The organism is Nostoc sp. NMS9 (genome assembly GCF_017114995.1).
GTDB lineage: Bacteria > Cyanobacteriota > Cyanobacteriia > Cyanobacteriales > Nostocaceae > Nostoc.
The window spans coordinates 115,343-173,013 of the sequence record NZ_JABXKL010000039.1 but is presented as its reverse complement, the minus strand read 5'-3'; the positions used below and the strand labels follow the sequence as shown (position 1 = coordinate 173,013).

General features: G+C 40.8%; 47 protein-coding genes and 1 pseudogene (2 of these 48 running past the window's edge). 17 read left to right on the top strand and 31 right to left on the bottom strand.

Annotation, left to right across the window (positions count from 1 at the left end):
* Both HWQ40_RS13450 and HWQ40_RS13445 read right to left on the bottom strand, forming a co-directional pair.
* Nucleotides 1-553, bottom strand: the 5' portion of a protein-coding gene (locus HWQ40_RS13450; RefSeq protein ID WP_292778471.1) for a microbial rhodopsin family protein. The gene continues 149 nt to the left of window position 1, outside the view; the window shows 553 of its 702 coding nt (coding positions 1-553); the start codon lies at nucleotides 551-553; the stop codon falls past the left edge of the window.
* A gap of 618 nt (nucleotides 554-1,171) precedes the next feature.
* Entirely contained in the window at nucleotides 1,172-1,354 is a 183-nt protein-coding gene (locus HWQ40_RS13445; RefSeq protein ID WP_292778470.1) for a hypothetical protein, read from the bottom strand.
* A 21-nt stretch (nucleotides 1,355-1,375) separates the two neighbouring features.
* Between HWQ40_RS13445 and HWQ40_RS13440 the strand changes: the two genes are divergently transcribed.
* The gene (locus HWQ40_RS13440; RefSeq protein WP_292778468.1) at nucleotides 1,376-2,017 is read left to right on the top strand and encodes a type I restriction endonuclease; all 642 of its coding nucleotides are present in this window, start codon (nucleotides 1,376-1,378) and stop codon (nucleotides 2,015-2,017) included.
* 161 nt (nucleotides 2,018-2,178) lie between these two features.
* On the opposite strand, the gene HWQ40_RS13435 is transcribed toward HWQ40_RS13440, so the two are convergent.
* The 3 genes from HWQ40_RS13435 to HWQ40_RS13425 form a co-directional block, all read right to left on the bottom strand.
* Nucleotides 2,179-2,286 (bottom strand): hypothetical protein, encoded by a 108-nt coding sequence (locus HWQ40_RS13435; RefSeq protein WP_292778656.1) that lies wholly within the window; start codon nucleotides 2,284-2,286, stop codon nucleotides 2,179-2,181.
* 179 nt (nucleotides 2,287-2,465) lie between these two features.
* Complete coding sequence (locus tag HWQ40_RS13430; protein ID WP_292778466.1) at nucleotides 2,466-3,041, bottom strand: hypothetical protein; 576 nt, start codon at nucleotides 3,039-3,041, stop codon at nucleotides 2,466-2,468.
* Between the two features lie 117 nt (nucleotides 3,042-3,158).
* A complete protein-coding gene (locus tag HWQ40_RS13425; protein ID WP_292778464.1) occupies nucleotides 3,159-7,913 on the bottom strand; it encodes an AAA-like domain-containing protein in 4,755 nt (1,584 codons plus the stop codon).
* A gap of 266 nt (nucleotides 7,914-8,179) precedes the next feature.
* Here HWQ40_RS13425 and HWQ40_RS13420 point away from each other — a divergent pair, with 266 nt between their 5' ends.
* Nucleotides 8,180-9,598: an AAA-like domain-containing protein gene (locus HWQ40_RS13420; protein WP_292778462.1), complete on the top strand. Its 1,419-nt coding sequence runs from the start codon at nucleotides 8,180-8,182 to the stop codon at nucleotides 9,596-9,598.
* A 283-nt stretch (nucleotides 9,599-9,881) separates the two neighbouring features.
* Here the strand turns inward: HWQ40_RS13420 and HWQ40_RS13415 are convergent, their stop codons facing one another.
* From HWQ40_RS13415 to HWQ40_RS13370, 10 genes and pseudogenes are all read right to left on the bottom strand, one after another.
* Nucleotides 9,882-10,037: a hypothetical protein gene (locus HWQ40_RS13415; protein ID WP_292778460.1), complete on the bottom strand. Its 156-nt coding sequence runs from the start codon at nucleotides 10,035-10,037 to the stop codon at nucleotides 9,882-9,884.
* A complete protein-coding gene (locus HWQ40_RS13410) occupies nucleotides 10,034-10,432 on the bottom strand; it encodes a hypothetical protein (RefSeq protein WP_292778458.1) in 399 nt (132 codons plus the stop codon). Before HWQ40_RS13410 ends, HWQ40_RS13415 begins: the two co-directional genes overlap by 4 nt.
* Nucleotides 10,433-10,520: 88 nt before the next feature.
* Nucleotides 10,521-12,050 carry a YifB family Mg chelatase-like AAA ATPase gene (locus HWQ40_RS13405; RefSeq protein ID WP_292778456.1) on the bottom strand — a complete coding sequence of 510 codons (1,530 nt, stop codon included), beginning with the start codon at nucleotides 12,048-12,050 and terminating at the stop codon, nucleotides 10,521-10,523.
* A gap of 152 nt (nucleotides 12,051-12,202) precedes the next feature.
* Nucleotides 12,203-12,895, bottom strand: a pseudogene (locus HWQ40_RS13400) (ABC transporter substrate-binding protein); the annotation flags it as partial.
* 165 nt (nucleotides 12,896-13,060) lie between these two features.
* Entirely contained in the window at nucleotides 13,061-14,287 is a 1,227-nt protein-coding gene (locus HWQ40_RS13395) for a pentapeptide repeat-containing protein (RefSeq protein WP_292778454.1), read from the bottom strand.
* A 264-nt stretch (nucleotides 14,288-14,551) separates the two neighbouring features.
* Nucleotides 14,552-14,692 carry a hypothetical protein gene (locus tag HWQ40_RS13390; RefSeq protein ID WP_292778452.1) on the bottom strand — a complete coding sequence of 47 codons (141 nt, stop codon included), beginning with the start codon at nucleotides 14,690-14,692 and terminating at the stop codon, nucleotides 14,552-14,554.
* Nucleotides 14,693-14,966: 274 nt separating this feature from the next.
* Nucleotides 14,967-16,934: a response regulator gene (locus HWQ40_RS13385; RefSeq protein ID WP_292778450.1), complete on the bottom strand. Its 1,968-nt coding sequence runs from the start codon at nucleotides 16,932-16,934 to the stop codon at nucleotides 14,967-14,969.
* Nucleotides 16,934-17,410, bottom strand: a complete 477-nt coding sequence (locus HWQ40_RS13380) for a response regulator (protein WP_292778449.1) — start codon at nucleotides 17,408-17,410, stop codon at nucleotides 16,934-16,936. Before HWQ40_RS13380 ends, HWQ40_RS13385 begins: the two co-directional genes overlap by 1 nt.
* A complete protein-coding gene (locus HWQ40_RS13375) occupies nucleotides 17,407-20,541 on the bottom strand; it encodes a PAS domain S-box protein (RefSeq protein WP_292778447.1) in 3,135 nt (1,044 codons plus the stop codon). Before HWQ40_RS13375 ends, HWQ40_RS13380 begins: the two co-directional genes overlap by 4 nt.
* A gap of 4 nt (nucleotides 20,542-20,545) precedes the next feature.
* Nucleotides 20,546-20,785 (bottom strand): helix-turn-helix transcriptional regulator, encoded by a 240-nt coding sequence (locus tag HWQ40_RS13370; RefSeq protein ID WP_292778445.1) that lies wholly within the window; start codon nucleotides 20,783-20,785, stop codon nucleotides 20,546-20,548.
* Nucleotides 20,786-21,279: 494 nt separating this feature from the next.
* On the opposite strand from HWQ40_RS13370, the gene HWQ40_RS13365 reads away from it, so the two are divergent.
* Nucleotides 21,280-21,894, top strand: coding sequence for a Uma2 family endonuclease (locus HWQ40_RS13365; RefSeq protein WP_292778443.1), 615 nt, complete (start codon nucleotides 21,280-21,282; stop codon nucleotides 21,892-21,894).
* A gap of 66 nt (nucleotides 21,895-21,960) precedes the next feature.
* On the top strand, nucleotides 21,961-22,563 hold the full coding sequence (locus HWQ40_RS13360) for a hypothetical protein (protein WP_292778441.1): 603 nt from the start codon (nucleotides 21,961-21,963) through the stop codon (nucleotides 22,561-22,563).
* A 133-nt stretch (nucleotides 22,564-22,696) separates the two neighbouring features.
* Here the strand turns inward: HWQ40_RS13360 and HWQ40_RS13355 are convergent, their stop codons facing one another.
* The 3 genes from HWQ40_RS13355 to HWQ40_RS13345 form a co-directional block, all read right to left on the bottom strand.
* Complete coding sequence (locus HWQ40_RS13355) at nucleotides 22,697-23,068, bottom strand: type II toxin-antitoxin system PemK/MazF family toxin (RefSeq protein ID WP_292778439.1); 372 nt, start codon at nucleotides 23,066-23,068, stop codon at nucleotides 22,697-22,699.
* Nucleotides 23,047-23,316, bottom strand: coding sequence for a hypothetical protein (locus HWQ40_RS13350; protein ID WP_292778437.1), 270 nt, complete (start codon nucleotides 23,314-23,316; stop codon nucleotides 23,047-23,049). Before HWQ40_RS13350 ends, HWQ40_RS13355 begins: the two co-directional genes overlap by 22 nt.
* A gap of 127 nt (nucleotides 23,317-23,443) precedes the next feature.
* The gene (locus HWQ40_RS13345) at nucleotides 23,444-28,123 is read right to left on the bottom strand and encodes a hypothetical protein (RefSeq protein ID WP_292778435.1); all 4,680 of its coding nucleotides are present in this window, start codon (nucleotides 28,121-28,123) and stop codon (nucleotides 23,444-23,446) included.
* A 23-nt stretch (nucleotides 28,124-28,146) separates the two neighbouring features.
* Between HWQ40_RS13345 and HWQ40_RS13340 the strand changes: the two genes are divergently transcribed.
* A complete protein-coding gene (locus HWQ40_RS13340; protein ID WP_292778433.1) occupies nucleotides 28,147-28,548 on the top strand; it encodes a hypothetical protein in 402 nt (133 codons plus the stop codon).
* Between the two features lie 31 nt (nucleotides 28,549-28,579).
* Here HWQ40_RS13340 and HWQ40_RS13335 read toward each other — a convergent pair whose 3' ends face one another.
* Nucleotides 28,580-29,884, bottom strand: coding sequence for a P-loop NTPase fold protein (locus HWQ40_RS13335; protein ID WP_292778431.1), 1,305 nt, complete (start codon nucleotides 29,882-29,884; stop codon nucleotides 28,580-28,582).
* A gap of 5 nt (nucleotides 29,885-29,889) precedes the next feature.
* On the opposite strand from HWQ40_RS13335, the gene HWQ40_RS13330 reads away from it, so the two are divergent.
* The 6 genes from HWQ40_RS13330 (at nucleotide 29,890) to HWQ40_RS13305 (ending at nucleotide 34,240) form a co-directional block, all read left to right on the top strand.
* Nucleotides 29,890-30,174, top strand: coding sequence for a BamA/TamA family outer membrane protein (locus HWQ40_RS13330; RefSeq protein WP_366933988.1), 285 nt, complete (start codon nucleotides 29,890-29,892; stop codon nucleotides 30,172-30,174).
* Between the two features lie 672 nt (nucleotides 30,175-30,846).
* Nucleotides 30,847-31,146 (top strand): hypothetical protein, encoded by a 300-nt coding sequence (locus HWQ40_RS13325; protein WP_292778429.1) that lies wholly within the window; start codon nucleotides 30,847-30,849, stop codon nucleotides 31,144-31,146.
* Nucleotides 31,147-31,564: 418 nt separating this feature from the next.
* Nucleotides 31,565-31,828, top strand: a complete 264-nt coding sequence (locus tag HWQ40_RS13320) for a hypothetical protein (protein WP_292778427.1) — start codon at nucleotides 31,565-31,567, stop codon at nucleotides 31,826-31,828.
* Nucleotides 31,829-31,868: 40 nt separating this feature from the next.
* On the top strand, nucleotides 31,869-32,240 hold the full coding sequence (locus HWQ40_RS13315; RefSeq protein WP_292778426.1) for a hypothetical protein: 372 nt from the start codon (nucleotides 31,869-31,871) through the stop codon (nucleotides 32,238-32,240).
* Nucleotides 32,241-32,285: 45 nt separating this feature from the next.
* Nucleotides 32,286-32,714, top strand: coding sequence for a hypothetical protein (locus tag HWQ40_RS13310; RefSeq protein WP_292778424.1), 429 nt, complete (start codon nucleotides 32,286-32,288; stop codon nucleotides 32,712-32,714).
* Between the two features lie 23 nt (nucleotides 32,715-32,737).
* Nucleotides 32,738-34,240, top strand: coding sequence for an ABC transporter ATP-binding protein/permease (locus tag HWQ40_RS13305; protein ID WP_292778422.1), 1,503 nt, complete (start codon nucleotides 32,738-32,740; stop codon nucleotides 34,238-34,240).
* 365 nt (nucleotides 34,241-34,605) lie between these two features.
* Here HWQ40_RS13305 and HWQ40_RS13300 read toward each other — a convergent pair whose 3' ends face one another.
* Complete coding sequence (locus HWQ40_RS13300) at nucleotides 34,606-35,259, bottom strand: Uma2 family endonuclease (protein ID WP_292778420.1); 654 nt, start codon at nucleotides 35,257-35,259, stop codon at nucleotides 34,606-34,608.
* Between the two features lie 110 nt (nucleotides 35,260-35,369).
* A complete protein-coding gene (locus HWQ40_RS13295; protein WP_292778418.1) occupies nucleotides 35,370-38,609 on the bottom strand; it encodes a filamentous hemagglutinin N-terminal domain-containing protein in 3,240 nt (1,079 codons plus the stop codon).
* Nucleotides 38,610-38,936: 327 nt separating this feature from the next.
* Between HWQ40_RS13295 and HWQ40_RS13290 the strand changes: the two genes are divergently transcribed.
* Both HWQ40_RS13290 and HWQ40_RS13285 read left to right on the top strand, forming a co-directional pair.
* On the top strand, nucleotides 38,937-39,311 hold the full coding sequence (locus tag HWQ40_RS13290; RefSeq protein ID WP_292778416.1) for a hypothetical protein: 375 nt from the start codon (nucleotides 38,937-38,939) through the stop codon (nucleotides 39,309-39,311).
* A 43-nt stretch (nucleotides 39,312-39,354) separates the two neighbouring features.
* Nucleotides 39,355-39,684, top strand: coding sequence for a hypothetical protein (locus HWQ40_RS13285; protein ID WP_292778414.1), 330 nt, complete (start codon nucleotides 39,355-39,357; stop codon nucleotides 39,682-39,684).
* A 105-nt stretch (nucleotides 39,685-39,789) separates the two neighbouring features.
* Here HWQ40_RS13285 and HWQ40_RS13280 read toward each other — a convergent pair whose 3' ends face one another.
* A complete protein-coding gene (locus HWQ40_RS13280) occupies nucleotides 39,790-41,265 on the bottom strand; it encodes a pentapeptide repeat-containing protein (protein WP_292778412.1) in 1,476 nt (491 codons plus the stop codon).
* Between the two features lie 325 nt (nucleotides 41,266-41,590).
* Nucleotides 41,591-42,301 (bottom strand): pentapeptide repeat-containing protein, encoded by a 711-nt coding sequence (locus HWQ40_RS13275; protein WP_292778410.1) that lies wholly within the window; start codon nucleotides 42,299-42,301, stop codon nucleotides 41,591-41,593.
* Between the two features lie 293 nt (nucleotides 42,302-42,594).
* On the opposite strand from HWQ40_RS13275, the gene HWQ40_RS13270 reads away from it, so the two are divergent.
* Together HWQ40_RS13270 and HWQ40_RS13265 are read left to right on the top strand one after the other, a co-directional pair.
* The gene (locus HWQ40_RS13270) at nucleotides 42,595-43,806 is read left to right on the top strand and encodes an FAD-dependent oxidoreductase (protein WP_292778408.1); all 1,212 of its coding nucleotides are present in this window, start codon (nucleotides 42,595-42,597) and stop codon (nucleotides 43,804-43,806) included.
* A gap of 426 nt (nucleotides 43,807-44,232) precedes the next feature.
* Complete coding sequence (locus HWQ40_RS13265; protein WP_292778406.1) at nucleotides 44,233-45,477, top strand: FAD-binding oxidoreductase; 1,245 nt, start codon at nucleotides 44,233-44,235, stop codon at nucleotides 45,475-45,477.
* A 104-nt stretch (nucleotides 45,478-45,581) separates the two neighbouring features.
* Here the strand turns inward: HWQ40_RS13265 and HWQ40_RS13260 are convergent, their stop codons facing one another.
* Nucleotides 45,582-47,402 carry a tetratricopeptide repeat protein gene (locus HWQ40_RS13260; protein WP_292778404.1) on the bottom strand — a complete coding sequence of 607 codons (1,821 nt, stop codon included), beginning with the start codon at nucleotides 47,400-47,402 and terminating at the stop codon, nucleotides 45,582-45,584.
* Nucleotides 47,403-47,769: 367 nt separating this feature from the next.
* On the opposite strand from HWQ40_RS13260, the gene HWQ40_RS13255 reads away from it, so the two are divergent.
* Nucleotides 47,770-49,380 carry an acyl--CoA ligase family protein gene (locus tag HWQ40_RS13255; protein ID WP_292778403.1) on the top strand — a complete coding sequence of 537 codons (1,611 nt, stop codon included), beginning with the start codon at nucleotides 47,770-47,772 and terminating at the stop codon, nucleotides 49,378-49,380.
* A 304-nt stretch (nucleotides 49,381-49,684) separates the two neighbouring features.
* Here HWQ40_RS13255 and HWQ40_RS13250 read toward each other — a convergent pair whose 3' ends face one another.
* A complete protein-coding gene (locus HWQ40_RS13250; protein WP_292778401.1) occupies nucleotides 49,685-52,852 on the bottom strand; it encodes a plasmid replication protein, CyRepA1 family in 3,168 nt (1,055 codons plus the stop codon).
* Between the two features lie 792 nt (nucleotides 52,853-53,644).
* Here HWQ40_RS13250 and HWQ40_RS13245 point away from each other — a divergent pair.
* Complete coding sequence (locus tag HWQ40_RS13245; protein WP_292778399.1) at nucleotides 53,645-54,460, top strand: hypothetical protein; 816 nt, start codon at nucleotides 53,645-53,647, stop codon at nucleotides 54,458-54,460.
* Between the two features lie 94 nt (nucleotides 54,461-54,554).
* Here the strand turns inward: HWQ40_RS13245 and HWQ40_RS13240 are convergent, their stop codons facing one another.
* The 6 genes from HWQ40_RS13240 to bchB form a co-directional block, all read right to left on the bottom strand.
* The gene (locus HWQ40_RS13240) at nucleotides 54,555-54,716 is read right to left on the bottom strand and encodes a hypothetical protein (protein ID WP_292778397.1); all 162 of its coding nucleotides are present in this window, start codon (nucleotides 54,714-54,716) and stop codon (nucleotides 54,555-54,557) included.
* A 19-nt stretch (nucleotides 54,717-54,735) separates the two neighbouring features.
* Nucleotides 54,736-55,038 carry a Txe/YoeB family addiction module toxin gene (locus HWQ40_RS13235; RefSeq protein WP_292778395.1) on the bottom strand — a complete coding sequence of 101 codons (303 nt, stop codon included), beginning with the start codon at nucleotides 55,036-55,038 and terminating at the stop codon, nucleotides 54,736-54,738.
* Nucleotides 55,016-55,309: a type II toxin-antitoxin system Phd/YefM family antitoxin gene (locus tag HWQ40_RS13230; protein WP_292778393.1), complete on the bottom strand. Its 294-nt coding sequence runs from the start codon at nucleotides 55,307-55,309 to the stop codon at nucleotides 55,016-55,018. The genes HWQ40_RS13235 and HWQ40_RS13230 overlap by 23 nt, the downstream gene beginning before the upstream one ends.
* 214 nt (nucleotides 55,310-55,523) lie before the next feature.
* A complete protein-coding gene (locus tag HWQ40_RS13225; RefSeq protein ID WP_292778391.1) occupies nucleotides 55,524-55,991 on the bottom strand; it encodes a hypothetical protein in 468 nt (155 codons plus the stop codon).
* Nucleotides 55,992-56,007: 16 nt separating this feature from the next.
* Nucleotides 56,008-56,394 carry a hypothetical protein gene (locus tag HWQ40_RS13220; RefSeq protein WP_292778389.1) on the bottom strand — a complete coding sequence of 129 codons (387 nt, stop codon included), beginning with the start codon at nucleotides 56,392-56,394 and terminating at the stop codon, nucleotides 56,008-56,010.
* 775 nt (nucleotides 56,395-57,169) lie between these two features.
* On the bottom strand, nucleotides 57,170-57,671 hold the final stretch of the coding sequence (gene bchB / locus HWQ40_RS13215) for a ferredoxin:protochlorophyllide reductase (ATP-dependent) subunit B (RefSeq protein ID WP_292778387.1). It continues 1,025 nt past the right edge of the window; the window shows 502 of its 1,527 coding nt (coding positions 1,026-1,527); its start codon lies off the right edge, out of view; its stop codon occupies nucleotides 57,170-57,172.

Genomic DNA, 57,671 nt, shown 5'->3' with positions numbered 1-57,671 from the left:
TAAACCATTCTGGACTAAGAATCCAGACAATTGGATAGAGTGTCCACAGCACCAGATGCACAGTTACCAGCTTGCGGAATGCTTGCTTGGATCTGGGATGTTTGCGTTCTGCCTCGATCCGGTAGGGCTTCACTAATAAGTAGAAAACCGCCAGGTAAGCACCACAACTTACAATATACCAGATGTAGCTGATCGGCTTAGGTGTAACTGTGGCTAGGAAGCCAGTGGCAAGCATATAGGCGTTTGCTCCTAACAAGCTACCTGTAATCAGTAAGCTCGTTCTTCCCAAGAAAGTCAGATCCAACAACAACAGCGGCGTTGAGCAAAACCAAGTAACAAATCGTACCCAGTAAGTTGGACGATCGTTGATGATGTTAACTCCTTGACCGAGTGCCATTGCTAAGTACAGCCCACTAGCAATCAAGCAGATGAAAAAATTAAGTGTATACAGTATTTTCCAACGTTCATTTTTACCATTGTGTGCGCCTACTCCGAAAAAAGCACAACCCACTGCCATACTGATGACACCAATCCACAGCCAAATTTGAACCATAAATATTTTCCAGCTTTTGGGTAACTATTAATTAAAAATGGCTAATTAGAACTTTCACTATTTCAAATTACTTATTTTTGCGCGCATAAAATATATTAGTAATTTTTATTATTATACTAATATAAATAATTAAAACAATATATCTTAATGGAGATTTTGGCTTAATCAAACATTTCCTAAAGTCTAATTTAAATCTAATTAAAAATTAGACTTTAGTAACTTGCATTTTAGTACAGCACAAGCAGTCTTCTCTAAACCCTTCTCTTTAGGATAAGAACTCATATAGAATATGAACTCAAAATTTGGCATTGCTGAATTTAGGTATGAAATTTAAAAATTCCACATTTTAAACTCTTATTCTCTATGCCTCTGTCTTGAAAAATTCGATTTCATATAAGGAAGCCTGAGAGCTAATTTGTAAACTCAAGTAAAGTACTTAATCAAGTAAGCGTTTCAGGAATTTCGGTCAAAAAAGCAGTTATTCGCTGAAACTCAGACCTAATAATGAGTTGAGTATCCTTAAGATTTTCTTTACGAATCAGCTCTGAGCTTTTGACTTTTCGCTGCGTCTGAAGCGTGAGGCTAGTTCATACTCTCATTCAGCAACGCCGAAAATTTTTACTGCATCCTATCTATCGTACGATACTGGATTGCTTCCGCTACATGATTGGTTTTTAGCTGATCTTCTGCTGCTAAATCTGCAATAGTCCGTGCTACTTTGAGAATGCGATGTCTTCGACGGGCTACGCCTACGCGCCAATTGGCGATAATAAAGATGCGCTGATGTTGATAATATAACAAAGCAACTGTTACCTAAAAGCAATGACACAGACGGCAGCAATTACAGAAGCAATTACCACTCTTCAGGATGCAGAAAATCGATTCGGTTTTGTCCGTGTTGAAAACGAGCAATTTTTCCAAGAGTGGTATGAGGGATTGTCTGATATTACAGAAGCGGAAAAAGCCTCTGTGGATGTCGTGCGGCGCAGGTATCTTTATCACCGTACCGGAGGTGATTTACTAGAAGGGACAGTCATATTGTTGTTGGTGTCACCAATACTTGCACTCTCTGGATTTTACGATCCTCCTTTCAGAATTAAGGCTGAATCATCCGTGGAACTCATACTGAATGATGGCGAGGAGATACTGCGCGGACGGATTGATGTTTTAGTGTTACAAGATCGGTTGTGGGTGATGGTGTTGGAGTCGAAAAAAACCACACTCTCAGTTTGGTCGGCTGTACCACAAGCTCTAGCTTATATGATGGCTAACCCCAATCCCAGTAAACCTGTGTTTGGAATGGTGACGAATGGAGACGATATTTTATTTGTCAAAGTGACGCAAACAAATACACCACAGTACGATTTGTCAAGAGTTTTTGCTCCGTTTGCATCCGCGAGAGAACTGTACGCAGTTTTGCAAATTCTCAAGCGTATTGGTCAGTTAATTTCTCCTGCATTTTAGAGATTGTTTGAAAAGCCCTGGCGACTAGAAGTCGCGGCTACACAAACGAAGTCCACCTCCGTGGACTAATAAAAATTAAGAGTTTTTAACCCACGTTCGCGTAGCGTTCCACAAGGAAAGGTGGGTTTTGTTTGTGTCGATGCAGTTTCATAATCGACCTTTCATTGCATTCTATCTATCGTGCGATATTGAATTGCTTCCGCTACATGATTGGTTTTTAGCTCATCTTCTCCTGCTAAATCTGCAATAGTCCGTGCTACTTTGAGAATGCGATCGCTCGCTCTTGCTGATAATCCTAATTTTTGGCATTGCTGAATTTGAGTATGAATGCTTCCAAACTCTTACAAAAAAGAATGAAAGCTCAGTCTTTATTTTTGTGTCTATGCACCGGTGCTTGAAATTTTCATACTATTAATCAGCAATGCCGCTTCATTTTATAAAAACAAAGCTAGTTGGAATTAAGCAAGAAGGAGTTGAAAAATTCTTGGCTCTCTAGTGTCAGTTGCTTTGGTGTTCTTGCTCCCAAGATAAAAATGCGATCGCCCACAAGCGTCATCCGATAGTTGCCTGTAGTGCCATCTTTATGTTCAACCATCACCTCAAGAGCATCGTAATTATCAAACTTAAGGGCTTTGCTTTGAGTAATTTTACCTTCTGCTTCACCCTCACTACTGAAAGCTGATTGAAAAACCGCCATCATGTTGTCCTGAAGTTCCTGCTCAGTCATAGGTTCAATTTCTGATGGTGCAGGTATTTCTAGAATTACGTAAGCAGTTTCTATTGTTTCATTGTAAGACACTAACATTTCAGGTCTATCTTCAACGATTTTACCCGGCATCTGAATTGAAAAATGCTCTCTGGTGTAAGCTTTATTTTCGATAACCTGAGTTATTAGTTGTTGCGATCGCATTGAATTATTGCTCAATCCAAATGCAAAACTCGGCAAGCTTGAGAGTAAAAGAGTTGATGCGACAACGGGAACCACGAGACTAAATGAAAAGGATCTGAAGGTTTTATTCAACATGGAAGTTTCTCCTGAATTGGATGCTCCCATCCTCTCGTGACATATTCGCTGTTAAACTCAAACTTCTTCGCGCAATGATTAATTTTTGATATGAGTTATTATTATTTAATGAGTTTTTTATTGCTGTTGTGATTGCTTTTTCCGTTGCAGGAGATCATCGCTTAATTTCTTCTGTAATATCCGCGTCCTTTCGTCATATGGGTTTAGTTGCATCGCGCGATCGTAGTTTAATAGAGCTTGATCATCGTCACCTTGATCTTCGTAGACTTCTCCAAGTCCAGAAAATGCCTCCCAATCGGCTGAATTTAGTTCAATCGCTCGATTTAAATCTTCCAGCGCTTTTTCATAAAGTTCCTTTTTACTAAATTCTCCTAATTTTTCATCATTTCTCGCTGCTAAGTAATAAAGATAACTTCGTGTGTAGATTGCTCCATCGTCATTACCAATATCTAGTTTTACGGCTTGATTTAGGACTGGCAGTGCATTTGTAAATTGATATTCCATTCCATAGTAGGAACCCAGTTTAACCCATGCTCGTGCTATCTTAGGATCTAGCTCAATTGCCTGCTTCAAATCTGCCAGAATTTCTCGTTTGTGGTTCTCACGATCTAAATTCCAAAAAGCAAATGCTCGTAAAGTGAGCGCTTCAGCATTATTGGGATTGAGTTTCAGTGAGCGATTGTATTTTGAGATAGCTTCTTTATACCGTTCATCAGAAGCCAGACGGTTACCCTCATTGCGTAAAAGTTTAGCCTTACCAGCCAGACGCTCACCTTCATTGTACAGATCCTCAGCCTCCCCAAGTGTGTTATATTTTTGCGCCTCAGATTCAGCATTTAGTAGTAATTGAGGATTGCCTTGTTGAGCAAGTTTAAAAAGTTTAATTGCGTTTTCAACGTCGCCTTTTTTCGCTTCAGCTTGACCTTTGACAACAAGGGCTGGTGCGGTCTGTTGAAGAATAAGATTCTTCTGGCAAACTCTCAGATATAATAATGCTTGAGGCTGTGCAATGAAGTAATTAGTAAGCGAAGCACAACCCTGATTGAGAAGCGTACTCAATTTTAGTTCTTGGGGTTTCCACAGTCGTACACTTCCATCACCTGCTCCCACAACAAGTTCTCCATCAGGAGCAAAACTTACGGTAAAGACATGGGTTTGCCCCATATACAATCGAGCAAACTGCTTTTGGGATCTCCAATCCCAAACTTGAGCAGTGCCGTCAAATCCTGCCGTTGCTATGTGTTTTCCATCTGGACTAAAGCTTAAGCGGAAGATAAGATCAGATTGAGGTTGCAATTCTGATAGTTTCTTTCCTGAACGATTCCACACTCTAACAGTTCCGTCGTATCCTGCGGTTGCAAACTGCTCATCTACAGGATTAAAACTGACGGTCATCAGAGGTTTCTTAGAAACTTCGATATCCCTTACTGGTAATTTGTTAACTGACACTTCTGGATCGAAATCCCAAAGTTTGACGTGACCATCTGTTCCGGCAGTTGCAAGGGTGCGTCCATCAGCACTAAAACTGATATCATTAACAATCGGGCCATGCTCAAATTTAGCAATCAAATTGGCAGAGAGATCCCAAAGTTGTACACTGTTATCCGCTCCACTTGTAGCAAAGTATCGCCCATTAGGAGTAAAAGCAACACCAAGGAGAGCAGCATTTGAGTGTCCTATCCATTCTTGAGGAGGCTTACGGGTGACAAGGTTATGAAGTTTAATTTTACCATCGCTACTGATTTGGACAATCCACTTGCCATCTGGGCTAAAGCTAGCATTGTTTACATCGCCACGATTGCCTAGATATTCATAGACGACTTTACCCGCTCGATCCTTAACAATCAAATTGCCTTCATTTCCGGCGGTGAGAATCAATTGACCATTAGGACTAAATTGAGCCGCAACTCCATCCTGATGTTTGGAGGAAGCGATCTCTAATTCTTTAGAGACATCCCAGAATTGGATAGTGTTAACACCGTCTGCCATCGCCAATCGCTTACCATCCGCATCAAATTTAACCTTGCTAACCTCACCTTGATGCCCTTTGAGTTCGAGTATTTGTTTGCCCTGTGAATCCCACACTTTTGCGACCGGATTTACATCACCAATTGTTGCAAATAATTTACCATTGGCACTAATTGTCAATTCATTAACCGATCCCTGAGCCGCTTTAAATTCATTCAAGAGTTGTCCAGAAAAGTCCCAGGATCGAACGTAACCTTTATCATCACCTGTCACAATTTTGTATTTTTCTTCATTAGAAATAAATGCAAATGCAAACGTATTAAATTCAAATTGATTCCTTTTATTTAATAGTCCAATTGCTTCTCCAGAAAGACTCCAAATTTTGATCGCGCTGTTTCTATTGTTGCCTCGATCAAACCCAAGCGTCACAAGCTGCGTACCATCTGGACTAAAACTTACAGTTGCAATTCGCCGATTTGGCTCAGCTGCAAATTCCTTTATAAGTTTACCTGATATAGAGTAGAGCCGGACAATACCTTCTTCTCCACCAGTAGCAATTGTTTGTCCATCAAGGCTGAAGCTGATATCACTAACATTTTTCTTATGTCCTTTAAGTTCAACGATTTTTCTCTTTCCGGTTTCATCTCGGAGCCAGACTGTTCCGTTCACAACCGTAGCAATATATCGCCCATCTGGACTAAGAATAGCTTTGTAAATAGTTGGAACATCAATTTCAGATAACTGACTTCCTTGGCTGTCCCAAATTTGAATTTTGTCGGAGTCACCAACGATGATGATTCGTTTAAAGTCAGGACTGAGGCTCCAACTTTTCATTAGACTTCCTTGAAAATTAAATTCATTTTGCTGTCGGATATTGTTGAGAATGTACTGTAGAATTTTGACTGGATTATTCACTGAATTATTGTCGATGGCTTTATCATTATGAACTTTAAAATGTAAGTCTTGATTGACTTCCATTGCGTCCAGCAAAGCCTGCACTTGTTGACCTTTATTAAAGGTATCTAAAGCTGTAATACTATTTATTTCTAGCTTTGCTTTTTTATTATTTTCTTTTTCTTTCTGGTTTGCCTTTATAACATTTGATTGTGCATTTATCAAACTAGCTTGTGTACTTTGTAATTGATTCTTCTGCTCTGTTAATTCCTTATTACCTCGCTTAACTTCCTGCTCTGCAAAGTTTTTTTGTGCCTGAAACTCTCGCATTTTTGCAAAGCTCGCTTGCTTGTCACCATTAGCTTTTTTTAGTTGGTCTTCTGCTCGACGAGCTTTTCGATCTAATTTTAGAATGTCTTCTGCCTTGCGTTGGGCTAGTTGTGTTTGAGTCTTAACTTCTTGCGTAGCGCTGTCTGCTCTTTTTTTTGCCTGTTTAGCTTCATCTGCTGCCTGCTGTTGTTCGCTTCTTGCATTCAACACAGCTAACGAAGAAACGCCAAATACCGCCATAGCGATCGCACCTGCTACAATCGCACCACGACGAATGACTCGATTGGTTTGTTGTTGAACCTGTTGCAAATTTTGGTTTGTCTCTTGCAACTTAAGCTCTGCCTGTCGGCCTGCTGCTGCCAGAATTTCATTTGCTTGTATCTGGGTTGCCAACTTCTGCTCAACTTCTCGACGTTGTAAATCTTCGCTTGCCCGGAGAAATTCATAATCTTGATCGCCTAATCGTTTTCCCACTGCCCAATTCTGAGCCTTTATCAGTGCCTCATCTCGCAATAACCAAGATTCATCGTTTCTACTTGACTCTAACCAGGCATTCATCTGTTCGACATAGGGACGGAGATTTGTGAGCGATTCATTTACCCAGTCTCGATCAAACACTATGGCATAGATGCGGTTGTAAACCTGCAACTGCCTATGCTGCTCGACAACAAGTCCCGTTAGACGTAGCGCCATTTGCTCGAAACTGTTATCTGCAACGATCGCACCTTGCTGCAAAATTTGTTGATAGAGTTCTAGTACTCGAATCACAGTTTGTTCCCGCAGCAAAATGCGATCGCGAATGTACTTCAAATGCACTGATAAATCTGATTCAGGATTAGTTAGAAAATGCGATCTAACAAAGTACTCAACCTGCTTCGCTTCATCTCCCAGTCGAATTTTTGATTCCGATTTTGCTAGTAAACTGCACAGCTTTTGAGTCAGAAACGGTTGTCCACCCGTCCAAGACAGTACTTCCCGCAACACGGTATGGGAATCATCGCCTTTGTCTTCTAATCCCTTTGCTAGAGGTGAAACTTTATCCAGTTCAAATCCCGTTAATTGAATGGCACGACCAATGTTGAAAGGTGTTCGATGTTTATCGGGTATCAGTTCATCAGGAGTAGCAACACCAATTAAAGCAAAGGTAAGGCGATTATAAACTGAATTAATTTTACGTTTTTCGTAGCAACTTCGGATGAAGGCAAAGAAATCACTGGTGAGTAAATTCAGGCTGAGAATCCTATCAATTTCGTCAATAAAAATCACAATCTTTTCAGGAACCGAGGGCAGCAAAACCGTCTCAATCATTTCTGCTAACCGCTGTGTAGGTGTGAGCATTTCTCGATCAGCCCACCAAGATTGTAGGAAAGTAAGGGGATCGCCAAGGCGAAAATCTTTGACCAAGGTGTAGGCAATCCCGTTGTACCACTGTTCCATCTGAAGTTGCGAACCCCCACGCCCCTGTAAGTCGATTGTAGTACAAGCAATTCCCTGTTCCTTAAGTCGTTCCATTGTACGAACAAGCAAACTGGTTTTACCCATTTGCCGCGAATTGAAGACGTAGCAAAATTCACCCACCTTCAATCCTTCGTAGAAATCTGTATCGGCTTGTCGCATCACATAGCTTGGTGCATCTACGGGGAGGCTGCCACCAACTTTATACTCATAGCGTTTGGTCATGGTTGTCTTGCCTTAATCAATAATCGATTGCGTTGTCAATGAAATTTTCTAACAGTTAGAAAGTCCCTAAACTCTATCAAACCTTCCCAATCCCTAAGTTCAGCCTCAAGAAATTTTTGTTTTCAATGACTTTTTATCGACTTGCTATCGACTTTTGATTAAGTAAGCACGCATGAATAAATATGTATTTTGTTCTAGGAGCTTCAGACATAGAAACCTTTGCAGTAAAGGCTTTCATAACTTACTACAAAACAAAATTGTATGTTATGTCTAATTTCACTCTCTTACTTAAGGCTTTGTTATATGCTCTTAATAAGATACCAGTATTTACCGAATTTATGCCGCGTTTTATCAGGTTACACCCAGATTGCGTTTCTAAGGTTCAAACTTTGTTATTGAGAAATGGCTTCTTTAGCCAAGCCGATTTTGCAGAGCATCTAGTGATGTCTCAATCGACCGTTTCTAAATTTCTCAATGGTCAAAAAACCCAGCGGGATTACTTTCAAAGGATGTGTGAGGGATTAGGAATAGATGATTGGCGATCGGTCGCAGACTTGCCTAACTTTACTCAACTAGAACCAGATACGCCGAAGGTGCTTTTAGAACCGGATATTGAGCGAAGAAATCCCTTCCCGATTGCGCCTCCTTCATCTAGCCCAGTTTTGGAAACACCGGAAGGTGAAGTTCCGCTTTCATCGCCATTTTATATTCCACGCCCGCCGCATGAGGAGCATTATTTTGCCGAAATCAGTAAGTCAACCGCCCTAATTCGCATCAAAGCGCCTCGACAAATGGGAAAGTCTTCGCTGGTGACACGAATTCTTGATCGTGCCAAGTACCAGGGCGATCAAATCGTTTATCTAAGTCTCCAGCAAGCTACTCAACAAGCGTTTACTGATTCCGATAGTTTTCTCCGATGGTTTTGTAACAGCGTAGCACTACGAGCAAAACACTCGATCAACGTAAGTGCATATCATAATTTAGTGGCGATGGTTGGTAGCAATCTTGGAACTCAAGAATATTTTGAAACCCACTTATTACCAGATTTGCGTCAACCGCTGACACTTGGCTTAGATGAAATCGATATTGTATTTAAGTACGCTCATATTTATGGCGATTTTTTGGGATTCTTACGATCAATTCACGAAGCTGGAAAGCGTAGTCATATACTGCAAAATCTTCGATTAGTTATTGCTCACTCAACGGAAGTATATGTTGTTCCAATCGATCTCAATCAATCGCCTTTTAATGTAGGTATCACAATCGAACTGCCTGAATTTACGCATGAACAGGTTCAAACATTAGCCGATCGCCATTATTTGTCTTGGACATCTGTAGAAGTTGATCGATTAATGGCGATCGTTGGCGGTCATCCGTTTTTGTTACGTTTAGCTATGTATCGGATTGCTAATCGCGACATTACATTCGATGAACTCACACAAACTGCCTTCACGGCTAAGAGTATTTACACAAATTATCTCCGCCGTCTAGGACAAATTTTAACGGAACAACCAGAACTTGCCGATGCGATGAAAGAAGTTGTTACTGTAGATGAACCAGTGTCTTTAAAGTCAGAAATCCAATATAAACTAGAAGCGATCGGTCTAGTCAAAATTACCAGTGAGGGCGTGATTTGTAGCTGTGAACTTTACCGACAATACTTCCGAAACTTTTGGGGAGTATAACTGAATCACTGTAGCGATCAAATTATAAAGTCCAATTGTCCAAAACTAAATTGGGTACTTGACAAAAGTCCTGATTGTTCCGTGTGACCAGAATTCCATTGACAGAAAGAGCGATTGCAGCAATCCGTAAATCCTGCCTACCAACTTTAATATTTTGATTGATTAGATTCGTATATAATGCTTGTGCTTCTGGAGTGAATCTTAAAACATTGAAGCTTTTCAAACTATCAAACGTTACCTGTAGTTTCTCATAAGCCGAAACCAAATCATTAGCAGCCGCTCGTCAAATGACTTGAAATCGTCCACGAAGTTGTTCCTCAACAGTAACAATTGTAATCGCTAATTCGCCAGCGTCAATCATGTTTAGGCGACGAGCAATTTCTAAATTTCCTCTCTGGAAAAGAGAAACGCTATCAGTATCGAGAATCCAAAGACTCAACTTGCTTCCCTCTGCGTACTAGAATCTATTGCATTCTCAGTAGTATCCAATTCTTGGCGATACTCTTGAATATACTGCTGAACTACGTCAAAGTCTGGATCATCTTTAAATACTCCTGCAAATTTCATCCAAGGTTTTTGAGATTGCTCAGTTTGAGGCAATTTGATTTCCATTGGAATGACTTCAACTTTGTCTAGATGTTGAACCAAAAGCTGGTTGAGTATCAAGAGTGCCTGTTCACGAGTTGCAGCTTCGACACGATACTGTGGAAGTTCCAAAACAGATGCGATCACGCGACCATCTTCTCTAGTTTTCACCAAAATATTGACTTTTAAATTTGCGGTCTGTGATTCTGTTAAAGTATTGATTTCCATAAAGTTTGGACTCTCACTCATTTATTAAAATCATAGCTTTAGCCTTGCTATTCTAGCTGCTGGTAACACAAAGTATCTGTATCAATCCTTAAGCATCATAACAAGATTTCTACTGCATTCTATCAATTGTGCGATACTGAATCGCCTCCGCTACATGATTGGTTTTTAGCTCATCTTCTCCTGCTAAATCTGCAATAGTCCGTGCTACTTTGAGAATGCGATCGCTTGCTCTTGCCGATAAGCCTAATTTTCTAATTGCTGCTTCTAATAAATTGCGGCTAGCATCATCTAATTTGCACCATTTCTGGAGATGACTACTTTGCAAATGGGCATTGCAACGCAGATTTGCTTCTCCTTGGAAACGGGTAATGGCGCGATCGCTTGCTTGTTGGACTCGTTCGCGTACTGATATTGATGTTTCTCCCGTCGGTTGTTGGGTAATTTCTTCTGGTTTCAAGCGATTCACTGCAACTTGTAAATCAATTCGATCCATCAACGGCCCAGAAAGTTTTGCCCAATATTGCTCGCGTTGACGGGGAGAACAAGTACATTGTTGGATGGTATCGCCATAGTAACCGCAAGGACAGGGATTAGTACTCGCCACCAAAGTAAACTGTGCGGGAAACATTACCGATAATTTGGTGCGGGAAATTGTGACGTAGCCATCTTCTAAAGGTTGGCGCAGAAATTCCAACACATCTCGTTTAAATTCCGTGAGTTCATCAAGGAACAGCACACCTCTGTGAGATAATGAGATTTCTCCAGGACGAGGGAAGCTACCACCACCCACCAGAGAAGGCCCGGATGCTGAATGGTGGGGACTGCGAAAAGGGCGATCGCGTACCAATGTACCACGATTTTTCAATAAACCAGCTACCGAATGAATGCGAGTCACTTCTAAAGATTCGGCAAAGCTCAACGGCGGTAAAATTCCCGGTAAGCGCCTTGCTAGCATCGTCTTCCCACTACCAGGCGGTCCGACAAAAATGAGATTATGCCCACCAGCCGCAGCAATTTCTAAAGCACGACGCGCATGAGCTTGTCCTTTGACATCATGCAAATCTCCGCCAGGATAGGATACTGTTGTTGTCTGTGTTGTACTATCTACCTGCACAGGTTTGTAACGCCCCGGATTATTTAAAAAATCTACCACCTCAGACAGATGTTTGCAGCCGTAAACAGCCAAATCTTCGACTACTGCCGCTTCTTGGGCATTATCAGCAGGGAGAACTAAACCTGCAATTCCCATCTTTTTAGCTGCTGCTGCGATCGGTAATACACCAGCCACAGGACGCAAACTGCCATCCAAAGATACTTCGCCCAAAAATAGATAATCCCCCAACAAATCACCGCTAACTTGCTCAGAAGCCGCCAAAATTCCCACACTAATAGGCAAATCGAAACAGGGGCCTTCTTTGCGTAAATCTGCCGGAGTTAAATTAATTACTATCTTTCGCATCGGAAAGGCAAAGCCAGTATTTTTCAAAGTTGCTTTGACTCTTTCTCTTGACTCTTGAATCGCTGAATCTGGAAGTCCCAAGACAACAATTCCCGGTAATCCCCCTGACACATCGACTTCCACGCCTACTTTGACGGCATCGATGCCCACAATTGATGCACTCCAGACTCTAGCAAGCATTGCTTATATAACAGTAAACCTTTAGAATCTCTAGCAGATGAGTTGGTAAATTGGCATTAGTGAAACCACATAGACGATTTTTCTGAATTACAGCAGCTTTCATCCACATCTGTCGTAAGGTAGCATAACTCCATACTACATCTGTGAAGTGTACCGAGTTTTTCGTCATCGTAAGGGCCTACCCACTCAGCAGCATCAATGGCTCCCCTATCCAATGCTAAATAAACTTCGCCTCCAGGTAATACTTGCACGTTCACCCCTAAACGCGACATGACTTCGCCACCTAATCCGGGAATTCGCATTTTCAAACCTTTAAGGTCAGAAATAGACTTGATTTCTTTTTTAAACCATCCCCCCATCTGTGCCCCAGTACTACCAGCGGGAAAACTAATCACGTTAAAGTTGGTATAAACTTTGTGTATGGCTTCTAATCCACCACCGTTATAAAGCCAAGCATTCTGCTGTTGGGTATTTAAACCGAAAGGTACGGAGGTGGCGAAGGCTAATGCTGAACTTTTGCCGATGTAATAGTAGCTGGATGTGTGACCGCATTCAACAGTCCCGGCTTGCACAGCATCGAGTACTTGCAATCCTGGTACTAATTCTCCAGCCGCAAAGGGTGTAATTTGGAAACGCCCATTCGTCATTTCTTCAACTCGCCGGGAAACTGTTTGGGCACCGATAAAAGTACCCAAAGATTTAGGCCAGCTAGTTGCCATCCGCCAACGGATATTCGGCAGTCCTGCTTGTACACTAGGGGATTTACCAGCTGGGCTACAGGAAACTAGACTAGCAGCAGTTGCAGTGGCGATCGCATCTGTGTTAAAAACCTCTCGGCGTTTGATAATTGTTAGTGATTTAAATTGCGGAAAATTTAGGCTGATAGAGAATATTTATCAGGTTTTTGGCAATTTTTTAGTTTTGGGTACTAAATTAAACACGATCGGAACGCATTACCTATGCGTCCCTATCGTGTAATCAAGTTTTAGATGCTGAAATTTTAGTTTTTATTACCGCCAATGTTGGGGTATTTTCAGATTTTCCGGTAGGATGGTTGTGCGATCGCCAATTGCTTGTTCAATCTGCTGTGATTCTACATTTTCCGAGCCGCTCAAGTTTGCTCCACAGAGGTTAGCTTCTTGGAGATTAGCTTCTTGGAGGTTAGCTGTACTCAGTAATGCGCTTTCTAGGTTAGCTCCAGCCAGTTTTGCCCTTTGCAAGTTACTGCCAATCAGGTTTGTATTTTGGAGATTGCTACCCTCAAAGTTAACTTCTTCTAAGTTGGCATCACAAAGGATTGCTCCTTCCAAGTTGGCATCACAAAGAACTGCTGCTGTTAAGTTGGCATCACAAAGAACTGTCCCTTCCAAGTTGGCATCATAAAGGATTGCTTGGGAAAGGTTTGCTTTTCTAAGAACTGCGCCTTGGAGATTGGCTTCTGGGAGGATTGCTTTTTGTAGGTTGGCTTCATAGAGGATTGAGCCACAAAGACAGGTCACTGATAAGTCTGCTTCAGAAAGGTTTACTCTGGTAAAATTGACCCATTGCAAGTTAGCCCCGACAAAAATTGCTCTAGAGAGGTTAGCTTCCGTTAAGTCTGCATTGCAGAGGTCTGTATTGCGCAAATCGAGTTTTTGATTGACTGGATCTTTATATGAATCCCGTCTTCCAATGACAGTTAAGGCTGTTTGAATATCTGTAGGAAGTTTTGATGATTGCAGTGACTCATCCTCATATTCCCTATTCACTGGGGCATTCTCGCGGATAAAAGCAGCGAGGATTTCCATGATTGTCCAATGATCTTTCGGGGAATCTTTGGCAATTCGCTCCAAAGCATAAATTGCAGCAAATCGCGTTTCAATCTTTTCATTTCCTAGTTGTTCAATCGCTTTAGAAAAGCGTTCGGAAACAATTTCTTGTGGAGTTAATTGTGTCTGATTGATGCAATTTACGATATTGTTATCCCAAGCTAGTGTTCCGGCTAGGAGTTGCGTTAACAAGCTGTGATTCTCATCTAGAGAGAGTCTGGATGTATAGTAAGCATTAAGAATTAATGCTAATCCCCCAATAATTATGGCAATCGTTGTTAATGCTTGAGTGATATATTCAATTTTTTCTTGATTTGAAAATCCTTGAATATTTTCAAAAAATAATATAATTAGAGTGAATGATAAAATAAATATAACTGAGACAAATACCAACAAAGTCGTGAGTCCATTGGTCTTTATGAAAGACATGTCATAAGTCTTCATATCCGACTCCTTACGGAAATAAATTTAGGTTGATTCTAAGAGTATCCGTAAAGTTATGATAGAGTACAAACACGGATAAAATTGGCGAAAGATTAAATCTACTATATAAAAATTATCTATATAACAATCCTGAATCATTCGTGAGAAACAATACCCTTGACTTTCTAGAGAAGTCAGGGATCTGATTATTCACGAATGATTAGACATCTGGTGCAGTTAAATATGCGTTAAGGACTTGCAAAAAATAAATTATCCCAAATTATTTGGAGATTTGTAGGGGCGCAATACTGTTCGGTTAAGGCAAGAGACGCGATGAATCGCCGTCTCTACAATAATCAGTCTTTCGTCTTGACGGTGATAAATCGCGTCTTTGCGATCTAGAATTTTCATCAAAAAACCTTAACCGAACCTTATTGATACAACATTTTCTGTATCACCTGGAGTATTCTAGGCAATTAAAAAGACCATATTGTATCATGTCCGGTTAAAGACTTATCATTAAGACCGCAGGGGGGCAGAGGTGCAGAGGGGAGGGGTTTTTGGGCTTTCTGCATAGATTTGGAAATTATAACTAATTAGCCGGACATGATATTACTTGTGAAGAATAGTTTAAAATCTGTAACATTAAGCCAGTTCATCTAATTACTCAGGTTGATAATAAACCCTAAGTAGATTGGACTAAGTTAGAAATCGCCATGAGCAATTCCTCGGGTGCTACAGGTTTAACGATGTGCTGTTGAAACCCTGCTCTTAGTGCGTACTGCTGATTGATTTCGCCTGCATAAGCAGTCAGAGCGATCGCAGGCATCTTTTTTCCTCCGAGTTTTGCTTCCAAAGTCCGCACCTGTTGCATCAGCATATAGCCGTTCATTTCTGGCATTCCAATATCGCTGAGTAAGATATCTGGCTTTGACTGGGTTAGCGCTTGTAATGCTTCATATCCTGATGCTACTGCCGTGACGATCGCGCCAAACTGTTCCAGTACAAAGCTGAAAAAGTCGCGGGTATCATCATTGTCATCCACAACCAGCACTTGTAAACCCATGAGGGGAGAGGAGGGAAAAGCGGCAGTTGAGGAATCAGTATTTGTGTCATCCTCGATCGTTGCACTGTCTTTGATTAGCGGCAATCTAACTGTGAAGATCGCTCCCTGCTCCTCGCCAGGACTTTCCGCCCAAACCTTTCCCCCGTGCATTTCAATCAAGTGACGAGCGATCGCTAAACCTAACCCTAATCCACCAAATCTTCTAGTTGTTGTACTATCACCCTGACGGAAATAGTCAAATACATGAGGTAAAAAGTCAGGGTTAATGCCTTTACCTGTATCGCTGACAGTAATCTGCGCCTCAGCCTCAATGCGCTCCAATCGCACATTTACTTTTCCCTCAGTCTCAGTAAACTTGACGGCATTCGATAGAAGATTCCAGAAAACTTGCTGTAAGCGGGCTGAATCACCCAAAACTTTCCCCACAGTTGGATCGAGCATCGTCTCAATCTCAATGGTTTTAGCCTCTGCTGCCAAATGCACTGTTTCCATTGCGGCTTCAAGGGTAGATACTAGATCGACTGGGATCATGTTCAGGCTGAGTTTGCCTTGGAGGATGCGAGAAACATCTAATAAGTCTTCAATTAGTTGAGCTTGTAATTTCGCATTGCGCTCAATAGTTTTCAGGGCTTTGTTGAGCGCTGCCTCATCAAATTTCCGGCTCTGCAACAGTTTTGCCCAACCGAGAATCGGATTCAAGGGCGATCGCAATTCATGAGAAAGTACCGCCAAAAACTCATCTTTGATTCGGTTAGCAGCCTCAGCTTCCGCCCTGGCTGTTTGCTCTAGTTGCAAAAGGCGATCGCGTTCTGATTCGGTGCGTTTGCGATCAGTGATGTCAGTTAGCATGGCGATCGCACCTAAACACTCATCTTGTTCATTCAAAATCGCTCTCGCAGAAATCAGTGTCCAGATGTACGAACCATCTTGGCAGCGCAATCGCCCTTCTTTAAGATCGCTCTCTTCTCCTTTGAACCACTCCAGTTTTGCTTCATCTGCGATATCATCAGCCCAATCCATAAAATCAAATATAGAACGACCCAGTATTTCTTCTGCTGGATAACCCAACATCTGAGATATCCGCTGATTCACAAACTCTGTTCGAGCTTCTTTGTCAATCATCCAGATTCCCTCATAAGAGGTATCAACAATTCGGCGATACTTGGCTTCACTCTTCTGTAAAGACTCCTCTGCTTGCTTGCGCTTACGCCGCTCCTTAGCTTCCCGCAATGCGCGTTGCACTGAGGGAACTAACCGCCCTAGTCGTTGCTTCAACACATAATCGGTTGCACCGTTCTTCAAAGCTTCGATCGCTAATTCTTCACCCAGTACAGCAGAGACAAAGATAAAAGGAACCTCTGGACAACGATTTCGGGCAATTTCCAAGGCAGAAATTCCATCAAAAGAGGGCAAGGCATAATCGGCAAGAATTAAATCGAAAACTTCTGTTTCTAAAGCAGCTAGGAAATCAGCACCTGTTTCGACTCGGAGCAGTTCGCAATTAATTCCCGCTTCGGTTAATATCACTTGGGCAAGCTCTGCATCTAACCAGCTGTCTTCCAAAAGGAGGAAACGGAGGACATTCATCAGTTGCTCTCCTGTTGACGATGAGGTGCTGGAGGTAGAGCACCAATGGGAGGCTGATTGATCACTGCCCAAAATAATCCAACACCTTTAATAGAATCGACAAACTCATGGTAATCTACTGGCTTGACAACATAGGCATTGACCCCTAACTCGTAGCATCGAACTAAATCTGGCTCCTCGCGGGAAGAAGTAAGTACCACCACTGGAATCACTCGCATTACTGGGTCAGATTTGAGTTGTACCAATACTTCTAACCCATCGACTTTAGGCAGTTTCAAATCGAGCAGCACTACAACAGGATACCCTTCCATTCGCAACCGAAACAACCCCCGGCGATAAAGATAATCTAGTGCTTCTTCGCCATCACGTACCACCACTACTTCATTGGCGAGATGGTTTTCCGACAAGGCGGCTAGGATTAACTCTGCATCGTTGGCACTGTCTTCAATTAGCAGAATCCGCTTAAGTTCTTTCATTCACTCTCCTTCTTTGACAATTTAGGCAGCGAGAAATAAAAGGTGGCGCCACTGTCAACTAGAGCCTCTGCCCAAACTCGACCATTATGCCGATGAATAATGCGTTGCACGTTTGCCAATCCAACACCAGTGCCTTCAAATTTTGGGTCGCTATGTAGACGTTGAAATACTCCGAATAGCTTGTGTACATATTGCATATTAAAGCCTACGCCGTTATCTTGTACAAAAAAGACAACTTCGTTTTCATTGTCAATACTTCCAACAGTAATTTCTGCTGGGTTTTGAGTCTGGGTATATTTTACGGCATTGCCTATCAGGTTGCGAAGCACCAGCCGCAGCATGGAGGGATCGCCCTGCGCTTCTGGCAGTAATTCGATGTGCCAATGGATTATCCGTCCTGGGGTTTCTGTAATTAAATCGCGTTTTATTTCTTGTACCAATTCCTCCATATTCAGGTTGATATAGCGCATTTCCGTGCGCCCCATGCGAGAAAATGTCAGCAACTCATCGATCAGTATTCCTGCCTGTTTGGCAGTTTCGGCAATTATTTTCAAATAGCGCTGACTTGTTTGATCTAAGCTTGTTGAGCTATGGCGTTTCTGAAGCAATTCGATAAATCCGGCGATGTGGCGCAGTGGTGCCCGCAAGTCGTGAGAGACTGAGTAGGAGAAGGATTCGAGTTCTTTATTGGCGGCTTCGAGTTGAGCAGTGCGTTCTTGAATTCGTTGCTCTAGCATTTCATTAAGTTGTTGCAGGGAGGCTTCGGCAACTTTGCGAGCGTGAATGTCGCTGGCGATGCCCACCCACTTGATAATCTGTCCACTTTGATCTCGAAATGGTAAACCCCGGACAATATGCCAACGATAGCTACCATCAGAAACTTGACGGAAGCGAATTTCTACTTCGTAGTCTGTAGCGTTAGCAACAGCCTGCATCGAAGTTTTAAAGACGCGATCGCGGTCATCGGGGTGAATGACATAAATCCAGCCATAGCCAGCAGTCTGCTCCATTGTCAGTCCGGTATAGTCTAACCAGTATTGATTGCAATAGCTAATACCACCATCGCGATCGCCCATCCAAATAGCCTGCGGTGATACCTCCGTTAAAATTCGGTATCGCTCCTCACTATCACGTAGCGCTTCTTCTGCCAACTTGCGATCGTGGATATCAACACAAGAGCCGATATAGCCGAGAAACTCCCCCATTGGTGCAAACCGAGGTACGCCAGTATCAAAAACCCAACGATATTCGCCATCACAGTGTCTGAGGCGATATTCCATTTTAAATTTTTGTCGGGTATGAAAGGCATTGGTGTATGTATCCAAGCAACGCTGAAAATCATTAGGATGAACACCTTCAGTCCACCCATTGCCCATCTCTTGCTCCAGAGTCCGCCCGGTAAAATCTAGCCAGGGTTTATTAAAATAGTTACAAAGTTTGTCAGTGCCGGACATCCAAATCAGTACGGGAGCAGTGTCTGCCATCTGGCGAAAGCGGGCTTCACTTTCACGTAACGCTGCTTCTGCTTGGTTGCGATCGCGTAGCGCGGCTTGCTGTTCGCTGATGTCAGTGACCAACGCCGCATACCCTTCAACGATTCCTTGTTTATTAAACTGGGGAACATAAATGGCATTAATGTAACGTGTGCCACCATCTTTATAAGGAACTTGACTTTCAAATGTAACCTGTTCTCCTGCTAGTACTTGTTCCACATAAGGACGAAGCACTTCATAAGCGGATTCACCCAATACTTCCCAAAGATGTTTTCCATAAACTTCTGCTGGCGGATGCCCAAACCAATCTTGATATGCTTGGTTGTTGAAGCGGTAGCGTTGTTCTGAATCTACAAAAGTAATCAGAACTGGCAGCGTATCTGTAATTAAACGAAGTTCTGTTTCTCGTTGCCGCAGTGCTTCTTCTATGAGCTTACGGTTGGTGATATCGCGCCAGCAATCTATTGCACCAATAATCTGACCTTGGGAATCTCGAATTGGTACAACATTGGCGATCGCGGTAATTGTAGTACCATCTGGACGTTCAATGATGCCTTCTTCATCGCGGATCGTTTCTCCATAGCGCGTAGCACGGTATAAAGGCAGTTGCTCTAAAGTGAGGGGCGTTACACCATCAGCCAAGAACAGACTGTAAAGCTGAACATAAGATTCAGAAGGCATACCAACGAGAGATTCATTTGGTCTGCCCAAAAGTTTTTGCGCGAGTTTGCTGTTAGCGATGATTGGGAAATCAGGGGGGCCAGCAGTGATAGTAATTCCCTCTGGGACGTGTTCTAAGAGCATTTGTAAAATGCTCTGGGCTTCTTCTGCTTGGCGGGAGCGATGCTGGGCTTCTGCTTCGGCTTGTTTGCGTTCGCTCAAGTCAAGAACAAAACCAATGATTGTCCGATCTCCTTGTTTAGCAAAACCAAGTAGAACGGCAACTAGAGAGCCGTCTTTGCGGATGTATTGCTGCTCAAAAGGCTTACAACTCCCAGTCATTGTCAGTTCTTGAATCGCTCGCTCGCTCACATCAATATATTCGAGTGGAACGATCTCGCCCCAGCGGATTCGACCAGAGCACAAATCCTCACGTGTATAATTGAGCATTTTTAGAAAGGCATCATTGGCTTCAACGATCAAGCCATTCAGATCGGCCACAATTACCCCAATAATATTGGACTCTGTTAAGCGACCAAACCGTGCCTCGCTTTCACGTAGTGACTTCAGGTTCGCCTCAGCTTGCCGTTGAGCTGTGCGGTGTGATTCGTTAAGCCAGCTGATTAACCCTGCTGTCAGCATGAACACTAGCAAGGGAACTACAATATTCAGATTTGTAATGTTCTGCGCATGGAGTAGCTTAAAAAAGAAGTAATTGACTGCCAAAGTAGACAAAACGGTTGCAAGTAATCCTGGTCCTAAGCCACCATACCAAGCACTCACCATCACCGCACCAAAAAACAGTGCCGCAGGCGTTGGAGTGAGATATGGATGGAGTAGCAGAGTTGCCCACAGTGCTAAGACAACGGATAAGGAAGCAACACCATAGTGCAGCAGTTTCTCCCGGATGAATGTGCCCTTGTTTCTACCGCCAGCAAAGATGTTTTGGGATTCAGATGCCCTCGCCTTACGACTCATAACCCTATTCTGCTTCTGGAAAATACTGATTTAGCAGTCTTTTGCCGGGTTCACCCATTTTCCGTAACATTTCTTCTATTAGTTTTAGCGCTATGCGTGAAGGGACTGTATGCCCATTTTCCCAACGGTTGACTCTTTTGAAGGAAACTTCTACTTTAGCAGCAAACTGTTTCTGAGAAAGATTGAGCGGCTGACGAAGTTCCCGCATTAAATCTAAAATTTCCAGCCGCTTTGTTACAGACATCTCTGTATTCTATCCCCATAGGATAATTGGCATAGGACAGGTGTCTTATTTATTGTCTCTTACTCAGGGAATATTTTAAAAGTGAATGGCTGTAATTTTAGGCACGCGATCGCTTACTCTTTTAGTATTTAAGCATTTGCGCCCAGAATAGAAGAGTCATAGTGCTGTAGCAAATCGTCTGGGTCATCGTAAATTGTCAGATTACCCAATCCCCAGTCCTTTTACTTCATCATCCCATGAGAGGAGAAGGGGGTTAGAGAAAAGATGGCGATCGCTTATAATTATCTGCAATTGGGCTTGCGTTCGAGACGCTTGGGCGATCGTACAGTGCCGGAGGCGGACGCTAAGAAAGCTTGTAGAATTTGTTAGTTAAGGGAACTCCAGAAAATAAATTATCCAATTTCGTTCCTTGAAAACAACTTTCTCTCCCCCCTGCTCCCCTGCCCTCAAAGCGATGGGATATTTTTTTAGTTGGAAGTCCCTAAGAGGTCAAGATGTTACAAACACCCGCTAGTCCAGAAACCGAAACTCTATTGATTGAGTTGCCTAAGTCGATTGGGCTGTATGTTACCCAAGAACAGTTTGCTGCTTTAGCCGCAGCCAACCGAGACTTGAGACTGGAAAGAACTGCACAAGGAGAATTAATAGTGAACCCACCAACAGGCTGGGAAACTGGCAAACGTAATTGGAGTATTTCTGGCGAATTGTATTTGTGGTGGCGTAATGCAGGCGAACCTGGTGAAGCCTTTGACTCTTCTACAGGCTTCATTTTACCCAATGGTGCGACTCGCTCCCCCGATGCCTCTTGGGTGAGTGGAGAACGATGGCAGGCGCTTACTTCTGCACAAAAAGGAACGTTTGCTAATATCTGCCCCGATTTTGTAGTTGAGTTACGCTCTAGTTCAGATACCCTCAAGTCCCTGCAAGATAAATTGAGGGAGTATATCGACAATGGCGCTAAACTTGGTTGGTTAATCGATCCGCAGCAGCGACGGGTGGAAATTTATCGACTGGCTAAGGATGTGGAAGTGTTGGAGAATCCTGCTGAGTTGTCGGGTGAAGCGGTGTTGCCGGGTTTTGTCTTGAATTTGCGACGGGTGTGGGATTGAAAGCATCTTGCTCGCTACGGGTTAATTAAATAGTTTTTATATAAGAAAATAATAGGGAAAATCCTGATGCCTTATAGTAAATTTACCCTCAGTAAAGCTGTAGAGGATTTTCAACTGACTATCATTGAAGGCGATCGCTTTCTGCCTGAAATTTCCCCAGTCAATCCAAGTTCTTTACTCAAAGATACACTGAAAGAAACGCTGCCTTGGGCGATCGCAGTCAGTACTGAAAAAGCGCGTTCTGAAGGTATTATCAATCCAGTTTTGTTAGAAGTCAAACGTCAGTTCAAAGGACAAATTAGTGTCTTTTCGGGTGAAGAGTTCAGCGTGCAGCCAGAGGTTGATTTGACGGGTTATGTCGATTTTCTAATTAGTCGCTCTCCAGAGCAGTTGTTTATTAAGGCTCCTGTGGTGGTTTTGGTGGAAGCGAAGAAAGAAGACCTTAAACCAGCACTGGGACAATGTTTAGCCGAGATGGTGGCAGCTCAACGCTTTAATCAACAGAAGCAGCAGCCGATTTCAATCATCTACGGAACGGTAACGAGTGGTACAGTTTGGCGGTTTCTTAAACTGGAAGGGCAAACTGTTACGATTGACCTGACCGATTATCCACTGCCGCCGGTTGAGCAAATTTTGGGCAAACTGGTTTGGATGGTGCAAAATGGCTGATGCAGGCGATCGCCTGTTCTACAATGGGAATCTGTTTTCTGGCGATTTCACAAAAATTTGCAATCAACCCTTGAGCAGAATTTAGAAACGTCGTAAGCGTAGACGATGCATCTGCTTGTTGTCAGGCATCGCTTCAAAGGTTTACTAGACCAAGGCTGATTTGAATTGCTCTATCTACCTGTGCAATCGTTTCTGGGTGCAGAATTCCCAAACGTTTAATCAGCCTTTGCTTGTCAATTGAGCGAATCTGATTGAGAACTACAACCGAATCATCCTCTAAACCGCCTTCTGGCACTCTAATCAGCACTTCGGTAGGATACAAAGGTTCTGCAAACTTTGAGGTGATGGCAGCTACAACTGTGATTGGACTATGTTCGTTAGAAACATCATTTTGTAAGATTAAAGCTGGGCGTATTTTTTTTATCTCTGCACCAATAGTTGGATCGAAATTGACTAAGTATACTTCACCACGTTTGGGGTAATTTACTTTTCGTTTCGGTGCCACAATTCTTCTTCCAAGTCAAACCACTCTTCTACTAAACCCAAATCACGTTCTGCGCGTTGGATGGCTCCCTCTTTTAACTGTTCTCTAAGATTAGCTAAGGTTTTCTGAGCAATATAATATTGCACAGCTTCGTTGATGAATCTACTGCGTTGGCGTAGCCTCTCCTCTGGAGAATCGCCTTTTTCAATGACTTGATCGATTAGTTCAATTGTCTCATCCGGCAAGGTGATGTTAATCCGGCGATGCATAATTTTTTTCGCTGTGTTTTGCCTATCAGCACAACTATACACATTTAAAGTGTGTATAGCTGTGCTAAAGATAATTCTACAAAGTTAAAAGACGCAAAGCAGCTTGTCGCCAGACATCAGTTGGCTTTTACTTGATATCGTCGCAGAGATGGCGATCGCTATCCGTAACATTGGGGTTAGTTTGTAGATAATCATGCAGCCAAGCACAACCTCGCGCCAGCAGTTTATCTAGGTTAAAATCTAAATTTCTTAAAATTACTGTGTTGTCATCACTAGCTGAGGCAATCGTTTTGCCGTCTGGGCTAAAACTTACATCTAAGATACCATCTTTATGTCCACTGAAAATATATAGTAAACTGCCATCAATTCCCCAGAGCCTTACGGTTTTATCCCAACTCCCCGAAACTAGCATTTTACTGTCGGGACTGAAACTAACGCTATTGACAGTATCATTATGTCCTATAAGGGTTTTGAGCAATATGCCATCATGAGTCCAAAGCTGCACCGTGTTCTCCAAATTTGCACTAGCGAAAATTTGACCATTAGGGCTGAAACTTACAGACATCACCTTACTATGTGCTTGCAGGGTTTTTAGTAAAGTGCCGTCATTCTTCCAGAGTTTAATTGTCTTGTCGTCACTAGCAGAAGCAATTATTTTGCCATCAGGGCTAAAACTAACGCTATTGACGATATCACTATGTCTTGCCAGGGTTTTAAGTATTGTACCATTACGACGCCAAAGCTTAATTGTCTTGTCATCACTGGCAGAAGCAATAATTTGACCGTCAGGACTAAACCTAACCATGTTAACCCGATTAGTGTGACCGTTGAGGGTTTTCAGCAGTGTACCGTCATGATTCCACAGTTTAACTGTTTTGTCCTTACTAGCAGTGGCAATAGTATAACCATCAGGACTGAAAATGACCGAACTAACACTACCACTATGACCGTTGAGGGTTTTCAGCAGTGTACCGTTACGATTCCACAGCTTAATTGTCTTGTCCCGACTAGCTGTTGCAAGGATTTTGCTATCAGGACTGAAACTGACGCTATTGATGCCCTTACTATGCCCTCTCAGGGTTTTGAGGCTATTATTAACACTCCAAACTTTTACAGTTTTGTCAAAACTAGCAGAAGCTAGCATTTGACCATCAGGACTAAACCTTACTGTTATGACATCATCGTTATGTTTTAAGCTGATAAGCTCATTGCCGTCTCGGCTCCAGAGTTTAACTAATCCGTCCCCTCCAGCGGAAGCAATAATCTGACTATTGGGGCTGAAACTTACATCCCAAACTGTATTACTATGTCCCTGAAGGGTTTGGAACAAATTACCGTAACGGTTCCAGAGTTTCACAGTTTTGTCTCTACTAGCAGAAGCAATTGTTTTACCATCAGGGCTAAAACTAACATCCATAACTCCTTCGCTATGGCCCCTTAAAGTTTTAAGCAAAGTGCCATCAGTGCTCCAAAGTTTAACTGTCTTGTCGTCGCTAGCAGAAGCAATTGTTTTACCATCAGGACTGAAACTTACACTATTTACCTCATCACTATGCCCTCTCAAGGTTTTAATTAGTAAACCATCACGACTCCAAATTTTCAAAGTCTTGTCTTTACTAGCAGAAACGAGAGTCTTGCCATCAGGGCTAAAGCCCACGTCATATACCGAATTGCTATGCCCTTGTAAGGTTTGGAGCAAAACACCATTAGTGTTCCAGAGTTTCACTGTCCCGTCTAAACTCGCAGTAGCAATTGTCTGACCATCAGGGCTGAAATTTAGGTTAGTAATAACGCTATGAACTTTTATATTTTTAAGCAGCCTGCCATTATTACTCCAAAGTTTCAAAATGCCCTCCCGACCGCCTGAAGCAATTACCTGACCATTGGGACTGAAACTCAAACCCCAAACAATATCAGTATGACCAACTAAACGATTTCGCTCTCTTATTTGATCAACTGCTTGCTGTAAAGCAGCAAAAACTAAAATTTTGGTATTATCACCTATCCAAGTTGACTGTTTTAGTCGTCTGCCTGCCCTTAAACCTTCTGTTAGCGCTTCAATTTCTTGGTTCGAGGTAAAAAGAGCTTTTGAGGATGCACTAAGCGTGAGAATTTGACCTATTTCTACCTGTCTTTTTTGATCTTCCGCTCTTATCCCAAATGCCATAGCCAAGACTGCGAATAATGCCACTGCAACTCCAGCTATATAAGAGTCTCTCAGTCGGCGTTTTAAAGAACGGTTTAGCTCCTCTTTAGTCAGCTTTTGTTGTTGACGTATCTGTGCAAGTTCTGCTAACAAGTCACTTCCCTGCTGTTGGCGAATGAACGACACAAGATAATCATGCACCAATTGATAACGGTCAGCAGGCGATTCTGGTAACAGCAATACTAACCTTGATGCCACAAAAATCTCTAACACCAAATCTAATTTATCAACTTCTGCTGGCAAATCTGCGGCTAACTCAGCACGAGTCTTCAGAGGACGAGTTCCGTTTTCGTCTGTGAGTAAATATAAAACCAGTCGAGCAACCTGTTGATTTTCAGCACCACAATCATGGATGACTTCTTCTAAAAACCGCTCAACCAGTTTTTCTTTAGTGCCAAACTGACAATACTTTTCTAAAGTTGTAATTTTCTCAGTTTGCAGTTGCTTGCCAATAATTTGTAGTTCAATGGGGCGTACTTCCCCTAACTCACCTGCTAAATCCTGCACTAATTTTTCAATCAATGTAGGATCTAGGTAAAAGTGAGAGCGTGCTGTTAAACTCTGTACAACTGCTTTAGCATCTGCTGGCGAAAAGTTACCCAAATAATAGCGAATATTTTTATCAAGAATATTATTATTAATTGCACTTAAATTAAACAAACGTTCTAAATCTAATAAATAATGTAAATAATCTTCCCGCAAAGACAGAATTACTTTGACAAAGGGAATATCTAGACAAACTCGCAAAAAATCATAAAACAATCGTCTTTGACTTTGGTCGGTATAAACAAAGAAAAACTCTTCAAACTGGTCAAACATTAAAATTGTTAACAAATTACGGTCAGCATTTTTGCGTAATTGTTCTACAATAGCTGCTGAAGAATCCAGATTCACAAATAATTGATTCCCTCTAACTTCCTCAAAAGCTTTAGCTAAACTCTGCCCCAATATTCCCACCCAATCTGTATATACTCGTAACAGAATAGGTAAAGCATCTCGCTCACCAATTGCTTGCTGTTGCAGCGCCGGGATTAATCCACCCTGCAAAATTGAACTTTTTCCCACTCCTGACTGACCATGAATTACAGTCAATTTATGCTCAGTCCCGCCAATTCTTTCTCGCAACCGCTTAACATCTTGTCCCCGACCAGAAGCGGCAATTTCTTGAGCAATAGTTTCAGGATTTTCTACTTGCAACTGTGCAGAATTAATTGCCTGTCGCTGCGGGTTGAGATAAGATGCACCAACAAAGGCACCAAAACCATACTGTTGTTCAATTTGTAATTGTTCTTGCTTAATATAAAAAGCTTTGAGATATTCACCTTGCTCAAAATAGAGTGAGCGTAATGTCTCTAATATAGATATATACAAATGCGGGTTGTATTGATGATTACTTTCCTTTTTTACAGTTTCTAAATTAGTAATTGCAGCTTTGACTTGACCTAAAGCCTGTTGCGACTTAGCTAAAATAAACCGATACAACCCAAATTCATCTAGTTGTAAATTAGGTATATCAGTTAATATTTGCAATGCTTGCCTCGCGAGTTGATGAGCTTCATTCCAGCGTGACTGCTCTAAAGCTAATTCTGCCAAAAAACTATAATCTTTAGCCAATTGCAACGGCGTGCCATAATTTTGATGTAGCGCTAGAGATTTTTCCACAAGGATTTGCAACTCTGCCCATGCTTGCAAATCTCGCAGAACTTCACCCAGTTTAGTAATATGTTTTGCAACTAAATCTGAACGTTGTGCTTGTTCAAAAATATCAATAGCTTGCTGAAAATAATTTCTTGATTCTTGCCAATAACGTTGATTTTCTGTTGGGATTTTTTCAGATTGGCGGTTATAAGCTGAAGCTATATTAACGAGTAATATACCTTGTCGCTCTAAATAATTACTTTGTCGCCAGAACCTCAAGCTTTGTTGATAATGTGATAGAGCAGAATCTATCTGGTCATGTAGATAATCATTTAAACCAAGCAAAAACTCTAAATTTGCTTGAAGTGCTGCTTCTAATACTTCTCCTCGATTTTGCAAATCTTGACGGGCGGTTTTTAGTTCCCGGCAAATTTGAGGATTGGGCATGAAATTACCTGCAAAGATTTCATCACTTTTTTGCTGAAGGAAGTTTACTAACTCATCAGTAGGGTTTTCAAACTCAATGATAGTTGCCCAATTTTCTAAATCAGTTGCTAATCGAATAAATTTTTGCAGAACTGAATCATTAACCCACAACAATATCGGAAACAGGAAGTTTTTTCTAAACTCCTCCCGTACTTGGTTAGCTGAAGTCAGAACTGTATCAATATCTTTAACCGACTCTAAACCAAAAATCATCAACGCAGGTGGCTGTTCATCTCCCAGTTGTTCGCGTATATTTGTGTAAAGCGTTTTGACTGATGCAGGTAAGGTAATTTCGCATATTTCTACAGGAGAGACTTGGTGCAGCCGTTCTACCATGCGCTGACGTAAAGCAACATAATTACAGCGCAATATAATCAGCGAAAATTGCCCCTGAGAAAAGGTAATTGCTCTAACTAAAGTTTGTAATGAACCCTCATTGTCAAAGGCTAAATTTTCCGGTTCTTGCTGATTACTCATAACATACAGTAGTTTTCTTTTGCATGAAGTACAAAGTTACGGGTTTTGAGGTAGGAGGCAGGAGGCAGGGGGCAGGAGGCAGGGGGCAGGAGGCAGAAAGGACGATTTCTGCTAGTTGTAAAAGAGCTGTAGTTGTGAAGATAACGACTGACACGACTGCCGCACTTGCTGATATGGCTCCCGCATTTGTTGATATGGCTCCCGCATTTGTTGATATGGCTCCCGCATTTGTTGATATAGCTCCCGCACTTACTGATGTAGCTGCCGCACTTGTTGATGTAGCTGCCGCACTTGTTGATGTAGCTCCTGCACTTGCTGATGTAGCTCCCGCATTTGTTGATATAGCTCCCGCATTTGTTGATATAGCTCCCGCACTTGCTGATGTAGCTAACGTTATACTATTTCACAAAATACCTGATAGCTAAGAGCGTATAACTCTACGCCTCTACAGCCGATTTATAACCTAAATTCCTTGGCTTGTGCCAAAATCGGATTGATATCAAACCACGAACCATCCTCATTCCGGTATTCAAATACAAACATACTGCGGAGCAAAAGTTCGTATCTTTCATGACCTCTCAAGTTTTTCGCTTGCGCTACCTCACGTAGTAATTCCCATTCATCAGGCGTAATTGCCAAAGTTAGCTCATTGCGGCGTTGTTTAATCACCCTATCCACACACTCCCGCGATAAAGGTGGGTCTTCTTGCTGAAGACAGCGAAACAATAACATCAACAAGTTACGCAAATGACCACCGCTAACTTGGCAAAGTCGCTCTAAAGTATCAGGACTATCAAAAACCTCAGTAATTAAATTCTGACTTTGTTCCCAACTAACACCAGGAAAAGCCCTCGCCATAACCATCTGTTGCAGCAGTACAATTCCCTGTGAGAATTGCGAACCATCTTGTAATTCCACAGGAACCATCGGCAAAACCTTGGGGTCTACGCCAAAGCGATTTGTTAACCTTCCTAAAGCGTTGGAAAAAATCAACACTAAGGGAATAGTATAAACAACATGACAATTTAGCTGGTTTAACTGTTCGCCCCGTTCCACAAAGAGATATTCTGGCTGATAATGACCGGAAGGTTTTTGAGAATTATCCACTCGGTCGAGATTATCTATAATTACCACCAGTCCTTTTTTACCCTGCTGCTTGAGTTTTTCTCTAGCAGGCTTGAGCAATTCTTTGTTAATTGATTCTAAAATGCCGTTGGTGCGCGGTTCTAAATATTGCCGTAACTGACCGCGAAGTTTGGGACTATCTTTAGTTTTGGCGGTAATCTTGGCAATACCTACAGATAATTCAGCCTCAACGCCTATATCTAGCGGCGTTTGCAAAAACTCAGAAATTTCCGTAAACAGATTTTTAAAGTATCCTGGTTTGAGGTTAATTTTGATTGCTTCCAGACTTTGACTAACCTCACGAGCTACTGCTAATAAAATATCTGTAACATCAATATCAGCCATATCCAGGCTTTGGCTAGACTCGAAATAAACCACATGAAATCCCTGCTGCTCTAACTCTGCTTTTAGCCGCAGTAATTCAGTGGATTTGCCACAACCGATATGTCCGGTAAACAATTGACAAGTAGGTTGCTCAGGTGAAAGGCGGGTGATAGTTCGCCCAAGTTCCTCAATAATCTTGGCACCACGCACTTTAGAGAAATCAATATAATATTGTCTATCCTCCGGTTTGCTCACGACCAGAGTTTTACTGGGGTTGCAAGCTTGAAAAAACCTGACTAAATCTAGTTTCATCACAAATTACCCGAAATCAGCCTAACGCTCTTGCCCATTTCAGTGATTATACAGACGATAATACCATACAGTTAGTACCATTTTTCGATTTTGGTACGGGGTGGAATAATCTCGTTAGTAATCCTAGTCTCCAAACCCTTACTAGCTTGGGTTTAGGCTTGCGATGGCAACCGTTTCAGGGATTAAATTTACGCGCAGACTACGCAATTCCACTGTTTGAAGTAGATAATAAAGGTGACTCACTGCAAGATAATGGATTTAATTTCTCAGTGCGCTATCAACATTTTTAAGTGTTTGAAGTTTTAAAGAAATTGTCAGACTATTTATTGTTATTAAATATAAATGTGTATAAAGTTGCAGTCTAAGTAGTAAACTTATGCACATCTATAAGCAGAAATGGTGCATAAATTCAGTTATCAATAACTGTAATATACAAGGAAAGCAAAAGTAATTGAGTTACTCATTAAATTACTCGAATTGGAAATAAACAAATACCAATTCAAAAAGCTAGTCCGTAACTTGGAGATATTATTGTTTTCCAAGTAGTACTAAGTGCGATCGCATGTTTTCAAAAGGTGCATTTATTAGGTTTTTGCATGGTGCGATCGCGTAACCACAAGCTGTGATGAAAATAGTAATTGATTTGTAGTATACCGCTATTTAGACAAGAAAATTATGATTTTTTATTGGCAAGTATTAATTACAGAAATGTTCTGCACATTATTGATTGCAGTTTTACGCAATCTGCTTGGCTGAAATCTGCAATTGCATGAGCAACAAGTTGAAGGATTTATTTTGAAAATCAGTTTAATCTAAAAACTATCAGGAACGATTGATAAACAAAAACACCAAGTTAAATATGGATTTTTAAGTAATTTAATCGTTAATGCCTGTTGACGCAGTGAACCTCACAAGAGCCTCGACTTACCCTTTTTTAATTATTTTAGTCAAGGAGAAAGATTATGTCAGCAAAAGACGAAACTGGAAAAGTAATCGTACAATCTGGAGCAACAATTGGTGGTGCTGTTGGTGGCGCTGTAGCGGGTGCTGCAATTAATAATGTTGCAGCTGCATCTGCTGCAACAGTTTCTTGGGCTGCGGGAGCAGCTGGGCCGTTTGCTGCGTTTGGTAATGTTGTTTTTCAGCCAGCAGCTTGGGCTGTAGTGTTTGCAAATCCTGTTGGTGCAGCTGTTATTCTTTGTGGACTAACAGGAGTCGGCGCTTTCGGAGCCTACAAACTGACTAAGGCGATACTCAAATGAAACTATTAGGCAATCTGCAACTGAAGATTTGTAAACCTAAATTTTTTGTTCTGGATTACTCGGTAGTTTAGATTTTAGGTGGCTCATTTTCAAAGCAGAATTATTGGCTAAGTCAGTGAAGTATTGAGTTAGATCGAGGGGGAATATATTTTCCCCTCCTATTTAGAACCAGACGTGCGCCTTTAGGTGCAGTTAGAGTCGATGTGGATGTTGCCACACAGCAAGCCGTGCAACTTGTAATATCTAAAAGGAGGTTTCAAGAGGGGTTTTTAAAGTTTGTTTAACTCACATTAAATTGAGAATTTGTCAGCAGGTTCCAATTTTTTCTCCACATCTGTATATTTCCAAAATCTCATCCAGATACAAATACCAAGGCAATAAAGTTCCGTTATTATTCAACAAAAGGAGCATTTAAAAAATGTCTGTAACAGACCTAGTAACAGTTGTTCAACAGTTAGATTGGGACTCCACTTATGCCGCAGATAAGATTCTAATTCAATTCAGAAACGGTGAACAATACTTCGTTTGGTACGATTGGTACGCTAATCCGATTTTACCACCAATAGGCTCTGTAGTTACTCTTTCGTATTCGGGATACGGCTCTTCCCTTGATTTCCACAAGTTAATTAATACAGGTATTGGCAAAGAAGCGCGTATTATTCGATTTGCAAGAGCTAATTAAATCTCCACTCAAGTTTTACTTTTTCAGAATATTACATCTCATGCAAGAAATTTTCAAAAAATACCAGGATGGTTGGCAAAAAAAATGGAATAGCCATCGGTTTTCAGCAATTTTAGTCGTATGCTTATTAATTTGGACTCCTTTGCTAATTACCGAAACTCTGCAAATTCAACACTCTTGCCATCCAATGATTGCTTTCTCTAAACTTCCAGCAGAATGTAATACATCACCAGGATGGTTTCCTTCGCCGTTACCTCCACCTGTAACACCAATAACTTCCAATTTAGATGCAGGAACAATTGGAATTGCTGTAGGTGCGACTGCTGCTGCTTTAGGTGTTCCCGTACCAATTGCTGCGGGACTTGGGATGCTTGCATGGTTAGCTGCTAAAACCGTTAAGACATTGTTTTAATTCTTTCTAATCTTCAATCTTCTCAATTAAGGAGTAAATTTGCAGATGAAACCCATATTTCACAAATCAAAACAGGAAAAATCTTCAGATATAACCCAAGCTTCGTCTAATTCTGAAATTGAAAATTCTAAAACTATCGATGAACAAGTCAATAATACAGGTAACGATGAGGAAAGAATTTCTGTAACTGTCAAATCTTCTAAACTTCCATTTTCTTTCAGTCAATCAGCTTTACTTGGAATTGTAGCAGTTGCTATCATTGCTACATTCTTCCTTGTTACCAGAGGAAATGACTTCTGCTTTTTTAGTATTTGTAGTGAGTTCCCTTACCAAAACCCAATTGTTTATAGCTTCTGGTCTGCTGCTGGTGGATTAGCTGGATTTGGAGTTTTAACTTTGATGGGTGTTTCGGCTCCGATTGCGATTATAGGTGGTTTAGCCACTTGGTTTTTAATGCAGATATCACTTCACTAGAGATAGATTTGGAGATGCGAACAATGAAAGTAATTGAAATTAATAACGTCACACAAATATTTCGTAAAGGATTGAGTCAAAAAACCATACTTCAAAATATTAATCTCACAATTGATTCAGGAGAATTTGTTTGGCTCAAGGGAGATGGTGGCGCGGGTAAAACCACTTTATTATCACAAATTTGTGGATTAATGACTCCCAGTAGTGGAGAAATCAAACTCATGGGTCTCGATCCCAAAGATGCGAACGCTAAACTTTATGTTGGTGTGGTTTTGCAAGAAACACAAGTTCCAAAAAATATGAAAGTAAGGGAACTGTTAGAACTGCTAAGAAGTTATTCTCCCAACCCTCTTCCACTTTCAAACGAAGAGATTTTAAAAATGGTAAATCTCAAAAAGCCAGAAATACTAGATTCTGAGATGGCTCCTTTAGCTGGTAGCGAAAAACAACGACTTTATTTGGCTTTGGCTTTAATAGGTAATCCCAAATTACTCATACTTGACGAACCCACCAGAAATTTAGATGCGGAAAGTCATAAAGTATTTTGGGAGCAAATTAAACTTTGTCATGAACAAGGTGTGACTATTTTAATGACCACGCAGTACCAAAATGATTCGGAAAAATTAAATGAGTTAGCAACTCGGATTGTAAAATTGCATCCATTTTCTGAAATACCACCAGAAGGTCAACTTCTTGAGGAATCCACATTAGAAAATAGGGAGATTGAATTAGAATCATCAACAAATAAGGATGAGGAAATATCTACTATTGCTCTAGTTACACCTCGAAATTTACTGGATATATTTAAGAAGCAGTTTGAGTTTGAAGTTACTCAATTGCGACGTACACCCACATTTTTGTTAGGAACGTTAAGTATTGTCGGATTTGTACCATTACTAAAATTACAGCCAGGATTCCAACCAGGACAAGTAACCATAGACCAGTTAATTTATTTCTGTGGGATTATCCTGTTTACCATTGCGATCGAACGACTGGGTAAACGTGTGGCGATCGAACGTTCGGAAGGATGGCTCAAGTTATTAAAAACCACATCTCTACCTGCTGTCGTTTACATAGCAGCCAAGATTACTAGCTTACTAATTGTTTGCGCTGTTGCTATCTTCTCAGTTTTTATTTTGGGATATTGGCAATTAGGAATTCATGTAAGCTTGGGTTTATATCTATCTGTTTTTCTCGGTTTAATAATTGGGATTACACCTTTTGCAATTCTGGGTTTGGAACTCGGATATTTGCTCCATCCTAAAAGTGCTGATTCAATTTTGAGTTTATCTCTGTTTATTATTCCCTTTGCTTGCGGTGTTCCATTACCATTTAAGCCTGAGTTAATGCAGGACTTGGTTTCCCTGTCACCTTTTTATCACTATAAAGAATTGGTTTTATCGATAGCGCAATCAAATTCTGACCCACGAGTTATCTTACATTTGCTGTGGTTAATTTGGGCTTTTGGATTTTTCGGATTGAGCGCTATTTGGGTATATAAGCGCGATCGCGCGATTGTCAAGTAGTTGAGTTAAACAGCGATCGCAACTTTGGTTCTTAGCCTCATGAAATGCGATCGCTTTTTATTAGGCAATAATAATCACTTAGTCTGGTAGTGCGGTGATAAGGCTAAAATGTTGCAAAAAAATTGTAGGTTGGGGAGCCACTGCGTTGCGGAGCGAGGTAGTCTTGGGGGCTGAGGCTAGGTATTACTCAACCAATATTAAGTTTGTCGAGTCAGAGTATGCAGCTTTACTTTTATAATTGTCGAGTTGATCGCGCGAGGATTTATGAGAGTGATTTGCATATTGAGTTAATTACAAATTATCATGGTGGTGATGACGCTTGACAAGCAAGCCATATATTTTTATTATTGGTAAATATACGTAATTTACAAAGCCGAATCAAAAATTTGCTGCGCGGTTAAATTGAGTTGAGGTAAGGTCGGAGAGACAATTAAGTTATTACCAGTAAATGCAGTCATTTGATATTCCTCATCTACTAATTCACATACAAAAATAGTAGATTGTTTGGGATTACCAATAAATTTTTTACCTCCCAACGCAGCGTAATCCAAAATCCAGAATTCGGGAATACCCATCTCCTCATAATCCCCGAATTTATCATGATAGTCATCACGCCAATTAGTGAGGCAGTGCGTTGGACGGGTTTCCCGGCTTGAAGCAACTGCCGTGCTAACAACTTCAATTACCAAAGGAATGGATTGGGGTTGACTGACGGTTGATTGTTTTTCCCATAAAGGTTCATTGATCAAATTATTGTGATTTAATAATAAAATATCAGGGGAATAGGTAGAATCTCCCGTTTTGACAAACGCAGTTTTGGGTATGCGATAAGGTAGTCCCATTTGCAAAAGTTGAAAACCGATTTGTACCGTTAGAAACCCGGTAACATTTTCGTGTTTTCCTGTGGGAGGTGGCATTTCAAGAATTATTCCCTTATGCAGTTCGTAGCGCTTTCCATCATTAGGATACCACTCAATAAATTCTTCGTAGGTTATGGGTTTGGGTAATGCTTGAGTCATGTAGCACCTTATTAGAAGTCGCTCGAAATAGCAGCCATAAGGCTTTCGTTTGTTTGGCTTGCGCTCCATTTTAGCCAATCATCAAACAGTTTTCTGACTTGCGATCGCAATTATTCGCATTCCCGACTCATTACCAGTCGTCCGTCGGAGAGTCGATATACACCAGTTGGTTCGACAATTGGATCGCCTTTTTTCCAAGGACGTAATGTAATTTCATTATTGACACCACGCACTCTATCTGTGGAATAGTTAGACATTAATACATCACCGGGACGGTTGGGTAAAGCACCTCCACCTGTGATGATGAAGCTATTTTCTTGTTTTTTATTTGCACGGGCTATACAACTATTAGCAATGAGCGCGTTGGTGTCAATCGCATTTGTGGGGAATGAGGTGAGGCTATTTTGAATTGAACTGTTATCAGGGGAGTTAACATCAACATTTCCCGATAAACCAACTCCCGAAGTGGCTGTGATGTATTGCGAGACATCGCTGGGTTGAGTGCCAACAAATACACCTTGGGCGTTGATTCTCACTTGACCAGCGCGAGAGTTATCTGAGTTAGCACTGATGCGGCTATTTTCTGGAGCAATTAAAAATTTTGTATTGATGTTGATGTTACCACCAATGACATTCTCGCCTGTGGCATCGGTAGTAATTTTGCTGTTGCGACGGAGGGTTAAATTTTGAGTGTTGAGGTTGATGGTTGCTTGTTCGCGGTTGGGGTCTTTGTTGGGGCTGCGGGTGTTAGCGTTGAGAGAGGCTTTGTTGTCTAAGCGGATGCGATCGCTGTTAATGGTCATAATACCTGCGTTGCCTATTCCGAGACTATTTACAAATACCCCAGCACCATCCCGTACAAGTAACTGAGGAGTGTTAACTTTCATATCTCCTGCATTTCCAGTTGAGTTTGGTGCAGCAGATGTATTCAAGCTGCTTACAAAACCATTTATAGATGTTCCAATAACTTCCACACCAGTACTTGCATTGACTGTTAAATCACCTCCTCTACCTTTACCAAAAGTAGAAGTAGTAACTTGTCCTCCATCATGGATGCTGAAACTACCAGTGTTAATCTTCATGTTTCCTGCATCGCCAACAAAAGCAGTTGTAGAGATAATGCTGCGATTGTTAGGAAAGCTAGATGAACCACCGATAACCTCCACTGAGTCTTTTGCATCTATGGTTAACTCTCCCCCTTTCCCTGTACCGGGTGTCAAAGTTGTGACTGTTGCTCCATCGCGGATACTTAATCGACTAGTATTAATGTTGAGACTCCCAGAATCTCCAGAGCCAAGTGTACTGGTAGAAACACGACTCGCCAAATTGGGTGAGCGTCCTACAACTTCTATAAAGTCCTTGGCATTTATGGTCAAATTTCCTCCACGAGATTGATTACTTGTAGTGGTAATATATCCACCATCGTTAATACTCAATATTTGTGTATTCATAGTCAATTGCCCACCATTTCCAGCACCGGAAGCACTGGTTGTTAATCCACTTCCTATGAAATCTAATTTTTCTGTTAGTGGGTTAGTAAACGTTGTGATACCGCTCAAATTAACAGAGTCTGAAGCATTAACTAATAAATCGCCACTATGACCAATTCCTGACGATTCTGTACCGATTTTTCCACCGTTAGTAAGGTTAAGCGATCGCGTATTCAATTCGATATTTCCACTATCACCTTTCCCAGTACTGGAAGATGAAATTGATGCCAAACCATTTAATAAAATTGAGTCATCAGCAATAATCCGAATATTGCCTCCACTTCCCTCATCGAAGTTTGAAGAACTTATAATAGTATTGTTTCCATCAAGCGCGAGATTTTTGGTTATGATTTCAATCTCACCACTAGGCAGATTATTAACTTGACCAAAAGTAGATGCAGAGGAACTACTAGAAATACGACTTCCACTATTGAGCGAAATGGCTTCTTTAGCTTGTATAGTTACTCTGCCAGCTTCTGCGTTTCCAATATTGGCGGAATTGATGGCAGATTGATTGCTTAAGTTAATGTTCCGAGAAGTAATTGTAATATCACCCGATTTACCTATCGAATTTAGAATACCATTGGTAACAACAAAACTATTGGTATCTAAATTGATATGATCTCTGACATTTAATATAATATTTCCTTGACTTCTCAGACCAGTACTAGTGATTAAGCTTTGGTTTGAAAGGCTAATCGATTGAGCATTAATTGCGATATTTCCAGTATTACCCAAAGAGTTTTCTAAGCCTCTGCTACCAATAATACCAATATTATCTAGCGTGAGATTGCCAGTTGCATTAACTACTACATCTCCCGCAGCAATACCAGGTTTACCTTCCCCTGCTTGAAGTATTGAGCTAATGACGCTATTTTGAGAAAGGCTAATATTACGACCATTAACAGAAATTGCACCTCCTCCAGTTGTCAGAGCAAAGGAATTATTTTGCAGCACAATATCTCCTCTCGATAAATCTTCTGGAAAAGCTAACTGCATTTGATTCCCGCTACCAATCAATTCAACAGTTCCCGTTCCTACAACTGCACCCAATTCCAAGCGATTCCCTACCGAACCAGCAACACCACCATCAAATATGATATCCCCACCAAGTAGGTAAAAACTTCCCAGCATAGTTATTCCCAATGTTTCAGCTTTACTACTACGGTTGATGATTTCGCTGCGGTTAATTTGATTAAAAAATAATGCACTTGGGTTTACTGTTAACAAACCTGGAACCTCCGGATTTGTCGCACTGAAATTACCTCTTTCCTCAAACGCGATCGCATTTGCTGTAGTCCCTGCAAAAGAACCTTGTAAATCTAAACTCGCATCTTGTCCAAAAATAATCCCATTGGGATTCATCAAGAATAAATTGACTTTAGAAGCAGCAAAATTACCATTGTTAATCTGCAAAGTACCTAATTTTCCCAAAATCTCAGAGCGGTTTGCACCTGTGACTCTTGCAAGTATATTCTGAATATCTGCACTAGGACTCAAAAAATAAGCACTACGTCCCTCGCTGACGTTAAACTCTTGGAAACTATGAAACAGGTTTATTCCGCGAGTTGCACCACCAGTAATTACTTCAACTGGTAAACCATTAAAATTAGTTACAACATTGGAACTCTCAGCCCCTAATGTGTTGTCAGGCGTGATGGGCGAAGCCCCGCCTTCGGCGATCGCACTTTGGGCAAAAACAGGAGTTTGAACAAATGCGGCTATTCCAAATAAACTGCACGCACTTGCTATTTTCAAACACAGATTGAAGAATTTTTTGTTGATCGCAGTAGTTTGATTAAAAGATTGTGTTGGTAGAGATAGTTGCATAATAATAGCTTGACGCTGTGGCGATCGCAAAACCACAAACTGTGATGAAAATCATTAATTTTATGATTTGTAGTATATCGTTATTTACACAATAGATTTGTGATTTTTTCTTGGCAATCATTGATTTTAGGAATATTCTGCTCATTTTGATTGCAGTTTTCTGCAATCTGCTTGGCTAAAATCTGCAACTATGTGAGCAACAAGTTGAAGGATTTATTTTTAAAATTAGTTTAATCTAACAACTATCAGAAACGATTAATCAGCAAAAAACCAAATTAAACATGGATTTTCAAGTAATTTAATCGTTTCAAAATTACTTTATTACCACTAAAACAGCTTTTATTGAGGTTTTTTCAAATGATAAATCACAAGTGCATTGCTTTTGGTCTTGTTTCTATGATTTCTACTGCTTTGGTGATGGGCATGAGTAGTGTATCTGCTTCATTTGGTGAGAAAGTGCACAACAACAGCATAATACTGGCGCAGATAGGACTAACTAATACACAGGTGACGATTTCCCCTGAAGGCTTTGATCCTAATTGTGGAGCTTTTCGTGCAACCGTCAGCACCAATTGGGGGACATACACTGCCTGTTATTATAATCGGTCAAACAAGGAAATATCAGGTTCTTATACGCTCTACTATTACAACCAACCAGGTGGGGTGTGGTACTCCTTCGATAATGGAGATGAGCCGTCGTATGTCAAATCAGATACAGTAGTGCCTCAGTAAAGAAAATTAATGCCTGTTACAGTCAACAAAGGTACAAAAAAAAATGAAGAAAGTCTCTAGAAAATTGGTAGCAAGTTTATTTATTGTTCCACTTACTGTTGTCAGCTTTTCACATGAAAGTAATGCTCAAGTTTTCAATCCAAAAACCCTTAGAACGGTTCAAATCTGTAATACCATCATGAATATGCAGGACGCTGACCCCGATAATCCTGAACTGAGAATCGGACGTAGAGAATGCAATGTACGCGCCTACAATGTTCAGCTTTGTACAGCTTCGGGTAGCAATTATGCAGCTTGTTGGGATGAAAAGTATACTCAGGTTGTGAATGTTAGTACTGAAGAGCTTGAAAAGATTATTGCTAACAATCAATAAGCTGATTTTTCATCTCTAGAATTGTTACGGAGACTTTTGGTAAAAACTATAGCACTAAGTAAAAACGGTAGAATACGCCCAAATAACGAATGATGCTGTGATAACTTAACCCGATTGCCGCCAATGTGTCGGTGCTTCGATATAATCAGGTAGACGAGTGGTGCGATCGCCAAGTGCCTCTCTAATCTGCTGCAACTCTAAGTTTTTCGCTCCTGTCAAAATAGTCCCTTCCAGTTTGACATCATTGAGGTTAGCTTGTGAAAAGTTAGCTCCCATGAGGTTTGCCTGAGTCAGGTTAGCTTGATAAAAGGTTGCCCTATACAGGTTTGCTCCAATCAGATTAGCCTGATATAGGTCAGCTTCCGTTAAGCTAGCTTCCGAGAGGTTAGCAAAATAGACTTCTGTTTGGTGGAGTTTGGCTGCATTCAAATTAGCCCCAGAAAGGTTAGCTCCATTTAAGTTCGCCCCACAGAGGTTAGCACCAATCAAACCCGTTTGGTGCAGGTTGGCTTTACCCAATTTTGCTCCTTGCAAGTTAGCTAAAAATAACTTTGCTCCAGAGAGGTTAGCTACTTTTAAGGTCGCTTGTTGTAAGTTAGCTTTATAAAGGTTCGCCCCCTGTAAATTAGCTGCACGCAGACTTGCACCAGAGAGGTTGGCTGAACGCAGGTTTGCTCCAGAGAGGTCAGTACGATTCAGGTTAGCCCAACAAAGGTTGGCTCCATATAAACTAGCTTTTAGTAATTTGGTTTCATAAAGAATCGACCTAATAAGTTTAGCGCCAGTAAGGTCTGCTCCACTCAAGTCAGCCCCACGCAGGTCAGCCCCACTCAAATCAGCCCCACGCAGGTCTGCTTGTTGCAAGTTAGTTTTTAGCAGGTCTGCTTGTCTAATGTCGGTGTTACGTAAATCAAGTTTCTGATCTTTTGGGTCTTCGAGTAAATTACGCCTACCGATAACAGTCAGGGCTGCTTGAATATCGGTGCGTATTTTGGGGAATTCTTCATGGAGATTTTGCTCCAATTGCGGTGTCGGACGTGACCCACTTCTACGCCTGCTTGAATAAACTGCTCCTTGATATTCCAGCTTTTGTTGCTCCCCTTTTACGTGCTGGATGGGTGCATTCTCTCGCACAAAGGCAGTAAGAATTTCCATAATTGTCCAGTGTTCTTGAGGAAAATCTTGAGCAACCCTTTCTAAAGCATAAATTGCGCCTGTCCGGGTTTCAACTTTTTCATGGCCAAGCTGGGCAATTGCGCCCATAAAGCGCTCTGCAATCAATCTGTCTTGATTGAGTTTTGCATTTTGCAGGCCAATTTCTAAGTTTTTCTCAGATGCGATCGCACTCTTCTGCATCGCTTGGGCACGCCTTGCGGCATAATAAGTATTAAACATTGCTGCCGATGCCAGAAAAACTATTGCAGTAGTTGTTAAAGCTTGGTTTCTATACTGGATTTTTTCTTGAATTGATAATTCTTTAATACTGGACAAGACAAAGAAAATTACAGTCAACGAGCAGCCAAATATAACTGTTAAAGTTATCAACCAATTCAAAAGAGCGTCTGTCTTTTTAGAAGACATGGTAAAAATTTTCCTTACAACCTAGAATTATTACTTAGCTGTTGAGGAAAAATAGTATAGCATTTAGCAGAAAATTATAATAGGTGTCAAAACACTCATTGAACTAGGCAATGATATCAAATATACTTTTACATCACAACATAAAGAAACACTTGCGCTACAAGAATTACAAATTACGCTGGGAGTAAGGAGTAGGGAAAAAAATTTTCATTGACTTGCATTCTACCCCTTAATCCCGTCCCTTTAGTAAGGGTAGGGGAGACAAAGCGTGGCTTTGCTGGGGTGGAGTTTTTAGCGTTTAATAAACAATCAAGCGGATATGATATTACTTAGAGAATTTGGTTTCTCTGAGGTTTGCGCCATCAAATATGGCATTATTGAGAATTGCCCCACGCAAGCTAGCTAGATATAAACTGGCACGATGCAGGTTAGCTTCAGAAAGGTTAGCTCTCTCTAGGTTAGCTGCGCTGAGGATTGCTCCTTCCAAATTAGCTAGATATAAATTAGCTCCTTCTAGGTTAGCTGCACTAAGTATTGCCCCTGCTAGATTAGCTTGATAGAGATTGGCCCCAGCTAGATTAGCTTGATAGAGATTTGTCTGTTGTAGATTCGCCCCTTTCAAGTTTGCTCCTCTCATATCTGTGAAGCTCAAATCAAGTTGCCCATTTACTGGGTCTTTGTTTGCATCTCTTTTGGCGATAACAGTAAGCGCGGCTTGAATATCTACACGAATTTTTGTTGACAAGTTGCTCGTTACTTTCTTTTGGGGTATGTAAGGAGCATTTTTTCGTACAAAAGTAGTAAGAATGTCTACGATTATCCAGTGGTACTGTGGATGACTATGGGCAATTTGCTCTAAATCATTAATTACAGCTAGACTGATTTCTATAGTGTTATTTTCTAGCTGTTCGCTTGCTCTTCTTAAGCGTCGTTTTAGTAACTGATGCTGATTTTGTTTAATTTTTTCCTGGGAAACAGGTATCCACAAAAATATTTTTGATAGTCCAATGTAAGTTTTTGATAAAATATTCTTCATAAGATGAGGAGGATTATAATTAATAAAAACAAATTTAAATAACAACTTTTTATTGAATAAATGATTCGTGTCTGCTATTGTTTTATACATAGTCAATATTGGAATATCCTAATGTAACCAACCAAATGGAAAATATATATAACTTTCGAGTAAGTAGACTTAAGCATACACACTCTTGCCATTCCCAATCACCAGTTGTATTCACTAGTCTTTAGTCTTCACTGACAATTAACTCTCATCATGATAATTTTGATTTATTTATAATCAGTGATTAACTAAAAGTGAATATTAAAATGCAGCAAAATATACAACCAATAGTAAAAAATCTAGTGTTAATTGGTGGCGGTCACAGCCATGCTATTGTTATGAAAATGTTTGGCATGAAACCGTTAACAGGAGTACGTTTGACACTGATTACCACAGCATCAGAGACAGCTTACTCTGGGATGTTACCAGGATACATTGCCGGATTTTACAGCCACAATGAATGCCATATTGACTTGCGACCCTTGGCGAACTTTGCTCAAGCACAATTGTATATTGACACAGTAGTTGCCCTTGACTTGAAAAATAACAAAGTTCTTTGTGCTAATGGACTTGCGGTAGATTTTGATGTGCTGTCTATTGATATTGGCAGCACTCCGGCCATAATGTCTGTATCAGGTGCGGCAGAATATGCGATCGCAGCTAAACCAGTATCGCAGTTATTAGAGCATTGGTATGAACTAATTGCAGCTGTAAGTAAAAATCCTCAAGAACCAATTAGGATTGCGATCGTAGGTGGAGGCGCTGGCGGTGTAGAATTAGCGCTATCGATGCGATCGCGTTTACATCGGATTTTGGATGAAACTCAACAACCTATTCAAAACCTAGAAATTCATTTATTCCAGCGCGGACAAGAACTGATGCCCAATTATCATCAATCAGTGCGACATCAACTTCAGCAAATTTTAACTGATCAAGGTATTAAGTTACATCTGGGAGAAACTGTGTGTAAAATTGCACCCATAACACCCAAGGAAACTAAAAAAGTATTTGAAATTAAATGTGAATCTGGGTTGAAAGTAGAGTGCAATAAAATTTTTTGGGTAACACAAGCATCAGCACCCGAATGGTTAAAAAACGCTGGACTAGGAACTGATGAGCAAGGTTTTATTTTGGTAGAAGACACGCTGCAATCTCAAACGCACCCGCAGGTATTTGCATCAGGTGACATTGCCACAATGGTAAATCATCCGCGTCCCAAAGCTGGGGTATTTGCTGTTAGACAAGGCAAACCTTTGTTTGAGAATTTGCAGCGAATTTTATTAGGCAAGCCGCTCAAATCTTATAGACCACAGAAACAATATTTGAGTTTAATTGGTACAGGAGACAAACGAGCGATGTCTGCGACGGGCAACGCCTACGCAACCAGAGACCCTTTTACTTTACCACCTCACAAGCTCTTGTGGTATTACAAAGATTGGATTGACCGCCGTTTTATGGAAAGGTTCCGCAACTTCTGAAGATACACAGAGGTGTAATGGTAGTGGCATGGCGCAGGTAAAATAGTGCAAGTATGTGTTAATAACACCAACCCAAATATTATCCATCTGTAAAAGTTAAATCTCAGTAGACTAAATTCTAATTATTGCCGGATTTTTCTCTCAACCGGGGCATCCGACCAAAACACCACGAGGAACATGACAATTCCTAACACTGCAAAGTTGAATTAGTACTAGCAAAGATAACATGACAAATAGGCATTCCATTGGCAGAAACTACCCTGAAAAATACAGTAGTAGGAGAATACCATGACAACGCTGCTGAATGAGACGGTTGAAAGGCTGAAGACCAATGTGAAGGGTCATCTGGTACTTCCAAATGATCTGAGTTATGACGAAGTTCGCGAAATATGGAATGCGATGATTGATCGCAGACCTGCTGTCATCGTGCAGTGTTCAGAAGCCGATGACGTTCGCTATGCAATCACATTTGCGCGAGAGAATGGGCTTGAAATATCAATCAGGGGCGCTGGACATAACATCGCAGGAAACGCTGTATGTGATAACGGTGTGATGATCGATCTTTCAACCATGAGGAATGTCCGCATTGATGCTCACAAGAGGCGTGCTTATGTCGAACCAGGTGCCACACTTGCTGATTTTGATAAAGCCGCACAGGTGCATGGGTTAGCTACTCCAGTGGGAATTAATTCAACCACTGGTATAGCAGGTCTTACCTTGGGTGGCGGTTTCGGTTGGTTGACGCGTAAGTACGGCATGACGATCGACAATCTTGTCTCTGCGGAAGCGATCGCAGCGGATAGGAATAAGATACGAACAAGCGAAAACGAAAACGCTGACCTTTTTTGGGCGATTCGAGGTGGCGGCGGTAACTTTGGGATCGTAACTGAGTTTGAATTCGCTCTTCATCCTGTGGGCCCTGAAATATTGGCTGGGTTGATCGTTTTTCCGTTTAGCCAAGCCAAACAGGTACTGACACAGTATCACAAATTTGCTGAATCAGCCCCCGAGGAACTCAATGTGTGGGTAGTACTTCGCAAGGCTCCACCACTGCCTTTTCTTCCTGTGAATGTGCATGGCAAAGAGGTAGTCGTGCTGGCTGTCTTTTATGTAGGTGATATTGTAGAGGGTGAGAAACTGATCGAACCTCTACGTAGTTTTGGTGATGCCTATGGCGAACACATCGGTGTTCAGCCATATCTAGAATGGCAGCAAGCTTTTGACCCCTTGCTTACACGCGGTGCTAGGAACTACTGGAAATCTCATAATTTCACAGAGTTACATGATGGAGTACTGGATGCGATCGTGGAATTCGCAAGCAAGCTACCCTCACCACAGTGCGAAATCTTTATAGCATTAATTGCAGGGGCATTTAACCACGTCTCGGCAGATGCCACGGCATATTACCATCGGGATGCGAAGTTTGTGCTTAACGTGCATGGACGGTGGGATGATATAGCGCATGATGAGATATGCATTGCATGGGCACGTGAGTTTTTCCAAGCTTCTGCCCCCTATGCATCTGCTGGTGCCTATGTGAACTTCATGACCGAAGAGGAGGGCGATCGTGTCGCAGCAGCTTACGGCTCTAACTACGATCGCTTGGTACAGATCAAGAAGCGGTACGATCCTGAGAACATTTTCCATCTCAACCAGAATATCAAACCCTAAGCTAGCAAAGAACCCCACCCCGTCTTTGACTTACGTCAAATTCTCCTCTTCCCGCAAGCGGAGAGGGGTTTAGGGTGGGGTGTTAGAGGACTTTTGCAAGAGGTCTAATGAAGTTGTTCAATTAGCTCAACAATTTGTTGATAATACTGGATATTCCCTTCTTGGTAATACAAGTCTGCGGATTTCTGGAAATCGGTAATTGCTCGTTGAGAGTCTCCCAAATTTTGGTAGACATCTGCCCGAAGAATGTAAGCTGAAGCCCAATTCGGTTGACGCTGTAAGGCTTGGTTTAAGTCTGCAAGCGCTCCTTGTAAGTCTCCCAACAGAGAACGGCTACGACCCCGATTGTACCAGTCTTCGGCAAAGCTGGGGTCGATGGCGATCGCTCGACTGTAATCTTCTATTGCCCCTTGATAATCTTCTAAGGCATAGCGAGCATTAGCGCGATCGCTGTAAAATGCAGCAGACTGGGGATTAAATTGCAAAGCTTGGGTGTAATCGGCGATCGCACTTTCATATTCTTCTAAAGCATAACGGGTAGAACCTCGGTTGTAATATGCTTCAATTAAATCAGGATTAATTTTTAATGCTTGGTTATAATCTGCGATCGCTCCTTGTTCATCTCCCAAAAGACGACGAGCATTTCCCCGATTGCAATACGCTTGGGAAAATTCAGGAACAAGCTCTATTGCTTGAGTGTTATCATCAATAGCACCCTGTAAATCTTGTAGAGTTTCACGGGCAATACTCCGACCATAATAAGCTGCGGCTAAGTTATCATTAATTTGCAATGCTCGATCATAATCTTTAATTGCGCCTTTATGATCTCCTAAAGAACGACGAGCCGCCGCGCGATCGCAGTATCCTTCAGCTAAATTAGGATTGAGTTGTAATAGGCGATTGCTATCTTCAATTGCACCTTGATAATCTCCCAATCGCCGACGAGCATTCGCCCGAAAGCCGTATACTAAAGCTAGTGTCGGATTTTCTTGTAAAGCTTGGTCATAATCTGCGATCGCACCCTGATAATCCTCAAGAGTACTACGAACCAGACCACGCTCACAATAAGCTTGCACATCATCAGGATTCAGCTTTAATGCTTGGTTAAAGTCTTCTATTGCTCCGTGATAGTTTTTGAGGTGAGCAAGCACCAAACCCCGATTATAGTACGCTCCAGCAAAGTTGGGATTGATTTTTAGGGCGTGGTTGTAATCTGCGATCGCACTTTGATAATCTGCTAAAGCGTAGTGAGCATTACCTCGGTTATGATAAGCCTCCGCCAAGTTAGGATCTAATTGTAATGCTTGGTTATGGTCAGCGATCGCTTCGTGATAATTGCCTAAAATATGGTGAATATTGCCCCGATTGCTGTAAGCTGCGGCAAAATGGGGATGCCACTGTAAAGCTTGCTGGAAATCTGCGATGGCTCCTTGATGATCGCCCTTCTCAAAACGAGTTACGCCCCGATTATGATAAGCGTTGGCAATATCAATATTGATATTATCAGCCAATTGGGTACTCATTTCTATAGTTTGGATATAATCTGCGATCGCTTTGTCGTAGTTTTCCAAAGCAAAGTAGGCATTCCCTCGGCTGTGGTAGGATTGGGCCAGATTGGGATCTAATTGTAATGCTGCGTTATGATCTGCGATCGCACCTTGATAACCGGCTAAAAAGTAACGAGCATTAGCCCGGTTGTAATAGGCTGTGGCAAAATTGGGATTTATTTCGATGGCGCGATTGAAGTTAGCGATCGCACTGCGATAATCTTTGAGTTGACCACTTAAAATCAGCCCTCGATTATGGTAAGCTTCGGCATAGTCAGGATCTAGCTTGATTCCTTGGGTGTAAGCTGCGATCGCGGCTTGATAGTTCCCTTGTAAATTATGGTTTAATCCTTGGTTGAAAAAATCTTCAGCATTCATATAATTTTTTGGCTTTTGACATTTTCTAGCCTAAAGCATTAGGATTCTTAACGATATGTTTTAAAAATTATTCCAACTACTATTGTGCCTGTTGCAAGGATTTATTTTTAATCTTGCGAACGGGTTTAATTTATTTGCAAGCAGATACTTTTGGACAAGCTGTAAACGAGTTAAGCTTGAAACGAATCATCACTATGTCGAGTTTGCCTAGAAGGTATTGGAATATCGTAGGATGCAGACACAGTATGGAATTAACGCTCCGTCCACACCCCCCATTAATGAAGATGGAAGTAATAATCGGGGGGGTATGGATAGGATGAGGGCGTATGGTATGCTCCTTTGTAAATAATTACTGTTAGCATTAGCCATGAACCCTGAAGCAGTTGAGTGCAGCTTTCTCACACCTCTAACTTTTATTCAACGTAATGCTAAAGTCTATAGTCATAAAGTTTCTATTATATATAATCAAAAACGCTTCACTTACAGGGAATTTGCAGAGCGGATAAATTGTTTAGCCTCAGCACTGCATCATGCTGGACTTGAAAAAGGCGATCGCGTCGCTTTTTTTTGTTTCAATACTCCACCCATGCTAGAAGCCCATTTTGCAGTGCCTTTAGCTGGTGGAATTTTAGTATCTATTAATACTCGTTTAGCTCCCGAAGAAGTTGCTTATATCTTGAATGATTGCGGTGCTAAATTTCTCTTTATTGATACAGAGTTAGCAAATATAATTCGACCTATTCAAAATAGTCTAAAAACTGTTAAGTATATCATCAATATCAGCGATATTGAAGGATTTGAACCTATAAATGGAGAAGATTATGAAGCATTTATCCAAACTGGTAATCCTACTCCTTTGTCTTGGGGAATTACGGATGAAATGGATACGATTTCTATTAATTACACTAGTGGGACTTCTGGTAAACCCAAAGGTGTAATGTATTCCCATCGCGGTGCATATATTAACTCTTTAGGAGAAATAATTGAAACAACACTAACATCTAACTCAGTTTATTTATGGACTCTGCCTATGTTTCACTGCAATGGTTGGTGTTTTACTTGGGCGGTAACTGCTATCGGTGGTACTCATATTTGTTTGCGTAAGTTTAACCCCGCTAATATTTGGAAGTTAATTCAACAACTTGGAGTAACTCATTTAAATGCTGCACCTGTAATTTTAATTTCTCTCCTCAATCATCCAGACTGTCCGCAATTATTAGCAAAACCTCTAACTATTACTACAGCAGGCGCACCACCATCACCAATATTGATTGAAAAACTTACTAACATTGGCGCAAAAATTATTCACGTTTATGGTTTAACAGAAGTTTATGGCCCATATAGTGTTTGTGAATATCAATCAGATTGGAATAATTTAAATATTGAAAAACAAGCAAAACTTATGGCACGCCAAGGCGTACCTTCTATCGGTGCAGATGGTTTGCGAGTTGTAGATCAAAATATGAATGATGTCCCGGCGGACAGTGAAACAATGGGGGAAGTGGTGATGCGGGGAAATATGGTGATGAAAGGCTATTATAATGATCCAGAAGCAACCGAAAGGGTATTTAGAGGAGGATGGTTTCATAGCGGTGATTTAGCAGTAATGCACCCTGACGGTTATATTGAGGTGCGCGATCGCATCAAAGATATCATCATTACAAATGGGGAAAATGTCTCTAGTATTGAAGTTGAACAATGTCTTTACCGCCATGAAGCCGTGTTAGAGTGTGCAGTTATCGCTGTACCTCATGTCAAGCGTGGTGAAGTGCCAAAAGCTTTTGTTACCCTCAAAGAAAACGCGCAAGTTACAGAACAAAAATTAATCCAATTCTGCCGCCATCAAATTGCTGCTTTTAAATGCCCTACGACGATTGAATTTACTACTCTACCAAAAACTAGCACTGGTAAAATTCAAAAATATCTGTTACGAGAGAAAGAATGGATAGGTTATGAAAAGAGGATTTATGGCAGTTAAGTAGAGCGGCGTGAATAATTCAAGGTTTGTAGTGAGGACTTTAGTCCTCACTACGAACTAATTTCAAGATTTTTTACATTACTTAATTTAGTTTGATTTATTCTCACCGATTTACTTAGTTGCGATATCGAAATTTACTGCCAAGTTTATCAGTTTGTTGCCAAAGCCTTATCTGAACCATATTGGGTCATTCCTCACAAAGCTCACCCGATTAATTGCAGAGACTGACAGTCCAATGATTCCCGACAACTTTTACAAAGTCGGGTATCTGCGGCTTGTAATACTCAAGAATAATTCAGGATTGCTATATCTTTGATAACGGAAGAGTAGGCATAGACATCATATAGTTTGCCTTTACAGACTTAGTTTGTGTAATTTCAAATTTCCACTCTGAAGAATAATCAGGAAACTCATAACCAATACTCTTAACATGAGCCAACATCAACTCATCTCGTTGATGCCAAACAGCAAATATTTTTTCCCTGCCATCATATAGCGTTTCTAGATCAATTTGATAAACATCATTTACTCGCTTTAGCTTCAAACCCAACAAATTTAATAATCGGCTGAGTATTTTTATTGCCAAAATCTGCTCTTTCTCTCCAATTAAATTAATACCAAGCGCTCTTTTAATATGCTTACTATGTTGGAAAGCGATATTTTTTAACAATATCAAATCTGGATCGTTCTCATTAAATTCGCGTTTTTCTTCGAGAAACTGAAGCATTCCTAAAGCTCTCATAGCTTCAACTTTTAGCGTGTAAGTTTTTAAATCTGGTAAAAAAACTTTCCCTTCACCCCAAGACAATTGCTGATGCCATTCTTGCTCGTCTCTGACGTGAAAATACTCGCTTTCGTGAGTTAAATAATAGTGAATTAACAGTTGACGATAATATCCTTGGTCATCCTGCAATTTCAGCCAAGGAGTAATTTCTACACCATATCTTTGTCTAAGAATATATTTGTTAATTTGGTTGCGTTCTCCATCAGTTATGGAATGCTTAACTAACAATTGCTCATATTCTATATAATCGATATCTTTAGCATTAGCTACAGCAGTTGCTACTGATAGTTGATTTTGCTGCTTAATCTCCTTAATTTTGCGTTTAATTTCTTTAGCCTTTTGACGACTTTGTGCCCAATCTTTTTGAACCTTAACAATTTCTAAAATTAATCTTCTGCGAGTAATTAAATCATCAGCATCAGTTGCCAAAAAGGCTAGACGTAAATCTCTAATAATATTATTGTGAACCGCATTACTCCGCATCTGAATTTGATGCCCATCAGCAATTAAACCATCTTGCATCGATTGCCTATAGAGGCGAATAGAAGCATTTACCCTTGCAGATAACTTTGCCCAACTTCGCAAATGAATCGGATCATAAACTAAGGGTAAATCTACATCTATTTTATGTAGGGGACTCAGCAAAGCTAAGTTTTCTTTTTGATTTTCTTGATACCAATCAGATAACAAGCGATAATTTGTACTTCCACTACCAATTAGACCAATACCTCGTTTAGCACACCAGACAACACGCGGTACATCATCCCTGACTCTTGCTAAAGCTTGTCTTGCTTCCGAGTCAGGAATTACCCCTTGAAAAATGCCATAAACTCGGTCGAAATGTTGGACATCAATACTAATTCCCGTACCAAGACTAGGAGTAACAAAAACGCCGTCATATTCAGATATTTTTTGATTAATCGCTGCGATAAAATCAACTGCTGCATGACCAGGCGTGTTTGTAGTGTGACTACTAACTACCAGAGTTTTAGGAAATTGTCGCCGTAATTTTTGTAGCCGTTCTTTCAAATAACGTTCAATTGTTTCACAACTATAACGCCCAGCCCGACTATCAGTAGTAACATAACATTTACGTCCAGCAAGTAAATCTAATTCCAGTTGGTGAATTAGCGGTGTTGGGTTTGGTGAATCATAAAAAGTCACATCCCAACCATGCTGAGGTTTCCACTGGTTGAGAACTACCCAAGGTGTTAATTTAATTCCTGCCAATCCCTGCAAATATTCAAGTGAAACATCTGACAAATCAGCATCTTGAGCAATTACTAACCCTCCACTTGTTAAAACTGTCGCAATTAGTTGCTGGAACAGTTTTAATATTTTTACCCGCTTGTACTTACAAGTATTACTGTTTAACAGATGCCATAAAGATTGCTCTACTTCATCTAAAATTACTATTGCTCCCCGCCAATGTTCTGGGTTAAGTTTCCAAATCGAATCAACACACAATCCGAGGGATTGCTGAGGAAATAGAGAGCGCTGGATGGGAGGAGCAGGAGTAAGTGTTTTATCAATCCTTTTTTCTCCATCTTCTTTATGTGTTCCCCATTGAATACCAATTTTTTCACACAAGAATCGTCCAAGTAGGATTCTGTGAGTAATTAATAAAACGGGTTGGTTTATACTTTTTGCTTGTTGAACGACGCCTTGTAGTGCTGTCGTTTTCCCCGTTCCTTTTGCTGACTTTACTCCTACTAATCCAGAGGTAGGGAAAGGTATTTCACCTATATAAGGACGGTTGAAAGTAAGTGCAGCAGGAATACTTAACTCAGTGTGGGGTTTAGTTTGAGCCAGATAAATTTCTAAATCAACACTTTGGCGATACACTTTCTCGAAACTACTTGCACCCTTAGCAACAATAAACTCATCAACCCCTTTTTCTATTCCTGGAAGTTCGATGACTTTTACAGGGCAATTTTTTTGCTGGAATAAACAACCAAGTTGAGAAATAGCATTATTTACAGCAGCAATTGTCTTGGGTTGAGTTTCAAAATCAAAGCAAATGTAAAAGCTGCGCTTTGTAATTGCAAACGCGGCTAAATCAGGAATTAGCTGACGACGGGTAACTTTACCAAATTCATCTTTCACAACCCGATAACCACTGGTAATTCCGGGAATGGCAATAGCTACATATCCTTGCGTCAACAACGTGGCTGCTTTTTTTACACCCTCGCAGATGACAAGGGGAATGTTGTGTTGCATCACCCATTGCCAAAAGCCTCCAGCCTCACCATCAGGAGTAATGATGATATTATCAGGCATGACCAGATTGTAACGCCCAGCGACTTGCTGCCATACTTGTAATGTTACCCGCAAACAAAACACTCGCGTTGGTGTACTTGGGGGATGCTCGTACTTGATGGATTTGCCATTATGATTTTGTCGGGGTTGGTTTGGCTTAAAACATCCCCATTCCATCATTTGCCAATTATTCAAAGGGTCTAGTCCCGAACACCACCAACCACCTTCTGTGATGTGAGCATAACGCTGCAACCAACTACTTTTCACCATTCCGGTATTGGTGCGGGGGAGTAGCTCCGAAATCAACAGGTACTCATAAGCTGTTACACCTTGGAGCGACCTAAAATTGAGATGCACTAAGTGTAAGTCTATACCACTACTCTTGACTAATTCTTCAAGGTGTTGGGGGTGTAAATAGTGCAGATGCATAGGGAAAGGCCCGAAGGGAAGACAATGAGATTAAAACAGTAACATGCATCTGCTTTTTTTTAATACGCAATATTGCGAAGCTTTTGTGATGCTTTTTTTACTTCGTTGTTGTAGACACATCGGTTAGAGCTATAGTGGGTTATTCTGCCTATTAGATCCCCGAAGTAATAATTTTGTATTGTGATATTTGTTCGCTTTTAATTTTTATTTATCAGTAAATTTCTGCGTTAAGGAATGCGATCGCATGACATCGTTATGAGGTAATATCTTTATATACTTCAGCAAAGATTTTCCACTGAGTATCCAGCTGTCACGCCTCTGAATGAAGAAAGACAAAAACGCTTACTCTACAGAACCCTTTTACCTCGCTCCAAAGGTTTGCTAACACAGGTTTGAGATCGCCTTGAGTGTTAATTTTTCTTTGCGATCGCAGCTAGTACAGATACCTTGACGTAAAACCGATCGCACATCCTCGACTATTGCCTACTGAACTCAATGCTGCTTGATTATGCGATCGCTATAAATCATAACCATTTTAAGAAATACTTCACACACATACTTTGAGAAATGGTATTAATCTATGGCTTTGTCAAGATTCCTAGACACACAAATAATGTTAAAAAATAAGAACATCTTCCGGAAACTACTGTTGAGAAAGTTTATTTTCTATATGAGTGGAGTGGAACTTCCTTGGGAAAAGAGGGATTTAGTTAGTTTGATTCTTAACTATTCACTCTTTGGGGAGGCGGTTGGTCTCCAGAAATAGACAACATATTTTTAAACTGTAAAATTATGTGGAAATCAAAGTTAATATTTAGATTGATACTGTCGGCTGCGGCGATCGCCACTAGCGTGCAGCTAAATTCAGCGAGTGACTATGCTATTGCTCAAAGTGCATCTTCCAATCCGACTGTCGAATCTGGGCAACAAAATCAAGCTTTAGAAGATGCCAAGGTCGCTATGGTAGGAGTTGGCATAGGAGTCATAGGAGGCTTACTAATTTCTGGTTTATGGTATCAGAAACGTCGTTACCACAAAATCCAGTCACTTGCCAAAATAAACCGGTTTCGTGAAGAGTTTCTCTGCGGCTCTTTAGCAGATTATTACTTATCTAATTCCAAAGCAAATACTTCACCTACAAATTCTCAGAAAACTTTACCAACACCAACTAAAGAAGAATCTCCTAGTTCTGATGAAACTTTCGTAACGCCAACTAAAGAAGAAATATCCGATCCATCTACTTCTGAAACAAATAATCTAGCAACAGAACCTACGCCAGCCGCACTATCTAATTCCTTATCTGACTACTACCACAAGTTAATCGAGGAAATTGTTAATACTGCCCTCAACGATCAAATCAGTTCTAAAGAGTATATATATAGCCAATTAGTAGAAAATGTGAGCAGTGATAATGGTGAAGTCTTTGAACGCTGTTTGAGCGATCGCTTGCATTCCACCCAATCTGAACTACATAAAGTAATAAATTCTCCGAGTTTATTCCAAAAAGAAACTCCTGAGTTAAAGAAAGCTCGTTTAAATCGCACCTTGAAGGCATTAGAAAGTATTCAAGGGGAATGGAAACAAATCCAAAAACAAAAACGAAATTAAGTCCCAGTTACCGCAGCTGTGCAACAAATTCTCACAGATTGAAAAGCAAGAAGCTTTTCAGTCTTGTTACAAAACCTAACTAACATTATTAAATTTATTGGTGTGGACGGTTATGATTACTTGCCGCAATTGCGAGAAAAATACAAGCGATCGCACTAAGTTTTTGTAATAGTATAGAAGTGCGTAGGCGCAGTCTGCCGTAGGCATTACTCTTTAAGCAATGTAAGAAAATAACTAAAATTAGCTGTAAAGTCACGTTACTGGTACTGGCTATTTCAGTAATGATATCGAGCTTGAAGAAAATCAATTCGGTCATCACTTACTAGATAAACAATCCGGTGTTCTTGAGTGAGTCGCTGCGACCAAGCATCTGAATCTAAGTATTTCAATGGTTCAGGTTTACCAATACCTGTAAAAGGATCTCGCATAATTGATTCAATTAAGTCAAAAGCGCGAAGCGCAGTTTTGCGGTTTGTCTCTACCCAATAAGCGAGGTCTTCCCGAAATTCTGGATGAAATACAGCATCTCGAACTTTATTTTCTTGGGGTTGGGTTTCATCTTTCTTCTTCTTTGTCAATACCCAACTCCTGACGTAATTCGTTAATATTTTGAGGTTTTAAAGTTCTAGCTTTTGCTCTTTCCAAAGCAGTTAACAGACAAACTGCATTTTTAGGTGAACGAAGTAAATGGGATGTTTCTAGTAAACTATCTAGTTCATCAACAGCAATTAGAGCGACGCTTTCGCCTTCTTGTCGGTTAATAATTACCACTTCTCTATCTTCAACTACTTGAGCGCAGAGTTCAGCTAAGTTGTTACAAGCATCAGTTAAGTTAGTCTGGTTGGACATGGTGGGAGATTTCCTAATGCTGTAGGCTTTACAGAACATAATAGCTTGACTAGTTTGAGAATTGTGTCTTAGCTAAAATCAGTATTGATAAGTGCTTCAAACTTCTAAGTATCTAGAACTAATCAAAACACTAAATAAAAAGACCAGGTAGTTTACTGACTCTACTCACATAATAATTCAGCAGTCAACTTAGAGGGCTGACTGCTGGATATTGTTAAGCCCTGAAACTATGTCCTGATAGCTTTCTTCTCGGCGTATAAGACCTCAGTTTGGTATATCTTTTTAATGCCCCGATCGCAATTAATTTTCTAGGTGCTGTACTAGCTCGTTGCTGAATAGGACGTAAAACTTCTAATTCACTAGGATGAGTTAAAACCTTGCCTAATGGCTCACTGAAATAAACAACTTGATAATTAGGCGCGAGTTCTGTTTGCAGTTGCTTCCATAGACTAATTCCTTGTTCTTCAAAAGCCGCTTCAGCTTCTGCACTCAAATCTGGTGAATTAGCAGGATCTTGCCAATTTAATGTTTCATTGTAAGCAGATGCCCATTTTCTCAAATGGCTAATGGTTTCTTGACTGAGGGGCAGTCTTGCTGGATCGATATTACCAACTTTATCAGCATCTGCCCACCATAAAGGATCGCACCCATAATCAGCCATTAGTTTTATCTTTACTGCCATAGCTATTCAGGTGAAATTATGGTAACGAGGCGGGATTAGCTCCGACTATATAACCATTATCGCCTATCGTCACTGCTATGTATTGTGTTTGTCCATTAAAAATTACTTCATAGATTTCCCGGCGAGGTTCTATTGTTCGTTGATAACCCAGAAACTTTCCTCTTGTTACAGCAGCCATAACAGCATCCGGGATTTCATTTTGAGAGATTCCACGTCTGGCAAAGTCCTCTTGATGTTTCTCTAAGATGTGTGCTAGTCCCCTTCCTCTTCTACCAGCTTTGCCCTCTTCTAAAAATACGATTTTGCCATCAGCTTGCTTGGTAATCTGCACAACCTTTTCTGGACTGTGCTTAATACCAGCCTGACACAGTGCCGCAAACAATGCCGCTTTGTCATCGATCATATTTAATTTAGTTATTTTAAATAGTTATTGAAAGAAATAATATATAAAAATTAATATTAAATCTATGATATCTCATAATTTAATTTTTACCACTAAAGCAAAAAAATGGGGGTAAAGAATATACATAACTCCTCACCCCTCAATCTTCTCAATTAAACTCTAAACTAAGCTCCGACAGCTTCCTTGGCGGCGTACAATACCTCAGCATTAATTTCCTTGAAACCGCGATCGCAGGCAAATTTCTTGATGCTCCAATAGATTTATCTTCTGTTCGTTCTTTACAGTTTGGGGACATTGTAACAGCACGTTTTCCTCAACAAAACCCTTTCAATGTATGATTTTCCTCAGTTATTATTCAGACCTTGTATTCCGTTCTATGCGGCTTAAAAGGTCAATGATTGCTATTAAAGCTGCTGTAAGAATATATATAATAATACAGGGAATAATCACATAAATTAAAGGTAAGAGAATAAATATATTAGTTCCACCAAAACTTAAAGCTCGACCAAATATTGAAAATATTACAATAAAAAAAATGACTACAATAAAAAAGCCGACAAACTGAAGTATCTTGAGTGTAGTAACTAATCTGGTATACAGTCTATTTTCGTTAAATCTGCTGGATAATTGATTGTTGTTCATAAATACACCATTTTTAATAAATTAGTTTGTGCAAAAAAATTTATTTCATAATAAGCAGAAGAGTGTTCTTTAAAAGAAACACTCTTCTATGGAATTCTAGCTATCAGTTTTATAGCTGATAACTAAATTATCATTAAGCCCCGACAGCTTCCTTCGCGGCGTATAAGACCTCAGCATTGATTTCTTTGAAACCGCGATCGCGCGCGAATTTCTCAGTATTACGCTTCACTTTTCCGCGAACAAATCCCGGAATCTTATTCAATTCTGCTTGACCATCTTTTGTCCAATTCAAATCAGAATCAGCAGAAATTCCTCTAGTAATAACTTCTTTGGTATCATGACCACCGAAGATTTCTAATAGGTGATCTTCCATTCCCAAAGTGAAGGAATTGTAGATCAAATCTGTAATCTGATTCGTGCCTTCGTAACCCATAAATGGTTTGTAACCAATGGGGAAGTTTTGGACGTGGATGGGTGCAGCAATTACGCCACAAGGAATATCCAAGCGCTTACCAACGTGGCGTTCCATTTGAGTGCCAAAAATGGCAGAGGGTTCGACACGAGCGATCGCATCTCCAATTGCACCATGATCTTCGGAAATTAGCACTTCATCACAATACTCGCTAACCTGTTCG

What these genes read in the sequence shown, in the direction of transcription:
- HWQ40_RS13440 (WP_292778468.1), top strand. Translation starts at nt 1,376, where the DNA reads ATGACACAGACGGCAGCAATTACAGAAGCAATTACCACTCTTCAGGAT.
- HWQ40_RS13430 (WP_292778466.1), bottom strand. Translation starts at nt 3,041, where the DNA reads ATGTTGAATAAAACCTTCAGATCCTTTTCATTTAGTCTCGTGGTTCCC.
- HWQ40_RS13425 (WP_292778464.1), bottom strand. Translation starts at nt 7,913, where the DNA reads ATGACCAAACGCTATGAGTATAAAGTTGGTGGCAGCCTCCCCGTAGAT.
- HWQ40_RS13420 (WP_292778462.1), top strand. Translation starts at nt 8,180, where the DNA reads ATGTCTAATTTCACTCTCTTACTTAAGGCTTTGTTATATGCTCTTAAT.
- HWQ40_RS13410 (WP_292778458.1), bottom strand. Translation starts at nt 10,432, where the DNA reads ATGAGTGAGAGTCCAAACTTTATGGAAATCAATACTTTAACAGAATCA.
- HWQ40_RS13405 (WP_292778456.1), bottom strand. Translation starts at nt 12,050, where the DNA reads ATGCTTGCTAGAGTCTGGAGTGCATCAATTGTGGGCATCGATGCCGTC.
- HWQ40_RS13395 (WP_292778454.1), bottom strand. Translation starts at nt 14,287, where the DNA reads ATGTCTTTCATAAAGACCAATGGACTCACGACTTTGTTGGTATTTGTC.
- HWQ40_RS13390 (WP_292778452.1), bottom strand. Translation starts at nt 14,692, where the DNA reads ATGAAAATTCTAGATCGCAAAGACGCGATTTATCACCGTCAAGACGAA.
- HWQ40_RS13385 (WP_292778450.1), bottom strand. Translation starts at nt 16,934, where the DNA reads ATGAATGTCCTCCGTTTCCTCCTTTTGGAAGACAGCTGGTTAGATGCA.
- HWQ40_RS13380 (WP_292778449.1), bottom strand. Translation starts at nt 17,410, where the DNA reads ATGAAAGAACTTAAGCGGATTCTGCTAATTGAAGACAGTGCCAACGAT.
- HWQ40_RS13375 (WP_292778447.1), bottom strand. Translation starts at nt 20,541, where the DNA reads ATGAGTCGTAAGGCGAGGGCATCTGAATCCCAAAACATCTTTGCTGGC.
- HWQ40_RS13370 (WP_292778445.1), bottom strand. Translation starts at nt 20,785, where the DNA reads ATGTCTGTAACAAAGCGGCTGGAAATTTTAGATTTAATGCGGGAACTT.
- HWQ40_RS13365 (WP_292778443.1), top strand. Translation starts at nt 21,280, where the DNA reads ATGTTACAAACACCCGCTAGTCCAGAAACCGAAACTCTATTGATTGAG.
- HWQ40_RS13360 (WP_292778441.1), top strand. Translation starts at nt 21,961, where the DNA reads ATGCCTTATAGTAAATTTACCCTCAGTAAAGCTGTAGAGGATTTTCAA.
- HWQ40_RS13350 (WP_292778437.1), bottom strand. Translation starts at nt 23,316, where the DNA reads ATGCATCGCCGGATTAACATCACCTTGCCGGATGAGACAATTGAACTA.
- HWQ40_RS13345 (WP_292778435.1), bottom strand. Translation starts at nt 28,123, where the DNA reads ATGAGTAATCAGCAAGAACCGGAAAATTTAGCCTTTGACAATGAGGGT.
- HWQ40_RS13340 (WP_292778433.1), top strand. Translation starts at nt 28,147, where the DNA reads ATGAAGTACAAAGTTACGGGTTTTGAGGTAGGAGGCAGGAGGCAGGGG.
- HWQ40_RS13335 (WP_292778431.1), bottom strand. Translation starts at nt 29,884, where the DNA reads ATGAAACTAGATTTAGTCAGGTTTTTTCAAGCTTGCAACCCCAGTAAA.
- HWQ40_RS13325 (WP_292778429.1), top strand. Translation starts at nt 30,847, where the DNA reads ATGTCAGCAAAAGACGAAACTGGAAAAGTAATCGTACAATCTGGAGCA.
- HWQ40_RS13320 (WP_292778427.1), top strand. Translation starts at nt 31,565, where the DNA reads ATGTCTGTAACAGACCTAGTAACAGTTGTTCAACAGTTAGATTGGGAC.
- HWQ40_RS13315 (WP_292778426.1), top strand. Translation starts at nt 31,869, where the DNA reads ATGCAAGAAATTTTCAAAAAATACCAGGATGGTTGGCAAAAAAAATGG.
- HWQ40_RS13310 (WP_292778424.1), top strand. Translation starts at nt 32,286, where the DNA reads ATGAAACCCATATTTCACAAATCAAAACAGGAAAAATCTTCAGATATA.
- HWQ40_RS13305 (WP_292778422.1), top strand. Translation starts at nt 32,738, where the DNA reads ATGAAAGTAATTGAAATTAATAACGTCACACAAATATTTCGTAAAGGA.
- HWQ40_RS13300 (WP_292778420.1), bottom strand. Translation starts at nt 35,259, where the DNA reads ATGACTCAAGCATTACCCAAACCCATAACCTACGAAGAATTTATTGAG.
- HWQ40_RS13290 (WP_292778416.1), top strand. Translation starts at nt 38,937, where the DNA reads ATGATAAATCACAAGTGCATTGCTTTTGGTCTTGTTTCTATGATTTCT.
- HWQ40_RS13285 (WP_292778414.1), top strand. Translation starts at nt 39,355, where the DNA reads ATGAAGAAAGTCTCTAGAAAATTGGTAGCAAGTTTATTTATTGTTCCA.
- HWQ40_RS13280 (WP_292778412.1), bottom strand. Translation starts at nt 41,265, where the DNA reads ATGTCTTCTAAAAAGACAGACGCTCTTTTGAATTGGTTGATAACTTTA.
- HWQ40_RS13275 (WP_292778410.1), bottom strand. Translation starts at nt 42,301, where the DNA reads ATGAAGAATATTTTATCAAAAACTTACATTGGACTATCAAAAATATTT.
- HWQ40_RS13270 (WP_292778408.1), top strand. Translation starts at nt 42,595, where the DNA reads ATGCAGCAAAATATACAACCAATAGTAAAAAATCTAGTGTTAATTGGT.
- HWQ40_RS13260 (WP_292778404.1), bottom strand. Translation starts at nt 47,402, where the DNA reads ATGAATGCTGAAGATTTTTTCAACCAAGGATTAAACCATAATTTACAA.
- HWQ40_RS13255 (WP_292778403.1), top strand. Translation starts at nt 47,770, where the DNA reads ATGAACCCTGAAGCAGTTGAGTGCAGCTTTCTCACACCTCTAACTTTT.
- HWQ40_RS13250 (WP_292778401.1), bottom strand. Translation starts at nt 52,852, where the DNA reads ATGCATCTGCACTATTTACACCCCCAACACCTTGAAGAATTAGTCAAG.
- HWQ40_RS13245 (WP_292778399.1), top strand. Translation starts at nt 53,645, where the DNA reads ATGTGGAAATCAAAGTTAATATTTAGATTGATACTGTCGGCTGCGGCG.
- HWQ40_RS13230 (WP_292778393.1), bottom strand. Translation starts at nt 55,309, where the DNA reads ATGTCCAACCAGACTAACTTAACTGATGCTTGTAACAACTTAGCTGAA.
- HWQ40_RS13225 (WP_292778391.1), bottom strand. Translation starts at nt 55,991, where the DNA reads ATGGCAGTAAAGATAAAACTAATGGCTGATTATGGGTGCGATCCTTTA.
- HWQ40_RS13220 (WP_292778389.1), bottom strand. Translation starts at nt 56,394, where the DNA reads ATGATCGATGACAAAGCGGCATTGTTTGCGGCACTGTGTCAGGCTGGT.